The 55859-nt window shown below is 69.0% G+C and carries 51 protein-coding genes; 34 read left to right on the forward strand and 17 right to left on the reverse strand.

The window, feature by feature from the left end; all coding sequences use genetic code 11:
* Nucleotides 1-623, reverse strand: a 623-nt coding sequence (locus B1991_RS08645) for a DMT family transporter (protein WP_136258324.1), incomplete at its 3' end; no start/stop codon positions are given.
* A 145-nt stretch (nt 624-768) separates the two neighbouring features.
* On the opposite strand from B1991_RS08645, the gene B1991_RS08650 reads away from it, so the two are divergent.
* The 4 genes from B1991_RS08650 to B1991_RS08665 all read left to right on the forward strand — a co-directional run bounded on the left by B1991_RS08650 (nt 769) and on the right by B1991_RS08665 (nt 5461).
* Complete coding sequence (locus tag B1991_RS08650; protein WP_136258325.1) at nt 769-1938, forward strand: acyl-CoA dehydrogenase family protein; 1170 nt, start codon at nt 769-771, stop codon at nt 1936-1938.
* Between the two features lie 167 nt (nt 1939-2105).
* On the forward strand, nt 2106-2648 hold the full coding sequence (locus tag B1991_RS08655; protein ID WP_136258326.1) for a GNAT family N-acetyltransferase: 543 nt from the start codon (nt 2106-2108) through the stop codon (nt 2646-2648).
* Complete coding sequence (locus B1991_RS08660; protein WP_136258327.1) at nt 2645-3151, forward strand: nucleotidyltransferase family protein; 507 nt, start codon at nt 2645-2647, stop codon at nt 3149-3151. Before B1991_RS08655 ends, B1991_RS08660 begins: the two co-directional genes overlap by 4 nt.
* A gap of 39 nt (nt 3152-3190) precedes the next feature.
* Nucleotides 3191-5461 (forward strand): thiamine pyrophosphate-dependent enzyme, encoded by a 2271-nt coding sequence (locus B1991_RS08665; RefSeq protein WP_136258328.1) that lies wholly within the window; start codon nt 3191-3193, stop codon nt 5459-5461.
* Between the two features lie 9 nt (nt 5462-5470).
* Here the strand turns inward: B1991_RS08665 and B1991_RS08670 are convergent, their stop codons facing one another.
* The 3 genes from B1991_RS08670 to B1991_RS08680 form a co-directional block, all read right to left on the reverse strand.
* Nucleotides 5471-7162 (reverse strand): GGDEF domain-containing protein, encoded by a 1692-nt coding sequence (locus B1991_RS08670; protein ID WP_342773769.1) that lies wholly within the window; start codon nt 7160-7162, stop codon nt 5471-5473.
* Nucleotides 7163-7573: 411 nt separating this feature from the next.
* Nucleotides 7574-11062: a transcription-repair coupling factor gene (mfd, locus tag B1991_RS08675; protein ID WP_136258477.1), complete on the reverse strand. Its 3489-nt coding sequence runs from the start codon at nt 11060-11062 to the stop codon at nt 7574-7576.
* Nucleotides 11063-11120: 58 nt separating this feature from the next.
* Complete coding sequence (locus B1991_RS08680) at nt 11121-11723, reverse strand: GNAT family N-acetyltransferase (RefSeq protein WP_136258329.1); 603 nt, start codon at nt 11721-11723, stop codon at nt 11121-11123.
* Between the two features lie 184 nt (nt 11724-11907).
* On the opposite strand from B1991_RS08680, the gene B1991_RS08685 reads away from it, so the two are divergent.
* Nucleotides 11908-12309 carry an MmcQ/YjbR family DNA-binding protein gene (locus B1991_RS08685; RefSeq protein ID WP_136258330.1) on the forward strand — a complete coding sequence of 134 codons (402 nt, stop codon included), beginning with the start codon at nt 11908-11910 and terminating at the stop codon, nt 12307-12309.
* Nucleotides 12306-12698, forward strand: coding sequence for a VOC family protein (locus tag B1991_RS08690; protein WP_136258331.1), 393 nt, complete (start codon nt 12306-12308; stop codon nt 12696-12698). Before B1991_RS08685 ends, B1991_RS08690 begins: the two co-directional genes overlap by 4 nt.
* A gap of 88 nt (nt 12699-12786) precedes the next feature.
* On the opposite strand, the gene B1991_RS08695 is transcribed toward B1991_RS08690, so the two are convergent.
* From B1991_RS08695 to B1991_RS08710, 4 genes are all read right to left on the reverse strand, one after another.
* Entirely contained in the window at nt 12787-13326 is a 540-nt protein-coding gene (locus B1991_RS08695; protein WP_136258332.1) for a DUF2058 domain-containing protein, read from the reverse strand.
* A 50-nt stretch (nt 13327-13376) separates the two neighbouring features.
* On the reverse strand, nt 13377-14276 hold the full coding sequence (locus tag B1991_RS08700) for a cation diffusion facilitator family transporter (RefSeq protein WP_136258333.1): 900 nt from the start codon (nt 14274-14276) through the stop codon (nt 13377-13379).
* 118 nt (nt 14277-14394) lie between these two features.
* Entirely contained in the window at nt 14395-14910 is a 516-nt protein-coding gene (locus B1991_RS08705) for a Slp family lipoprotein (protein ID WP_136258334.1), read from the reverse strand.
* 38 nt (nt 14911-14948) lie between these two features.
* A complete protein-coding gene (locus B1991_RS08710) occupies nt 14949-15863 on the reverse strand; it encodes a 23S rRNA (adenine(2030)-N(6))-methyltransferase RlmJ (RefSeq protein WP_136258335.1) in 915 nt (304 codons plus the stop codon).
* 165 nt (nt 15864-16028) lie between these two features.
* On the opposite strand from B1991_RS08710, the gene B1991_RS08715 reads away from it, so the two are divergent.
* From B1991_RS08715 to B1991_RS08785, 15 genes are all read left to right on the forward strand, one after another.
* Nucleotides 16029-16373: a hypothetical protein gene (locus tag B1991_RS08715; RefSeq protein WP_136258336.1), complete on the forward strand. Its 345-nt coding sequence runs from the start codon at nt 16029-16031 to the stop codon at nt 16371-16373.
* A 99-nt stretch (nt 16374-16472) separates the two neighbouring features.
* A complete protein-coding gene (locus B1991_RS08720) occupies nt 16473-16868 on the forward strand; it encodes a hypothetical protein (protein ID WP_246031112.1) in 396 nt (131 codons plus the stop codon).
* Between the two features lie 103 nt (nt 16869-16971).
* Nucleotides 16972-18708 carry a copper resistance system multicopper oxidase gene (locus B1991_RS08725; protein ID WP_136258337.1) on the forward strand — a complete coding sequence of 579 codons (1737 nt, stop codon included), beginning with the start codon at nt 16972-16974 and terminating at the stop codon, nt 18706-18708.
* On the forward strand, nt 18705-19790 hold the full coding sequence (locus B1991_RS08730) for a copper resistance protein B (RefSeq protein ID WP_136258338.1): 1086 nt from the start codon (nt 18705-18707) through the stop codon (nt 19788-19790). The genes B1991_RS08725 and B1991_RS08730 overlap by 4 nt, the downstream gene beginning before the upstream one ends.
* Before the next feature lie 9 nt (nt 19791-19799).
* The gene (locus B1991_RS08735) at nt 19800-20885 is read left to right on the forward strand and encodes a DUF4440 domain-containing protein (protein ID WP_136258339.1); all 1086 of its coding nucleotides are present in this window, start codon (nt 19800-19802) and stop codon (nt 20883-20885) included.
* A 2-nt stretch (nt 20886-20887) separates the two neighbouring features.
* Nucleotides 20888-21340 carry a DUF411 domain-containing protein gene (locus B1991_RS08740; protein WP_136258340.1) on the forward strand — a complete coding sequence of 151 codons (453 nt, stop codon included), beginning with the start codon at nt 20888-20890 and terminating at the stop codon, nt 21338-21340.
* A gap of 61 nt (nt 21341-21401) precedes the next feature.
* On the forward strand, nt 21402-21830 hold the full coding sequence (locus tag B1991_RS08745; RefSeq protein ID WP_136258341.1) for a hypothetical protein: 429 nt from the start codon (nt 21402-21404) through the stop codon (nt 21828-21830).
* Nucleotides 21831-21911: 81 nt separating this feature from the next.
* Entirely contained in the window at nt 21912-23183 is a 1272-nt protein-coding gene (locus tag B1991_RS08750; protein WP_136258342.1) for a TolC family protein, read from the forward strand.
* Entirely contained in the window at nt 23180-24496 is a 1317-nt protein-coding gene (locus B1991_RS08755) for an efflux RND transporter periplasmic adaptor subunit (protein ID WP_136258343.1), read from the forward strand. The genes B1991_RS08750 and B1991_RS08755 overlap by 4 nt, the downstream gene beginning before the upstream one ends.
* A complete protein-coding gene (locus B1991_RS08760) occupies nt 24493-27666 on the forward strand; it encodes an efflux RND transporter permease subunit (protein WP_136258344.1) in 3174 nt (1057 codons plus the stop codon). The genes B1991_RS08755 and B1991_RS08760 overlap by 4 nt, the downstream gene beginning before the upstream one ends.
* Nucleotides 27667-27672: 6 nt before the next feature.
* Nucleotides 27673-27888, forward strand: coding sequence for a GDCCVxC domain-containing (seleno)protein (locus B1991_RS08765; protein ID WP_281280538.1), 216 nt, complete (start codon nt 27673-27675; stop codon nt 27886-27888).
* Nucleotides 27889-28059: 171 nt separating this feature from the next.
* Nucleotides 28060-28380: a hypothetical protein gene (locus B1991_RS08770; protein WP_136258346.1), complete on the forward strand. Its 321-nt coding sequence runs from the start codon at nt 28060-28062 to the stop codon at nt 28378-28380.
* 71 nt (nt 28381-28451) lie between these two features.
* Complete coding sequence (locus B1991_RS08775; protein ID WP_136258347.1) at nt 28452-29732, forward strand: TolC family protein; 1281 nt, start codon at nt 28452-28454, stop codon at nt 29730-29732.
* On the forward strand, nt 29729-30826 hold the full coding sequence (locus B1991_RS08780; RefSeq protein WP_136258348.1) for an efflux RND transporter periplasmic adaptor subunit: 1098 nt from the start codon (nt 29729-29731) through the stop codon (nt 30824-30826). Before B1991_RS08775 ends, B1991_RS08780 begins: the two co-directional genes overlap by 4 nt.
* The gene (locus B1991_RS08785) at nt 30826-33939 is read left to right on the forward strand and encodes an efflux RND transporter permease subunit (protein ID WP_136258349.1); all 3114 of its coding nucleotides are present in this window, start codon (nt 30826-30828) and stop codon (nt 33937-33939) included. The genes B1991_RS08780 and B1991_RS08785 overlap by 1 nt, the downstream gene beginning before the upstream one ends.
* 90 nt (nt 33940-34029) lie before the next feature.
* Here the strand turns inward: B1991_RS08785 and B1991_RS08790 are convergent, their stop codons facing one another.
* The gene (locus B1991_RS08790) at nt 34030-34959 is read right to left on the reverse strand and encodes a DMT family transporter (RefSeq protein WP_136258350.1); all 930 of its coding nucleotides are present in this window, start codon (nt 34957-34959) and stop codon (nt 34030-34032) included.
* 211 nt (nt 34960-35170) lie between these two features.
* Nucleotides 35171-37402 carry a penicillin acylase family protein gene (locus B1991_RS08795; protein ID WP_136258351.1) on the reverse strand — a complete coding sequence of 744 codons (2232 nt, stop codon included), beginning with the start codon at nt 37400-37402 and terminating at the stop codon, nt 35171-35173.
* A gap of 230 nt (nt 37403-37632) precedes the next feature.
* Here B1991_RS08795 and B1991_RS08800 point away from each other — a divergent pair, with 230 nt between their 5' ends.
* The 6 genes from B1991_RS08800 to B1991_RS08825 all read left to right on the forward strand — a co-directional run bounded on the left by B1991_RS08800 (nt 37633) and on the right by B1991_RS08825 (nt 41132).
* Nucleotides 37633-37854, forward strand: coding sequence for a pentapeptide MXKDX repeat protein (locus B1991_RS08800; protein WP_136258352.1), 222 nt, complete (start codon nt 37633-37635; stop codon nt 37852-37854).
* A gap of 91 nt (nt 37855-37945) precedes the next feature.
* The gene (locus tag B1991_RS08805; RefSeq protein WP_136258353.1) at nt 37946-39028 is read left to right on the forward strand and encodes an NAD(P)H-dependent flavin oxidoreductase; all 1083 of its coding nucleotides are present in this window, start codon (nt 37946-37948) and stop codon (nt 39026-39028) included.
* Between the two features lie 101 nt (nt 39029-39129).
* On the forward strand, nt 39130-39516 hold the full coding sequence (gene rsfS, locus B1991_RS08810) for a ribosome silencing factor (RefSeq protein ID WP_136258354.1): 387 nt from the start codon (nt 39130-39132) through the stop codon (nt 39514-39516).
* 14 nt (nt 39517-39530) lie between these two features.
* Nucleotides 39531-40001, forward strand: coding sequence for a 23S rRNA (pseudouridine(1915)-N(3))-methyltransferase RlmH (gene rlmH, locus B1991_RS08815; RefSeq protein ID WP_136258355.1), 471 nt, complete (start codon nt 39531-39533; stop codon nt 39999-40001).
* 89 nt (nt 40002-40090) lie between these two features.
* Nucleotides 40091-40540 carry a GNAT family N-acetyltransferase gene (locus B1991_RS08820; RefSeq protein WP_136258356.1) on the forward strand — a complete coding sequence of 150 codons (450 nt, stop codon included), beginning with the start codon at nt 40091-40093 and terminating at the stop codon, nt 40538-40540.
* Between the two features lie 25 nt (nt 40541-40565).
* Nucleotides 40566-41132 carry a Maf family protein gene (locus B1991_RS08825; RefSeq protein ID WP_136258357.1) on the forward strand — a complete coding sequence of 189 codons (567 nt, stop codon included), beginning with the start codon at nt 40566-40568 and terminating at the stop codon, nt 41130-41132.
* A 7-nt stretch (nt 41133-41139) separates the two neighbouring features.
* Here the strand turns inward: B1991_RS08825 and B1991_RS08830 are convergent, their stop codons facing one another.
* Nucleotides 41140-41865 carry a CPBP family intramembrane glutamic endopeptidase gene (locus tag B1991_RS08830; protein WP_136258358.1) on the reverse strand — a complete coding sequence of 242 codons (726 nt, stop codon included), beginning with the start codon at nt 41863-41865 and terminating at the stop codon, nt 41140-41142.
* Nucleotides 41866-42076: 211 nt separating this feature from the next.
* Between B1991_RS08830 and B1991_RS08835 the strand changes: the two genes are divergently transcribed.
* Nucleotides 42077-42883, forward strand: coding sequence for a class I SAM-dependent methyltransferase (locus B1991_RS08835; RefSeq protein ID WP_246031113.1), 807 nt, complete (start codon nt 42077-42079; stop codon nt 42881-42883).
* Between the two features lie 11 nt (nt 42884-42894).
* Here B1991_RS08835 and B1991_RS08840 read toward each other — a convergent pair whose 3' ends face one another.
* Entirely contained in the window at nt 42895-43287 is a 393-nt protein-coding gene (locus B1991_RS08840) for an MAPEG family protein (protein ID WP_136258359.1), read from the reverse strand.
* A 109-nt stretch (nt 43288-43396) separates the two neighbouring features.
* Between B1991_RS08840 and ypfJ the strand changes: the two genes are divergently transcribed.
* Complete coding sequence (gene ypfJ, locus B1991_RS08845; protein ID WP_136258360.1) at nt 43397-44254, forward strand: KPN_02809 family neutral zinc metallopeptidase; 858 nt, start codon at nt 43397-43399, stop codon at nt 44252-44254.
* A 111-nt stretch (nt 44255-44365) separates the two neighbouring features.
* The gene (locus B1991_RS08850; protein ID WP_136258361.1) at nt 44366-44752 is read left to right on the forward strand and encodes a YkgJ family cysteine cluster protein; all 387 of its coding nucleotides are present in this window, start codon (nt 44366-44368) and stop codon (nt 44750-44752) included.
* 66 nt (nt 44753-44818) lie between these two features.
* Here the strand turns inward: B1991_RS08850 and B1991_RS08855 are convergent, their stop codons facing one another.
* Together B1991_RS08855 and B1991_RS08860 are read right to left on the reverse strand one after the other, a co-directional pair.
* Nucleotides 44819-46435: a tetratricopeptide repeat-containing sulfotransferase family protein gene (locus B1991_RS08855; RefSeq protein ID WP_136258362.1), complete on the reverse strand. Its 1617-nt coding sequence runs from the start codon at nt 46433-46435 to the stop codon at nt 44819-44821.
* 49 nt (nt 46436-46484) lie between these two features.
* Nucleotides 46485-48323 carry a DEAD/DEAH box helicase gene (locus tag B1991_RS08860; RefSeq protein WP_136258363.1) on the reverse strand — a complete coding sequence of 613 codons (1839 nt, stop codon included), beginning with the start codon at nt 48321-48323 and terminating at the stop codon, nt 46485-46487.
* Between the two features lie 159 nt (nt 48324-48482).
* Here B1991_RS08860 and fghA point away from each other — a divergent pair, with 159 nt between their 5' ends.
* Nucleotides 48483-49328, forward strand: a complete 846-nt coding sequence (gene fghA, locus B1991_RS08865; protein ID WP_136258364.1) for an S-formylglutathione hydrolase — start codon at nt 48483-48485, stop codon at nt 49326-49328.
* A 105-nt stretch (nt 49329-49433) separates the two neighbouring features.
* On the opposite strand, the gene B1991_RS08870 is transcribed toward fghA, so the two are convergent.
* Both B1991_RS08870 and B1991_RS08875 read right to left on the reverse strand, forming a co-directional pair.
* Nucleotides 49434-50762, reverse strand: a complete 1329-nt coding sequence (locus B1991_RS08870) for a DEAD/DEAH box helicase (protein ID WP_136258365.1) — start codon at nt 50760-50762, stop codon at nt 49434-49436.
* Between the two features lie 145 nt (nt 50763-50907).
* Entirely contained in the window at nt 50908-51564 is a 657-nt protein-coding gene (locus tag B1991_RS08875; protein ID WP_136258366.1) for a class I SAM-dependent methyltransferase, read from the reverse strand.
* Nucleotides 51565-51693: 129 nt separating this feature from the next.
* Here B1991_RS08875 and B1991_RS08880 point away from each other — a divergent pair, with 129 nt between their 5' ends.
* Together B1991_RS08880 and B1991_RS08885 are read left to right on the forward strand one after the other, a co-directional pair.
* Nucleotides 51694-52926 carry an MFS transporter gene (locus B1991_RS08880; protein ID WP_136258367.1) on the forward strand — a complete coding sequence of 411 codons (1233 nt, stop codon included), beginning with the start codon at nt 51694-51696 and terminating at the stop codon, nt 52924-52926.
* A 37-nt stretch (nt 52927-52963) separates the two neighbouring features.
* Complete coding sequence (locus tag B1991_RS08885) at nt 52964-53449, forward strand: FKBP-type peptidyl-prolyl cis-trans isomerase (protein WP_136258368.1); 486 nt, start codon at nt 52964-52966, stop codon at nt 53447-53449.
* A gap of 173 nt (nt 53450-53622) precedes the next feature.
* Here B1991_RS08885 and B1991_RS08890 read toward each other — a convergent pair whose 3' ends face one another.
* Complete coding sequence (locus B1991_RS08890) at nt 53623-54198, reverse strand: C40 family peptidase (RefSeq protein WP_136258369.1); 576 nt, start codon at nt 54196-54198, stop codon at nt 53623-53625.
* 274 nt (nt 54199-54472) lie between these two features.
* Here B1991_RS08890 and gorA point away from each other — a divergent pair, with 274 nt between their 5' ends.
* Entirely contained in the window at nt 54473-55822 is a 1350-nt protein-coding gene (gene gorA / locus B1991_RS08895; RefSeq protein ID WP_136258370.1) for a glutathione-disulfide reductase, read from the forward strand.
* The last annotated feature ends 37 nt before the right edge of the window (nt 55823-55859 follow it).

Here is a 55859-nt window from a genome sequence, read left to right on the forward strand (position 1 = left end):
ATCAGCAAGCCCCACTGGGCGAGGTCGGGCCAGCGGAACTTGGCCAGCATCAGCAGGCCGGCCACCAGCACCGAGCCGACCATGCCGGCGCCGTACAGGGTGACGCGTTTCTCGTGCGGCCCGGCCATGCGCAGCGCGATCATCGAGACGGCGCCGGAGAGCCCGCACACGATCGCCGCCAGGTGGCCGATGCCGAGTACGCGAAAGCCGGGCCGCAACACCACCAGCACGCCGATGAAACCGGCCACCACCGCCGACCAGCGGCGCCAGCCCACAGCCTCTTTCAGCACCAGCACCGACAGGATGGTGACGAAGATCGGCAGCAGGAAGATCAGCGCGAACGCCTCGGCCATCGGCAGCGCGGTGAACGCCACCACCGCCGCGATGCTGCCCATCGCGCTGGCGAGCGCACGCACCAGCCACAGGCCCGGGCGCTGCGCCCGCACCACGTCGCGCCAGCGGTCGTCGCTTCCCTTGATGAAGGGCAGCGCCGTCAGCCCCAGCGCGGCGCCGAAGAAGACGGCCTCGTAGGCCGGCAGCGAGCCGCGCAGCGACTTCACGAACGCGTCGCTGGCGGCGAAGGCGGCAAAAGCCATGAAGCCGAGCAAGACACCTTTGAACATGGATTTTCGGGGGGCAGATGTGCGGCGGAGAGATGAGTCGGGACAGGCGCGGACCATACGCACCCGTCGGGGCCGCCCGGCCTGTGCGGGCGCATGGGTCGCGCTACAATACCGGCTTTTACGCGCCCCCCCCTCTGGAGCTTCCATGGCTGTCCGTCTGAATCCGCTCGATCTGTACGATGTCCGCGCGCTGCTCAGCGACGAGGAGCGCATGGTGCAGGATTCCGTGGGCCGCTTCGTCGACGAGCGGGTGCTGCCGATCATCGGCGACTGCTTCGACCAGGCCCGCTTCCCGAAGGAGCTGATCCCGGAGATCGCCGGCCTGGGCCTGCTCGGCGCGACGATCCCCGAGCAGTACGGCGGTGGCGGCATGAGCGGCGTCAGCTACGGCCTGATCTGCCAGGAGCTGGAGCGCGGCGACTCGGGCCTGCGCAGTTTCGCCTCGGTGCAGAGCTCGCTGTGCATGTACCCGATCTTCGCCTACGGCAGCGAGGAGCAGAAGCAGCAGTATCTGCCGCGGATGTCCGCCGGCGAGGTGATCGGCTGCTTCGGCCTGACCGAGCCGCACGGCGGTTCCGATCCGGCCAACATGAAGACCAACGCGAAGAAGGACGGCGGCGACTGGGTCATCAACGGCGCCAAGATGTGGATCACCAACGGCAACCTGGCGCACATCGCGATTGTCTGGGCGCAGACCGAGGACGGCATCCAGGGCTTCGTGGTGCCGACCGACACCGCCGGCTTCAAGGCGCAGGAAATCCACAAGAAGATGAGCCTGCGCGCCTCGGTCACCAGCGCGCTGTTCTTCGACAACGTGCGCGTGCCCGACAGCGCGCGCCTGCCCAACGTGAAGGGTCTCAAGGGCCCGCTCGGCTGCCTGACCCAGGCGCGCTACGGCATCACCTGGGGCCCGATCGGCGCGGCGCAGGCCTGCCTGAAGGAAGTGCTCGACTACACCGCCGAGCGCATGCTGTTCGGCAAGCCGCTCGCCTCCAACCAGGCGATCCAGCTGAAGATGGCCGACATGGCCCGGCGCATCACCACCGCGCAGCTGCTGTCGCTGCAGCTCGGTCGCCTGAAGGACGCCGGCAAGATGCAGCCGACCCAGGTGTCACTGGCCAAGTGGAACAACTGCCGCATGGCGATCGACATCGCGCGCCAGTGCCGCGACATCCTCGGCGGCGCCGGCATCACCACCGAGCACGCGGCCATTCGCCACGCGCTCAACCTCGAATCGGTGATCACCTACGAGGGCACCGAGACGGTGCACGAGCTGGTGGTGGGCCGCGAGCTGACCGGGATCAACGCGTTCTGAGGCAGGGGCGTCAGGCGCCTTTCCGGCTCGTCATTCCGGAGAAAGCCGGGAACCAGTGCCTTTCCCCATGCCTGGGACACTGGATGACCAGCTTCGCTGTTGTGAAGCTCCTCCGGCTTTCGCTGGAATGAGGGCGCCAGGCATCGCCGCTTAGGCCGGAGTGTTGTATGGGTTGGCAAGACATCCGCATTGAAACCGATCGCCTGATCCTCCGCCCGACCCGGCCTGAGGATTTCGAGGGATGGGCGACGCTGATGGCCGACGCGGAGAACGCACGCCATATCGGCGGCCCGCAGCCGCGGGCAGTGGCTTGGCGCGGTTTCCTGTCCATGGCCGGCGCGTGGGCCATCCAGGGCTTCGGCATGTTTTCGGTGATCGAGAAAAGCAGCGGCCGGTGGATCGGACGGCTCGGGCCGTGGTGTCCGGAAGGCTGGCCCGGCACCGAAGTGGGCTGGGGCCTGCTGCGCGATGCCTGGGGCAAGGGCTACGCCACGGAAGGTTCGGTGGCGGCGATCGACTGGGCCTTCGATCAATTGGGCTGGACCGAGGTGATCCACACCATTGCGCCGGACAATGCCGCATCGCAACGCGTCGCGCGCCGGCTCGGTTCAGGCCTGATCGGCCCCGGCCGCCTGCCGGAACCATTCCAGGATCTGCCGGTGGAGATCTGGGGGCAAAGTCGTGAAGCGTGGGAACGCCGTCGCGCATGAGCCATCTCTCGCCTGCGCTGTACGCGACCCTGGCCGACGTGGTGCCGGACCTGCACGTGCATTGCGTCGATCCGTGGTGCCTGATCGGCAGCGCCGCGGCACTGGTGCTCGGTGCCGAGGTCAGCGTGGCCGACGTGGACGTGCTGACCTCGCGCGCCGATGCAGACACCCTGATGCAGGTGTGGGCGCCGCAACGCGAGCCCGCATTCGCGCCGCCGGACGACGACCGCTTCCGCTCGCATTTCGCCCGCTTCCGCTTCCCCGGCGCGCCGGTCGAGGTGATGGGCGGGCTTGAACTCCGCCTCGACGATCGCTGGCAGCCCGTGGTACCTGGCAAGCTGGTGCTCGCCGGCGTGAACGGCCTGGCCGTGCCGGTACCCTGCATCGACGACCAGCTCCGCCTGCTCGAAAGCTTCGGTCGCGAGAAGGACCGGCGCCGCGCCGCCGCGTTGCGCGCGCTGCAGGTGCCGGTTTTCCCGTTGCCCGTTGTTTCATCCCGCTGAGCGGCCATGTTGCCGCCCACTACCACTGACGAATCCGCCATGACTGCCATTCCGTTTGCCATCAGTTCCCGCCACAAGGGCTTCAACCGCGCCGAAGTGGTCGACCAGAACTTCATCGAGTTCGTGCAGTTGTGGAAAGGGGACGTGCGCACCGCGCCGCGCGACGACGATGCCGTGCTGCCGGGCAGTGCGCTCGATGCGCGCGGTTTCCGCGAGTTGCTGGAATCGCAGCTGATCTCGCGCCACCTCGACCTGATGGCCCGCGTGCTGCGCGTGCAGAACAAGGTGTTCTACACCATCGGTTCATCCGGCCACGAGGGCAACGCGATGGTCGCGCGGCTGACCCGGCATACCGATCCGGCCTTCCTGCACTACCGCTCCGGCGGCTTCATGGCCGAGCGTTTCCGCAAGCTTCCGGGCATGGACCCGGTGATGGATTCGGCGCTGTCCTTCGCCGCCAGCAAGGACGACCCGGCTTCCGGCGGCCGCCACAAGGTATGGGGTTCCAAGCCGCTGTGGGTGCTGCCGCAGACCTCGACGATCGCCTCGCACCTGCCCAAGGCGCTGGGCACCGCGGTGGCGATCGAGCAGGCGCAGCGCATCGGCCACCAGCTGCCGATTCCCGACGACAGCATCGCGATCTGCTCGTTCGGCGACGCCTCCAGCAACCACGCCACCGCGCAGACCGCGTTCAACACCGCGGCGTGGACGGCGTACCAGAAGCTGCCCGCGCCGGTGCTGTTCGTGTGCGAGGACAACGGCATCGGCATCTCGGTGAAGACGCCGAGCGGCTGGGTGGCGAACAACTACCAGCATCGAGCCAACCTCGACTACTTCTTCGCGAACGGCCTGGACCTGGCCGAAGGCTATGCCCAGGTGCAGCGTGCGGTGGAGCATTGCCGCAGCACGCGCCGGCCGACCTTCCTGCACCTGAAGACCACCCGCGTGATGGGCCACGCCGGCACCGATTTCGAGATCGAGTGGCGCAGCATCGGGGAGCTCTTTGCGGTCGAATGCTCCGATCCGCTGCTGCGCTCGGCCGCTATCGCGCTGGCGTCGGGCCTGTATTCGAAGGATGACCTGCTGAATCTCTACGAGGCCACCCGCAAGCGCTGCTTCGCCGCCGCCGAGGATGCGGATTCGCGCCATCGGCTGACCTCGCTGGAGGACGTGATGGCCCCGCTGGCGCCGTACACGCCAGCGGCGGTGAACGCCGAGGCCACGCGTGCCGACTATGCGGCGCAGCGCCTGAAGGTGTTCGGCGGCGAGGCGAAGCTGCCCGAGAAGCTGCCGCCGCGGCATCTGGCCATCCAGATCGGCCAGGCCCTGCACGACCTGCTGGCGAAGTACCCCGAGGCATTGCTGTTCGGCGAAGACGTGGCGCAGAAGGGCGGCGTGTACACCGTCACCAAGGGCCTCAACAAGACCTTCAAGGGCAGCCGCGTGTTCAACACGCTGCTGGATGAAACCATGATCCTGGGCCTGGCCCAGGGCTACGCCAACATGGGCATGCTGCCGCTGCCGGAGATCCAGTACCTGGCGTATTTCCACAACGCCTGCGACCAGATCCGCGGCGAGGCGGCATCGCTGCAGTTCTTCTCCAACGGCCAGTACCGCAACCCGATGGTGATGCGCGTGGCCTCGCTGGGTTACCAGAAGGGCTTCGGCGGCCACTTCCACAACGACAACTCGATCACCGCGCTGCGCGACATCCCCGGCCTGGTGGTCGGCTGCCCCAGCCGCGGCGACGACGCGGCGATGATGCTGCGCACGCTGATGGCGCTGGCGAAGGTGGACGGCCGTGTGTGCGCCTTCCTCGAACCGATCGCGCTGTACATGACCAAGGATCTGTACGAGGCCGGCGACGGCCAGTGGCAGTTCGACTATCCGGCACCGGACCAGGCGATGACGCTGGGCGAGAGCCGCATCTACAACGAAAAGGCGAACGACCTGGTGGTGTTCACCTTCGGCAACGGCGTGCCGATGGCGTTGCGCGCCGCGCGCACGATCGAGGCGGAGCTGCAGTGGAAGGTGCGCGTGGTCGACCTGCGCTGGCTGGCACCGCTCAATGACGCCTTCATCGCCGCGCAGGCGAAAACCGCCAAGCGCATCCTGGTGCTGGACGAGGGCCGCAAGAGCGCGGGCGTGGGCGAGGGCGTGATCACCGCGATCGTCGAAGGCGGCTTCGGCGCGACGCCGTTGCATCGCGTGGTCGGTGCCGACACCTTCACCCCGCTGGCCGGTGCTGCGCTGCTGGTGCTGCCGGGCGAGGCCGACGTGGTGGCTGCGGCACACGCGCTCGCCGGCTAGCGTCGCGCCTCAAACTTCCTCGCGCCGCGTCTCCACCACGCGCAGACGCTTCTCGCCGCGCTCGCGCGCGGCGCGGCTGGTGAATTCGTCCAGGCACACCCGGTTGCGGCCGTGCAGCTTGGCCCGGTACATCGCCTGGTCGGCGCGTTCGATCAGCGACTCCAGGGTGTCGCCATGCTGGCGCATGGCCACGCCGATGCTGACGCTGAGCAGTTGCTCCTCGTCGCGCACCGGAATCTCCAGTCGATGCACGCGGCGGCAAAGGCGCGTGGCCACCTGCATCGCCTCCTGCGCGTCGATACCGTCGAGCATCGCCACGAACTCCTCGCCGCCGTGGCGTCCGAACAGGTCGCCCGGGCGCAGTTCCGCACTGAGCGTGGTGGCCACGGCTACCAGGGCGCGGTCGCCGGTGTTGTGCCCATGGCGGTCGTTGAGCTGCTTGAAGTGGTCCAGGTCGAGGAACAGCACGGCGAGCGAAGGCGCCTGGCTGCCGGCCAGCATCGCGCTGGCGCGTTCGGTCCAGGCGCGACGGTTGAGCAGGCGGGTAAGCGAGTCGTGATCGGCCAGCACCTGCACCACATCGCGATCCTGGCGCAGTTGCAGCGCGCGATCGGCCAGGCCCAGTGACAGCACCGCCGCCTCGAAGGCGCCGCCGGCCAGGCTGAGATCGTTGAGCCAGTCGGCATGGGGCAGGGCGCCGTTGACCTGGGCGCTGGTCAGCGCGGTCAGCAGCAGCAACGGCGTCCAGCCGGCGAGGAAGAACCAGGCCTGGCGCGAGCCGCGCAGCGCGGCGATCACGCCGGCCACCAGCAGCAGCAGCGCGCCGATCATCAGCAGTGGGTTGAGCAGGGCCTGTGCCATCGAGATCAGCAACGGGATGCCGCTGCAGCGCATCAGCACCAGCTGGATCATGCCCACCGCCATGGCCACCACCGGTACCTGCAGCAGGGGCGCGTGTCGGCGCAGATCGCAGAACCGCATCATGAACAGCGACGCGAATGCGACCGACAAGGCCACCGCCACCGCGCCGACCAGGGTGCTGGAGTCGACCAGCCATTGCCAGCGCAGCGGATGGAACACGAAGCCGGTCTGGATGCCCTGGATCAGCGCGTAGCAGACGACGTAGCCTGCATACCAGGCATAGGTGATGTCGCGCAGCATCAGCGAGAAGAACAACGCCATCATCACCATCGCCAGCATCACGGCGAAGCAGGTGCTGGCGAACACCAGCCACTGGGTATCGCGCTGCAGGTAGGTGTCCCACGGCAGGATGTGAAAACGGATCGGCGCGCTGACGGTCTGCGTCGGCTCCACGCGCAGCAGGATCGGCGTGGACGCCGGCAAGCCGGCCGGCACGCGCCACGCCAGCCGACCGTGGCCGTGGCCATGGGCACTGAAATCGTTCATCGCCAGTCGCCGTACCTGGTCGCCGTAGAACACGCTGATCGCACCCATCGGCGCCGGGTAGACGGTGAGCACGCGATCTTCGTTGTTCCACGGCGGCTGCGCCGCGATCACCACCCAGTTGCCCAGCTCGTTGCGCGGAAAGCGTTGCAGCATGGACGGGTCGAAACTCCTCAGGTGGCCGGCCCGATAGGCATCCATCACGCTCTGTGGCGTGTCGCCCGGGGCAACCTCCTGCCAGGCGCCGTTGAGCGGCATGCCGGCGGCATGGGCCACGCCGATCCAGAGCAACAGCAAGCCGAACGCAAGCGACCACCGGCCACGGCGTTGGATTGCTGGCAATGTGACCGGCTTCTCCACTCGGCTTTCCTGTTCTGCGCGGTTGCCGGTGGCGGCAGCGCGCGCAGGGCGTCTGCGACCCACGACTCGATTTGCAGGTGGGTCCTGGCCTGCGCGGGGATTCCCGGGGCCAATTCCCAACGCTGCAGGATACAATGCAAGTATGTCAAGCACGGATCATGCCGTGCCGCGATGAAGCGCTGACGCCGCGGGAGAGCGGCCGTTCGGGGTGGCGGGCGTGCGGCGACGTCACCATGGCCAAGGCTGCCGGCCCGGAGGGGGCCAAAGCGGACGCATTGGGTCACTCCGGGCCGTCGGATAGGCCATGGCGGGCCCTTCCCGCTCGCGAGGAAAGCAGGCGCCCGTGGTTCAGCGTGGGCGGCGCGCGCCCAGCAGCACCAGCACGTCCTGCGCGCTGCGGATGCGCTCGCTGGCACCGGGCAGGTCGAGGATCACCTTCAACTTGTCCTGACCGTCGAGCTTGTACACGCGCGGCTGGGTCTGGATCAGCTTGATGATGGCCAGTGGGTCGACCTCGGGCTTCTCGCGGAACACGATGCGCCCGCCGTTGGCGCCGAAGTCGAGCTTGCGGATGCCCAGCGGGGTAGCCATCAGTTTCAGGCTGGCCACCGCGAACAACTGCTTCGTCGGTTCGGGGAGCAGGCCGAAGCGGTCGATCATCTCCACCTGCAGGTCGCGCAGCTCGTCCTCGCTGCGTGCACTGGCGATGCGCTTGTACAGGGTCAGGCGCGTGTGCACGTCGGGCAGGTAATCGTCGGGGATCAGTGCGGGCAGGTGCAGTTCGACTTCAGTCTCGTGCTCGGAGCTGAGATCGAAATCCGGCACCTTGCCCGACTTCAGCGCGCGCACGGCACGGTCCAGCAGCTCGGTGTACAGGCCGAAGCCGATCTCCTGGATCTGGCCGGACTGCTCGTCGCCGAGCAGCTCGCCGGCGCCGCGGATCTCCAGGTCGTGGGTGGCCAGGGTGAAGCCGGCGCCGAGCTCCTCCAGCGAGGCCAGCGCCTCCAGCCGCTTCTGCGCGTCGGCGGTGATCGACTTGCGATCCGGCACCACCAGGTAGGCGTAAGCGCGGTGGTGCGAGCGACCCACGCGACCGCGCAACTGGTGCAACTGCGCCAGGCCGAAGTGGTCGGCGCGGTCGATGATGATGGTGTTGGCCGTCGGGATGTCGATGCCGGTTTCGATGATGGTCGTGCACACCAGCACGTTGAAGCGCTGGCGGTGGAAATCCGCCATCACGCTTTCCAGCTCGCGCTCGGGCATCTGGCCGTGGGCGACGCGGATGCGTGCGTCGGGCACCAGTTCTTCGAGTTCGCGCACGGTGCGTTCGATGCTCTGCACCTCGTTGTGCAGGAAGTACACCTGGCCGCCGCGCGACAGCTCGCGCTGCAGTGCCTCGCGGATCGTGGCCGGGTCCCACGCCGAGATGAAGGTGCGCACGGCCGAGCGGTGCGCCGGTGGGGTGGCGATCAGCGACAGGTCGCGCAGGCCGGCCATCGCCATGTTCAGCGTGCGCGGGATCGGCGTGGCGGTCATGGTCAGCAGGTCGACCTCGGCGCGCAGTTTCTTCAGCTGCTCCTTCTGGCGCACGCCGAAACGCTGCTCCTCGTCGACGATGACCAGGCCGAGATTCTTGAACTTGATGTCCGACTGCAGCAGCTTGTGCGTGCCCACGATCACGTCGATCTGGCCGTCGGCCAGGCGCTTCAGCGCCTCGTTCACTTCCTTGGCGGACTTGAAGCGCGACAGCACGTCCACGCGCACCGGCCAGTCGGCGAAACGGTCGGCGAAGTTGCGGTAGTGCTGCTGGGCGAGCAGGGTGGTCGGCACCAGCACGGCGACCTGCTTGCCGGCGGTGGCGGTGGCGAAGGCGGCGCGCAGCGCCACCTCGGTCTTGCCGAAGCCGACGTCACCGCAGATCACCCGGTCCATCGCGCGCGGCGCGGCGAGATCGCCCAGCACCGCCTCGATCGCGCTTTCCTGGTCGGGGGTTTCCTCGAACGGGAAGCTGGCGCCGAATTCCTCCACCAGCTGGCGATCGATCGGCAGCGACTCGCCGCCGCGCGCCTGGCGCTGTGCATAGATCGCCAGCAGCTCGGCGGCGACGTCGCGCACTTTCTCGGCGGCCTTCCTGCGCGCGCGTTCCCATGCGTCGCCGCCCAGCGAATGCAGCGGCGCCAGTTCCGGCGCGGTGCCGGAGTAGCGGCTGACCAGACCCAGCTGCGACACCGGCACGTAGAGCTTGTCGCCCTTGGCGTACTCGATGGTGAGGAACTCGCCGTCCATGCCGCCCACGTCCATCGAGACCAGGCCCTGGTAGCGGCCCACGCCGTGGTCCACGTGCACGATCGGCGCGCCGAGGGTGAGCTCGGTGAGGTCGCGGATGATGCTTTCCGGATCGCGCGCCGTGCCGCGGCGGCGCTTGCGGTCGCGTTCGCTGCGCACGCGTTCGCCGTACAGCTCGCGCTCGGTCAGCACGACCAGCGCCGGCCTGGTCAGCGCGAAACCCTGCTCCAGGGGGGCGATGGTGATGGCGAAGCGTGGCAGGTCCCGTTCGGCCACCGGGTCTTCGCCGTGGCCGCGGGGAGAGAAGGCTTGCCAGTCGTCCACGTTCTGCGGCTTCAACCCGGCCGTCGCCAGCGTCTCGATCAAGGCCTCGCGCCGCCCGGCCGAATCGGCGGCGATCAGTACCCGGCCGGGGTAGCTGGAAACGAAGTGGCTGAGCGCGGCACCCGGTTCCTCGCCCTTGCGGTTGAGCGGCAACTCCGGCGCCGGCTGCGTGCCGGTGTCGATGGCGTGCTCGTGGCCGGGCTCCACCACGTCCACGCGCAGGCGCTTGTTGAGTTGCTCGCGCAGCTTGTCCGGCGGCAGGTACAGCTCGGCCGGCGGCAGCACCGGGCGCTCGATGTCGTGGGCGCGCTGGTCGTAGCGTTCCAGCGTCTGCGCCCAGAACTGGTCGGCCGCCTCGCCCGCGCCTTCGCCGAGCACGAACAAGGCGTCGTCGGCGAGGTAGTCGAACAAGGTGGAGGTGGCAGGGAAGAACAACGGCAGGTAGTACTCGATGCCGCCGGGTGTCACGCCCTCCTTCATGTCCTGGTACAGCGGGCAACGGCGCACGTCGATCGGGAAGCGCTCGCGCAGGTTGTTGCGGAAGTCTTTGGCCGCTTCGTCGGTGAGCGGGAATTCGCGGGCGGGCAGCAGGTCGACGCGTTCCACCTGCTGCTGCGAGCGCTGGGTCTGCGGATCGAAGCTGCGGATCGAGTCCACTTCGTCGTCGAACAGCTCGATGCGGTAAGGCTCGACCGTGCCCATCGGGAAGATGTCGAGCAGGGCGCCACGCACCGCGAAATCGCCCGGTTCGGCCACCTGCGGCACGTGGCGGTAGCCAGAGGCTTCCAGTCGTCGCTGCTCGCTGGCCAGGTCGAGCTTCTGGCCCTTGGCCAGCACCAGGCCGGAGCCGGTGATGTGCGCGCGCGGCGCAATGCGTTGCATCAGCGTCGCCACCGGCACCACCAGCACGCCGCGCTTCACGTTGGGCAACTGGTACAGCGTGGCGATGCGCTGGGAGACGATCTCCGGATGCGGGCTGAACGCGTCGTAGGGCAGCGTCTCCCAGTCCGGGAACTGCAGCACCGGCAGGCCGTCGGCGAAGATCGTCAGTTCCGATTCAAGCGCCTGCGCGCGCTGGGTATCGCGCGCGACCACCACCAGCAGGCCCTCGTGCGTACGTGCCGCCTCGGCCAGCAGCAAGGCGCGGGCCGAGCCGTGGGGTGGCGTCCAGTAGCGGCGCTGTCGGGGAGTGGCGGGGAGGGGCGGATGCTTGATCGGGCTGGGCATAGCCGACAAGTGTAACGCGGCAGCCGGGCTGACCTTGGAGGGCGGGCGCTGCGCGTTTCTACAGTTTCAAGGTGATCAGCATGGTGCCGGGTTCGTCGGGGATCGCGCGCTGGGTGAAGCCGAGTTCCTTGCACAGCTGCAGCATCGGTCGGTTTTCCTGCAACACGTAACCCCACAGTTCGTACAAGCCGCGACGTCGGCAATCGTCGACCAGCCGCTGCATCAGCAGCGCACCCAGGCCGATGCGGCTCCAGGCATGCTCCACCAGCACCGAGAACTCGGCCGTGTCGGTGGTGTCGTCGACGTAAATGCGACCCACGCCGCGCATCTCGGCCGGGTGGAAGGACTCATCCATCAGCACGAAAGCGGTTTCGCGCGAGGGATCGATCCGGCACAACTGCTGCGCCATCGGCGCGGGCAACTCGGACATCGCATGCAGGAAGCGGCGGCGGATCTCCTCCGGCGACAAGCGGGTGAAACAGCGCTGCATGGCCGCTACGTCGTTTGGGTCGATCGCCCGCAACAGCAACTCGCGCCCATCCTGCGTGAGCACCTTCTCGCCACCTGACGCCGCTGCGGGTCGCCGGGCAAAACGCAGGGCGCTGCGAGGCGGCAGCGAGGCGTGTGAGGTGGGGGCAACAAAGTCGATCGCGGGAATCATGGGCGTTCCATACTTTTGCGTATTGTGTGCAATGCAGCATGATTATGCAACCAGAAACAGCAGGCACGCCATGACGCTGGTGTGAGGTTGGGTGTCACCTTCGGCCGTTCATGTTGCAGTACGGTATGCCTGACAGTGGCTCCGCAACACCTCACAATGGGCGTCGATTCCCATGAGGCAGCCCATGACCGACCAGTCATCCCGAGGCATTACCGCGGCCCGGTTGCAGCGGCTGTGCGAGCGCTGGCCCGGCGTCACCATCGACATCAAGTGGGGCGACAACCTGGTGTTCAGCGTGGGCGGCAGGATGTTCGCCATGACCCATGCCGATGGCCGCGACGGCGGCCGGCTGGCGTTCAAGGTGGCGGACGAGCGCTTCCTCGAACTCACCGACTTGCCCGGCATCATTCCCGCGCCCTATCTGGCGCGGGCGCGCTGGGTCTCGGTGGTTGAACCACGACGCTTCAGCACGGCTGAGCTGCAGGCGCTGGTGCTCGACGCCTATGCGCTGATCCGCGCCCGGCTGACGAAAAAGCTGCAGTCCGAACTGGGCCCGTTGCCGATGATCAAGGCAGGCAAGCGATGAAGCAGCATCTCGGCGCACTCGCGCTGCTGGTCGCCGACTACGACGAGGCGATCGCCTGGTACACCCGCGCGCTCGGTTTCGAACTGATCGAAGACATCGACATGGGTAGCGGCAAGCGCTGGGTGCTGCTGGCGCCGCCCGGTTCCAGCGAAACGCGCCTGCTGCTGGCGAAGGCCAAAGGCGACGAACAGGCCTCGCGCATCGGCAACCAGACCGGCGGTCGCGTGTTCCTGCTGCTGCACACCGACGATTTCCAGCGTGACTGGCAGCGCATGCGCGCCGCAGGTGTGCACTTCCGCGAAGAACCGAGGCACGAAGCTTACGGCACGGTGGCGGTGTTCGAGGACCTGTACGGCAACGGCTGGGATTTGCTGCAGGCGAAGCGCTGATCCCTTGCAGGAGCCCGCTCGCGGGCGATGCTTTTGATCTCGCGAATCCCGAATCCCGACCTTCAAAGCATCGCCCGCGAGCGGGCTCCTACCAGATCAGGTCGTCCGGCACCTCGAACCGTTTGTAGTACTCGTCGTCCGCGTCGCTGCCGCTGCCGGCTTCGGTGTGGCCGTGGTCGAGCACGATCAGCGCCGCGTCGCGTTCGCGGATCTTGTCGGCGGCCGCACGCGGCAACAGCTCATAAGCTTCACCGTGGCGCACGATCACCAGCGTGCCGGCGGCCAGCTGCGCGCGCAGCGGCGCGTTCACCAGCACGTCCTTGATCTTGTCGCCGTCGGTGAAGCGATAGGCGATCTCGCCCTCGCGCTTCACCTTGTGCGCCTCGACGATCTGGCGAACCTGCGCCCGCGTCTCGTTCGCGCGCGCCTGCGCGTTGCGCTCCGCCGCGATGGCCCGGTCGCGCTCAGCCTTCTCCGTCTGCAATCGCTGCGCCTCAAGTTGCTCCGCGCTCGGTGCCGCCGGCCCCTTGCCCTTGTGCTTCTTCGCCTGCTCGCGCACGACCTGCGCCGCCTTGGCCTTGTTCACCAGGCCGGCCTTGAGGAGTTGTTCTTGCAGGGGATTGCGCATGGGATCTGCCGGAAGCTTTGCGGGGTTGCGGGGGGACGCAGCCGGAGCGATCAGTCCGCGTTGTCCGGCTCGAAGAAGCTCCAGCGCACTTCGCCGAACTGCGCTTTCATCGCCGCCTCGACGGTGTTGATCGCATCGATCAGGTTGGCGGTGGGCTGCATGCGCGCCTTCACCGCCACCATCACGTCGGCGCCCATCTGCAGGGTGATCAGGTTGAGGACGTCGGCGACTTCGGGGCGGTTCTTCAGGAAGCTCATCAGCTGGTCGCGGCGGCGCGGTTCCACGCCCTGGCCGATCAGCAGCGCCTTCACCTCGATCGCCACCAGCACGGCGACGACGATCAGGAGGGTGCCGATGGCAATGGTGCCGGCGGCGTCGAACATCAGGTTGCCGGTAAGCATGGTGGCGCCCACCGCGAGCGCGGCCAGGCAGAGGCCGACGAGGGCGGCCAGGTCTTCGCCGAAGATCACCAGCAGTTCGCTGGAGCGGGTTTCGCGAAACCACGTCCACAGATCCTGGTCACCACGTGCCTTGTTCACTTCCTGCAGGCAGCCACGCATCGAGATGCCTTCGACCACGATGCCGAACACCAGCACGCCCATCGCCAGCCACGGCCACTTCAGCGGTTCGGGGTGGGTGAGCTTGTGCACGCCTTCATAGATCGAGAACATGCCGCCGACGCTGAACAACAGGATGGCGACGAGGAACGACCAGAAGTACAGCGCACGGCCCCAGCCCAGCGGGAATTCGTCGGACGGCGGACGCTTGGCCTGGCGGATGCCGAGCAGAAGCAGGCCCTGGTTGCCGCAGTCGGCCAGCGAGTGCACCGCCTCGGCCATCATCGCGCCGGAGCCGGTGACCACGGCCGCGACGAGCTTGGCCACGAAGATGGCGAAGTTCGCCCCCAGCGCGAGAAAGATGGCCTTGATGGGGTTGGCGTGGGAAGACATGCGCGGGCCTGGGCAAGGAATGGACGGCCATTGTAATGGACGCTTGCCCGGCCCCTCGATTGGACGTCGCCGCCCGTGGAATCGCACCTGGGAGAGAGAGCGTCTCCGCTGCAGCGACTCAGCGGATGCCGACGCCCACGCCGAGTCCGAAGTGCACGTTGCTGCGGCCCTTCTGCATTTCCTCGGCGGTCCACACGTGCGACTGCGTCACGTCGACCAGCGGAAACAGGTAGTCGGCCTGGCCGACCTGGCCGGCGCGGGTGCCATTGAGTTTGCCGTCGACGGTCATCAGTGCGCCGGCGGGGTAGTCGAGCGGCTCAATGTAGCCCTGCAGCACGGCGATGAAGCGGCCGTTGCCGCTGTCGTTGGCGCGCGGGCGTTGCGAGGAATCCAGCGGGTAGGCCAGCAACTCGATTTCGCTGTGGTCCTGGAAGTTGGTGACGTGCACGATGCGCCCGCCCCAGATGACTTCGTTGCCACTGTAGTGCTCCGGCGTTTGCGCCACTTGCGCGGGGGTGGCGAGCACCGCGTTGCCGGTGGTCTTGTAGATCGGTGCAGGCGCGCAGGCGGCCAGCACGAGCAGGGCGGCGGGCAGGGCGAGCCGGATCAGCAGCGAGGCGGGGCGGTTGCGCATGGTCGTGGTTCCTGGACGGACACGGGGACGGGCTCAGCTTAGCGACGGTTCGGCCTGGGTGGTAGTCGCGAGGCGGGCAGGGGGCTGGGCGTATTCAGCTGGCTGCCGGCCTCGTCCAGCAGCCAGTCGAGTTTCACCGTGGCCGGGTGCTCGCGCGCCAGCAGGCCGGCCAGCACGCGCAGCGGTTCGCGCAGGGCGTCGTCCAGCTTCCACGGCGCGTTGAGGATGACCATGCCCGAACCGTTGAGGCGCAGCGGCGAGTCGTCCGGGTGCACCAGCAGCTCGGCGCGCAGGACGCGTTTCACCCCGCTGTGCTGCAGGCGGCGCAGGAACGGCTGCACCTGGCTGCGCAGCTTGATCGGGTACCACACCGCATAGACGCCGGTGGGCCAGCGTTGCAGTGCCGGTTTCAGCGCCTGCTCGATCAGCTTGTACTCGGCGTCCTGAGCCTCGTAAGGCGGGTCGATCAGCACCAGGCCGCGCTTCTCCTGCGGCGGCACCAGCGCCTTCAGCGCCTCGTAGCCGTCGCGCTCATGCACATGCACCTGGTGGTTGCCGCGGAACAGGTCGCGCAGCTTGCAGGCCTCCTCGGTATGCAGCTCGCACAGCTGGGCGCTGTCGCCGGGGCGCAACAGGCGGGCGACCTGCAGCGGCGAGCCGGGGTAACGCTTCAGGCCCTCCGCGTTGTCGGCGCTGCCCAGGATGCCGTCGCGCCAGCGGCGCAGCAGCGGCGGCAGTTTCTCCGCCGGGTGCAGGCGCGCGATGCCGTCCTTGAACTCGCCGGTCTTTCCCGCCTCGAAGCCGTCCAGCGGATAGTTGCCGCTGCCGGCATGGGTGTCGATGTAGCAGAACGGCGTGGGCTTGGCCTGCAGCGACTCGATCAGTGCCAGCAGCACGACGTGCTTCAGGACATCGGCAAAATTGCCGGCGTGGTAGGCGTGGCGGTAGTTCATGGCGATCACGGGAATGGGGACGCCCAGTATAGAGGTCCGCTGCCGTGCTCCTCCCCGGTGCTGCGTAACCTTTCCTGCACATGGGGCGGTGCAGGCTTCGCTTGTTGCAGCGTTGCAACCGGCCGAAGGTGCGGCTCCGGCCGTCCACCTGTGCGGAGAATCATCATGAAATTCCTGCCAAGAGTCGTTGCTTCGACGGCCGCTGTCGGCCTTTGCCTGGCATTCGGCACGGTCAGCGCCCAGAACACCGGGGGCATGGCGCCGGCATCGGCGTCGAGCAGCATGGGGCAAATGGGCCAGATGGGCGGCATGCATCACAGGATGATGCGCCACAACAAGAACGGCAGCATGCACATGATGCCGGCCACGGTGAGCTCGGTGGATACCAAGACCGGCATCGTCGAGGTAGACGCGGGAGGCATGTCGCTGCGCCTGCATTTCCCGCCGGCGTCGGTGGCGAACCTGAAAGCCGGCGACAAGATCACGCTGCGCATGGGCTATACCAAGTAGTTCGTCGGGCGACGGACGAACCGCGGCAGGCGCCGGTCATGGGTCGATGGACCCATGTCCAGAGTTGAGACTCGCCGGCACCGACCCTATGCTGTGCCGATGAATCGCGCACTTCGCCACGCCGCACGCTTGCCGTCCCTACGGGCGATGGCATGGCTGGCGTGGCTGATTCTCGCGCTGGCACCGGTGCACGGCATGCCGCGCCTGATGGCCGACGACGCCATGCAGGGCGCGCCGGTTTCGTCCGTCACGCATACGGCCGAGCATGGCCAGCACGCCATGCCGGCCGCGTCCGATTGTTGCGCCGACCATCTACCCGGCCAGCACGACGGGATGGCGTCGGCCCATTGTGCGGCGGCGTGCGGCAGCATGCTGCCGGCGGTCGCCCTGGTTGCCCTGGTGCCGGTGGCGCCGGAGCCGCTGCACGTCTCCCCCCCGTTTGCCGCCGCGCCCAGTGTCGTGCACGCGACACCGCTGCGGCCACCAGCCGGCTGATTCTCGTTCGTTGCGACCGTGCCTTCACGCCCGCCAGGCGGCGAGCGTGGACGGCGGCCCGTGTCGGCACTGGTCATCGGTGCCTTCCCCGAAGGAGATCCACGTGCATCCATTTCCTCCGTCACCCGCGACCGACCTGTCGCGGCGACGCTTCGTGCAGGGCCTGGCCCTGGGCGGCGCGGCGGCCGGCTTCGGACTGCTGCGGCCCGCGAATGCCTGGGCACTGACCAGCCCGGGCCAGCCCACGGTGCTGAGCGGCACCGACTTCGCGCTGGACATCGTCGAGCGCACCGTCAACTTCACCGGTGCGGCGCGGCCGGCGACCACCGTCAACGGCGGCGTGCCCGGTCCGCTGCTGCGCATGCGCGAGGGCAGCACGGTGAACCTGCGCGTGAGCAACCGCTTGCGCGTGCCCACCTCGATCCACTGGCACGGCATCATCCTGCCGTTCCGGATGGATGGCGTGCCCGGCCTCAGTTTCGACGGCATCGCGCCGGGCGAAAGTTTTCTGTACCGCTTCCAGCTGCGCCAGAGCGGCACCTACTGGTACCACTCGCACTCGGGTTTCCAGGAACAGAACGCGCTGTACGGCCCGCTGGTGATCGAGCCGGCCGGACCCGAGCGCTACCCGACCGACCGCGACTACGTGGTGATGCTCAACGACTGGACCGACGAGGATCCCGCGCGCATCTACGCCAGGCTGAAAAAGCAGAGCGACTACTACAACTTCGCCCAGCCGACCGTGCCGGATTTCTTTCGCGATGTGCGCGAGAAGGGCCTGAGCCAGGCGCTGGCCATGCGCCGGATGTGGGGCGAGATGCGCATGAACCCGACCGACCTGGGCGACGTCTCCGGCTACACCTACACCTACCTGATGAACGGCGCGACGCCGGCGGGCAACTGGACCGGCATCTTCAGGCCCGGCGAGAAGATCCGGCTGCGCTTCATCAACGGTTCGTCGTCCAGCATCTTCGACGTGCGCATTCCCGGCCTGAAGATGACGGTGATCGCCGCCGACGGCCAGGACGTGCAGCCGGTGGCGGTGGACGAATTCCGCATCTCGGCGGCCGAAACCTACGACGTGATCGTCGAGCCGCCGGAGGCGCGCGCGTACACCGTGTTCGCCCAGTCGATCGACCGCAGCGGCTACGCGCGCGGCACGCTGGCGCCGCGCGCCGGCATGGAAGCGGAGGTGCCGGTGCTGGACCGGCGCCTGTGGCTGGACATGCGCGACATGATGGGCGCGATGTCGCAGGCGGAGCACGGCGGCGGCCATGCCGCGATGCCCGGCATGGATCACGCCGGCATGGCCGCCGCGCCCGCCGTGCGCCATGCCCGCACCGAATACGGCCCCGGCGTGGACATGCACGTCGACACGCCGCGCAGCAACCTCGACGACCCGGGCATCGGCCTGCGCGACAACGGCCGCCGCGTGCTGACCTACGCCGACCTGCACACCGTCGGCGGCCCGCTCGACGCGCGCGCACCCGGCCGCGAGATCGAACTGCACCTGACCGGCAACATGGAGCGCTTCATGTGGTCGTTCGACGGCGTCAAGTTCGCCGACGCCAAGCCGGTGCACTTCAACACCGGCGAGCGCCTGCGCATCGTGCTGGTCAACGACACCATGATGAACCACCCGATCCACCTGCACGGCATGTGGAGCGAGCTGGAAAATCCGGATGGCCGGTTCCAGGTGCGCAAGCACACCATCAACGTGCAGCCGGCGCAGCGCATCAGCTACGCGGTGACCGCCGACGCACCGGGGCGCTGGGCTTACCACTGCCATCTGCTGTATCACATGGAGGCGGGCATGTTCCGCGAGGTGGTGGTGGCATGAGCACGAACCACCGGATCACCGCGGTTTCCCTGCGCCGCTCCTTGCTGCTGGCCGCACTGCTGCTGGCCATGCCGCCGGCGGCGACGGCGCAGAGCGCGCCGGCCTCGTCAGGCGGCACGGCGCCGATGGACATGGGCGCGATGCCGGGCATGGACCACGCCGGCATGCACGGCATGGCGATGCCGGCCAGCGCCGGCAGCAGCGCGCCACCGGGGGCGGAGACGCCGCTCAGGAAGGCGAGGAAGCCACACGTCCCCGCCACGCCGGCCGCTGCGCCCGCCGGCACGCACCCCATGCACGGCATGGACCATGGCGCGGCACATGACGTGGGAGCGATGCCGGGCATGGCGATGCAGCCGCTGCAGGTCGGCCCTGCGCCGGCGGACGCCCGCAGCGGCGATTATTCCGACGGCATCGCCGCCAGCTCCGCGCACGCGCTGCACATGCACGGCAGCGTGCCGGCCGGCATGCTGCTGGTCGATCAGCTCGAAGCGTTCCATGGCCGCGACGGCAATGGCCAGTCGTGGGAAGCCGCCGGCTGGTACGGCAGCGACACGGACAAGCTGTGGCTGCGCAGCGAGGGCGAGCGCCGTGGCGGCCGGCTCGACGATGGCGAGGTCGAGGCGTTGTGGGATCACGCCGTCGCCGCGTTCTGGAGCACGCAGCTGGGCGTGCGCCACGACTTCGGCGCCGGCCCGCAGCGCAACTGGGCGGCGTTCGGCGTGCAGGGTCTGGCGCCGTACTGGTTCGAGATCCAGGCCACCGCCTACGTCGGGCCGTCCGGCCGCAGCGCGGCGCGCCTGCGTGCGGACTACGAGCTGCTGTTCACCCAACGGCTGATCCTGCAGCCGGAGCTGGAGGTCAACCTGTACGGCAAGGCGGATCCGGCACGCGGCATCGGCCGCGGCATCTCGGACGCGAAGCTGGGCTTGCGCCTGCGCTACGAGATCCGGCGCGAATTCGCGCCGTACCTCGGCGTAGTCTGGACGCGCCGCTTCGGCGCCACGGCCGATTTCGCCCGCACCGACCATCAGGCAGTCTTCGACCGGCAGTGGGTTGCCGGCCTGCGCATCTGGTTCTGAGGAGAGCCCATGAAACGACTCATCATCACCCTCGCGGTTTTCTGCGCCATCGTCGTCGCCGGCGTCGGCGCCTTCGTCGGGTCCGGCGTCTACAACATCGGTGCCGACGACCACCACACGAAGCCGGTGTACGCGCTGATGCAGGCGCTGCGCGAGCGCTCGATCGCGCATCACGCCAAGGACATCGCGGTGCCGAACCTCGACGACCCGCAGCTGATCCTGAAAGGCGCCGGCCAGTACGCGGCGATGTGCACCGGCTGCCACCTGGCGCCGGGCATGGCCGAGAACGAGATGCGCCCCGGCCTGTACCCGCAGCCGCCCGAGCTGGCGAAGTTCCGGCCCGACCCGCGCGCGGCGTTCTGGGTCATCAAGCACGGCATCAAGATGAGCGCGATGCCGGCTTGGGGCGCCAGCCACGACGACGCCACCATCTGGAGCATGGTCGCGTTCCTGCAGAAACTGCCCGGCATGACACCGGCGCAATACCGGGACATCGTGGCCCGGGCGCCACAGGATCACGACATGGACGAGGCGGGCGACCACAGCCATGGCGGGGTCGCCGACGAGGATGCGCGTGGCGCAGCGGCGATGGAGGGCATGGCCATGGCCGGCGAAGCGGGGCACCGCCACGCCGCCGCCGATGGCGATGCCCACGAACACGCCGCCGCACCCGCGGTCGAGGCGCCGCTGTCGATGGAAGGCATGAAGCCGGGCGCAGCACCGGCGGCCGAAGCGGCGGCGCGGGCCTTCCAGGCCGCGTTGCAGCGTGGCGACCGCGAGGCCGTGCTGGCGCTGCTGGCGCCCGATGTTCGCGTCAGCGAGGGCGGCCACACGCAGACACGCGACGAGTACGCCGCCGGCCATCTGGGCGAGGACATCGCGTTCCTGAAAACGGCGCGGATCACGCCGGTCTCGCTCGGCTCGATGCCGATGGGCGACACCGCGATGGTCGGCAGCGAAAGCGAGATCGAAGCCACGATCAAGGGCAAGCCGGTCACGCTGCGCAGCCGCGAGATGCTCACGCTCAGGAAGGCTGGCGACGGCTGGAAGATCGTGTCCGTCCAGTGGCAAACCACCCCCGTATCAGGAGAATGACGATGAAGCGCTGGCTTTCCCGTGCGGGCATCAGCCTGCTGTTTGCGCTGTTGTTCGCGCCGGCGGCGTTGGCGGCGAACGCGTTCGATGTCTACCGCGACCCGTCCTGCGGCTGCTGCGGCGCATGGGTCGAGTACCTGCGCGCGCACGGCTACACCGTCAGCGTGCACCAGGACCAGCCGATGGCGGCGCTGAAGGCGCGCTTCGGCGTGCCGGACCGCGCCATGTCCTGCCACACCGCGGTGATCGACGGCTACGTGATCGAAGGGCACGTGCCGGTGGACGACATCCGCCGCCTGCTCGCCGAACGTCCCGACGCGATCGGGCTGGCCGCACCAGGCATGCCGATGGGTTCGCCCGGCATGGAGATGGGCGCGCCCGAGCGCTACGACGTGGTGCTGATCGGCCGCGACGGCTCGACCCGCGTTTATGCGACGCACGGCCCGGGTGCGTGAGTGCCGCCGGTTTGATCCGCATCAATTACGCCGCCGCCCCTGGCGCTACAGTGCCCGTGAGATGAAACGCGCCTTCCGCCTCCGCCCGGTCACCCGCCGCCACCTTGCGTGGCTGGTGGTGCTGCTGCTGCTGTGGCAGCAGGTGGCGGTGGCGGCGTATGCGTGCACCAGCGCACCGGCGTCGGCTGGTGCGGACGCAGTGGCCGTGGCGGTGCACTCGTCCTCGATGGCGGCGATGGGCGACCGTTGTGCGGAAATGCCGGCGGCGCCGGTCGACCCGCTATGCCACCAGCACTGCCAGCCTGACCACGCCACCCAGGTCGACGCACGCAGCGCTACGGTGCCGGCCAGCACACTGGCCGCGTTGCCGCCGGAGTCGCCGTCGGTGGCGGCGGTGGCGTCACCGACGCAGCGGAGCCTGGCGCGGCACGACCGCCTGCAGGCGCCACCACCCGTCCCCCGCTTGTTGTTCTGCTCGCTCCTGATTTGATCTGACCCGTCGCGGTATCCACCGACGGACGTCGTGCCTGCGTGGCGCGGCGTGGTTTGCAGATCGACGGAGTGTTCACCCATGTTGTCCATGCGATTGACCCGGCGCCCGATGGTGGCGGGGTTGGCTTTGCTCCTGGGCGGGGCCATGGCCGTGGCGGCCTCTGCCGCCGAAGCACCGCTGACCCTGGAAGCGGCCGTGCAGCAAGGTCTGGCGCGCGCGCCGCAGATGGAGGCGCGTGCCGCCGACGGTACCGCCGCCCGCGAGGAAGCGGCGCGGGCCGGACAGTTGCCGGATCCCGTGCTCACGTTCGGGCTTGCCAATTTCCCCGTCACCGAGCCGGGTGCCTTCAGCCTGCGCTCGGACGGCATGACGGCGCGCACTGTCGGCGTGATGCAGGCCATTCCGTCGCGCAGCGCACGCCGTGCGGAGCGCGACTTGGCCGGCGCGCGGATCGATGCGGCGCAAGCCGATCGCGTAGCCGCCGAGCAAAGTGTGCGCGAGCGCATCGCCGATGCCTGGATCGACGCGTGGTTGGTCGAGCAGCAGCGGATCTTGCTGGCTGACCTGCACGACGAGGCGGCATTGGCGGTGCGGATCGCCCAGGCGCGCCTGCGCGGCGGCGAAGGCAGCGCGGTGGATGCGCTGGCGGCGCAGGCCGAACTGGCCGCGCTGGACAATCGGCTGGAGGCGGTCGCGGCCGATCGGCTGGCTGCGCAGGCGGGCCTGCAGCGCTGGCTGGGGACACCGCCCGGCGCACTCGCCGCGACCAAGGATTTCAGCCGGCTGCCGGTGGCCGCCGAGCGCCTGGTCTCCGCCATCGACCAGCAAGCACCGCTGCAGGCGTGGGCGGCGCGCGAGCAGTTGGCGCAGGCGGCGCTCGATCAGGCGCGTGCGGCCAGGCGCCCGGACTGGAGCGTGAGCGCCAGCTATGGCCGGCGCGCGCCGGGCCTGTCGGACATGGTGATGCTGGAGGTGGGTGTCAGCCTGCCGCTGTTCACGCGCAACCGGCAGGATCGTGGCATCAGCGCCAGCCAGGCGCAGCGGGATGCCGTGCAGGCCGATCACGAGGACGCGCGGCGTGCCCAGCGCGAGGCGGTGACGCGGGCGCTGGCGGCGTGGCAGGGCTGGGAGCAACAGATCGCACGCTATCGGCAAACGCTGCTGCCGCTGGCACGCGATCGCGCGCACATCGCGCTGGCCGGCTACCGCGGCGGCGGCCCGCTGCAGCCGTGGCTGGATGCCCGCCGCGCCGAGATCGAACTGCGCCTGGGCTATGCCGACGCGCTCGCTGCGCATGCGCGGCTGTGGGCTTCGCTTGCCTATCTGCTGCCTTCGGAGGTGACGCCATGAAGCGTCCGCTGATCGTTGTTGCCGCGGTTGCCGCCGCGGCAGCCCTGCTCGTGGCCGGCTACCTCGGCGGTCGCCGCCAGGCCGCGGTCGCGCCCTCGTCCACGCCTGCGTCGGCGGCTGCGGCCGACGCCGCCGGCAAGGTGTTGTACTGGTACGACCCGATGGCGCCGGGCCAGCATTTCGACAAGCCTGGCTTGTCGCCGATGGGCATGCAGATGGTGCCGCGCTACGCCGACGGCGGTGGCCCTGACGAGAGCGTCGTGCGAATCGACCCGACCACCGTGCAGAACCTGGGCGTGCGTACCGTGCCGGTCGGGCGCCGTGTGCTGTCGACCACGCTGCAGGTGCCCGGCACGGTGACGTGGAATCCGCGCGAGGCGAGCGCGGTCAGCGCCCGCGTCGATGCGGTGGTCAGCCAGCTGCACGTGCGTGCGCCGTACACGAAAGTGGCGGCGGGCGAGCCGCTGGCCGAACTGCTGGCGCCGCAGTGGAGCAGTGCGCTGGCCGAGTACGACGCGCTGCAGAACGCGCAGTCGGCCGACGCGAAGGCGCTGCGCCACGCCGCCCGCGAGCGCCTGCAGGTGCTTGGTCTCACCGCCGCGGATATCCGCGCGGCACGTGCTGCTGGTCCGATCACGCTGCATGCGCCGCAGACCGGCGTGGTCACCACGCTTGAAGTGCTTGAAGGGCAGCGGGTCGGCGCCGGGCAGACGCTGATGAGCCTGAACGGCCTGGCCACGGTGTGGGTCGAGGCATCGCTGCCGCAGGCTGTCGCCGGCACGGTGCGCGACGGCACGCCGGTCACCGTCACGCTCGATGCGTTGCCCGGGCAGGTGTTCCACGGCAGCGTGGAGACCTTGCTGCCGGACATCGACAGCGCCACGCGCACCCAGCGCGCGCGCATCGTGCTGGCCAACCCGGACGGCCGGCTGAGTCCGGGCATGTTCGCCACCGTGCAACTGCAGCCGGCCGAAGGCGAGGCGGTGCCGGTGGTGCCGAGCGACGCACTGATCGCCACCGGCGCGCAGACGCGGGTGATCGTGGCGGAGGCGGACGGCCGCTTCCGCCCGCTCGCCGTGCGCACCGGCCGCTCGGCCGACGGTTACACGGAGATCCTCGATGGCCTGCACGGCGGCGAGCAGGTCGTCGTCTCCGGCCAGTTCCTGATCGACTCGGAGGCCAGCCTGTCCGGTGCGCTGGAGCGCCTTGGCGAGGGCGCTGCTGCACCCGCAGCGGCGGCCAGCGCCGCCCATCCGGCAACCCCGCATGACCCGCACGCGGGGCATGCCATGCCGGGCGGAGGCCAGCCATGATCGCCGCCCTGATCCGCGCCGCCGTCGCCCATCGCGTGTTCGTGCTGCTGGCCGCGCTGGTGCTGGCCGCGGCCGGCATGTTCTCGCTGCTGCACACGCCGCTGGACGCGTTGCCGGATCTGTCCGACACCCAGGTGATCATCCGCACCGGCTGGGCCGGGCAATCGCCGCAGGTGGTCGAGGACCAGATCACCTATCCGCTGGCCACCACCATGCTGTCGGTGCCCGGCGCGCGCACGGTGCGCGGCTATTCGTTCTTCGGCGACTCCTACGTCTACGTGCTGTTCGACGACAGCACCGACTTGTACTGGGCCCGTTCGCGCGTGCTGGAGTACCTGAGCCAGGTGCGCGACCGGCTGCCGGCCGGGGTCAATCCCTCGCTCGGCCCCGATGCCACCGGCCTGGGCTGGGTCTACGAATACGCGCTGGTCGATCGCAGCGGCAAGCACGACCTCGGCGAACTGCGCGCGCTGCAGGACTGGTTCCTGCGCTACCAGCTGAAGACCGTGCCGGACGTGGCCGAGGTGGCCAGCCTGGGCGGCATGGAGCGCGCCTGGCAGATCGTGCCGGACCCGCCGGCGCTGGCCGCGCGCGGCATGACCGTGGCGCAGCTGATGGACGCGGTGCGCGCGGCCAACGGCGCCAGCGGCGGCTCGGTGATCGAGCAGGGCGAGGCGGAGCTGATGGTGCGCAGCGAAGGCTATCTGCGCAGCCGCGAGGACTTCGAGCGCGTGCCGGTCGGCACCAATGCGAACGGCGTGCCGGTGCTGCTGGGCGAAATCGCCACGGTGCGGCGCGGGCCGAGCTTCCGGCGCGGCATCGCCGAACTGGACGGCCAGGGCGAAGTGGCTGGCGGCATCGTCGTGCTGCGCTCGGGCAAGAACGCGAAGGCCGCGATCGAGGCGGTCAAGGCCAAGCTCGCCGACCTGAAGCGCAGCCTGCCGGCTGGCGTCGAGATCGTGCCGACCTACGACCGCGCGCAGCTGATCGACGCGGCGGTGGACAACCTGTGGGGCAAGCTGCTGGAGGAGTTCCTGGTGGTTGCGCTGGTCTGCGTCCTGTTCCTCGGCCACCTGCGTTCGGCGCTGGTGGCGGTGGTCAGCCTGCCGCTGGGCGTGCTGGCCGCGTTCATCGCGCTGCACTTGCAGGGCGTGACGGCGAACCTGATGTCGCTGGGCGGCATCGCCATCGCGATCGGCGCGATGGTCGATGCGGCGGTGGTGATGATCGAGAACGCGCACAAGCATCTGGAGCACTGGCGCGACGCGCACGACGGCGCGGAACCGCAGGGCGCGGCGCGCTGGTCGCTGATCGCCGACGCGGCAGCGGAAGTCGGCCCCGCGCTGTTCGTCAGCCTGCTGATCATCGCGCTGTCGTTCATCCCGGTGTTCGCGCTGCAGGGGCAGGAGGGCAAGCTGTTCAAGCCGCTGGCGTTCACCAAGACCTACGCGATGGCAGCAGCGGCCGGACTGGCGGTGACCCTGGTGCCGGTGCTGATGGGCTACCTGATCCGCGGGCGCATCCGCCCGGAACACGCCAACCCGTTCAACCGCGGCCTGATCGCGCTGTATCGGCCGATCCTGGAGGCGGTGCTGCGCTATCCGAAGGCGACCCTGGTGCTGGCCGGGCTGCTCATGCTCAGCGTGCTGCTGCCGCTGGGCCGGCTCGGCAGCGAGTTCATGCCGGCGATGGACGAAGGCACGCTGCTGTACATGCCCACCGCGTTGCCGGGCTTGTCCTCCGGCAAGGCTGCGCAACTGCTGCAGCTCACCGACCGCATGATCAGGACCGTGCCCGAGGTCGAGCACGTGTTCGGCAAGGCCGGTCGTGCCGACACCGCCACCGACCCGGCGCCGATGGAGATGTTCGAGACCACCATCACCTTCAAGCCGAAGGCGCAGTGGCGACCGGGCATGACGATGGACAAGCTCAAGGCGGAGCTGGACCGGGCCGTGCGCGTGCCGGGCCTGAGCAACCTGTTCGTGCCGCCGCTGCGCAACCGCATCGACATGCTGGCCACCGGCATCAAGAGCCCGATCGGCATCAAGGTGCTCGGCTCCGATCCGTCGACATTGCAGGCGGTGGCCGATCGCATCGAGACGGTGGCTCGGCAGGTACCTGGCGTCGGTTCGGCGATTGCCGAGCGGGCGGCCAGCGGTCGCTATGTCGACGTGCGCATCCGCCGGGTCGATGCCGCGCGCTACGGCCTGAGCCAGCAGCAGCTGCAGCAGCTGATCGCCACCGTGGTCGGCGGCGAGCCGATCGGCGAGGTCGTCGCCGGACGCGAGCGCTATCCGATCGTGCTGCGCTACCCGCGGGCCGAGCACGATTCACTCGCCGCATTGAAGGCATTGCCGATCGTCGCGGCGAACGGCGCGCAGCTGACCCTGGAGCAGGTGGCCGGGATCGAGGTGGTCGCCGGGCCGCCGATGCTGAAGAGCGAGAACGGCCAGCTGGCAACCTACGTGTATGTCGATACCGCCGGCCGCGACCTCGGCGCGGTGGTGGCGGACCTGCAACGTGCGCTGGCGCGCGAGGTGCGCCTGCCGCCGGGCGTCACCGTGGCGTGGTCGGGCCAGTTCGAATACCTGGCGCAGGCGATGCAGCGGCTGACCCTGGTGGTGCCGGTGGTGCTGCTGATCGTGTTCGTGCTGATCTACGCCGTGTTCCGCCGGGTGAGCGAGGCGGCGCTGATCATGGCCAGCGTGCCGCTGGCGCTGGTCGGCGGGCTGTGGCTGATCTGGCTGCTGGGGCATGCGGTGTCGGTGGCGACCATGATCGGCTTCATCGCGCTGGCCGGGGTCGCCGCCGAGTTCGGCGTGGTGATGCTGCTGTACCTGCGCCACGCGTGGGACCGCCAGCTCGCCATCGATCCGCGCTCGGGACCAGCCGAACTGGACGCGGCGATCCGCGAGGGGGCGGTGCAGCGGGTGCGGCCGAAGGCGATGACGGTGGCGGTGATCCTCGCCGGCCTGTTGCCGATTTTGCTGGGACGCGGCGCCGGCTCCGAAGTCATGCAGCGCATCGCCGCGCCGATGATCGGCGGCATGCTCACCGCGCCGCTGCTGTCGATGCTGGTCATCCCCGCCGCGTTCCGCCTGCTGGTACGGCACCGGCTGCGTCGGGCCGGTCATGACAGCGATCGGGCAGGTGCGAGCAGAGTAGGGTAAAGACCCATGATGAGCGAGCCCATCCTGCGCAGCACGCTGACCTGTCCGCATTGCGGCCACCAGGCCACCGAGACCATGCCAATCGACGCGTGCCAGTTCTTCCACGACTGTCCCGGCTGCGGCGAACTGCTGCGGCCCAGGCCCGGCGACTGCTGCGTGTTCTGTTCCTGGGGCAGCGTGCCGTGCCCGCCGATCCAGCAGCAGAAGCGCTGCTGCGGCTGATCATCGCCACCCGGTGCAGGGCGGGCCGGCCATGCGTGTCCTGCGCCCCCGGTGCGTGTGCTGATGTGATTGTCTAACGTGCGGGGGCTCTCTTAGGCTTCCGCCATGCTTTTTTCCCGGACGCCACTGCTGGTACGCCTGCGCCGCCATCGTGGCCTGTGGGTGCTGGCCGTGGCCGTGCTGTTGATCAAGCTGGCGACCGGGACCATCTGCCTGGCCGATGGTCCGGGAGCGCGGCTTGCTTTTCCGGATGGCGCCACGGCGATTTCGGCGGTGGCGGCGGCTGTCGATCCCGCCGTCGGCAATGACGACGGCACCTGCGTGCTCGGCGAGGCCGGCGGTTGCCACTGTGTCTGCGCCCATTCGCTGACGCTGCCTGCCACCGTTGCGCTCGCCCTGACGCGGCCCGGCGTCAAGCTCGATGCGCTCGTCGATGCGCTCGATCGCGTCCCCACCGCGCCCGCTTCGCTGATCCGCCCTCCGATCGCCTGAAAACCGCTCCCCTTGTGATGACGCCGCTACCGCGGCGCGTTGCCTCGTGACGTTTTTCAGGAGATCGCTTCATGTCCGTTTTTCGATCGGTGCCTTTGGGCGCCGCCTGCCTGCTGTATGCCGCGGTGCTCGGTGCCGCCCCGCAATCCGATTCCCCGCCTGCTCCTCCCGCATTCGCCGCACCGGCGCCGCTGCAGGTGGCCGTGCGCCTGGTCTGGGAGAGCACGCCCGAAGTGGAGGCCGCGCGGGCCGAGCTGGAGGCGGCGCGGGCGCGTGCCCGGGCGGCGGCGCAGCCGCTGTACAACCCGTCGCTGGCGCTTGACGCCGAGAACGCCGACGTCGACCGGCGCACCGCCGGGATCAGTCTGTCGCTGGACCTGTCTGGCAAGCGGCGCGCCCGCGCCGACCAGGGCGACGCCGAACTGCGCGCCAGCGAGATCGCCTACGACCTGCGCCGTCGGGACATTGCGGCGCGCTGGCTGAAGGGTTGGTCGACGGCGGCGCTGGCTGCGCGCCAGCGCGAACTGGGCCAGCAACGCCTGGCGTTGATGCAGCGCTTCGACGACCTGGCCGCCCAACGCCTGAAGGTCGGCGACATCAGCAGTCCGGAGCGCGACCTTGCGGGCCTTGCGCTGGGCGAGGCGCAAATGCAGCAAGCATCGTTGGCCGGCAACGAGGCGGCGGCCCACGCTGCCTTGTTGGCGATCAGCGGCGATCGCCTCGGCAGCCCGCCGGCCTTGCCGGCCAGCCTGCCGCCCGCCGCCGAAGCATGGCCGCCGCTGGCGACCGGACAGTTGCCGGAAATGATGCGGGCTCGCGCCGAGCAGGCGAGCGCCGACGCGGGCGTGCAGGTGGCGCGCCGGGCGCGCATTCCCGACCCCACGGTCAGCCTGACCGGCGGGCGGGTGCGCAATGGTCCGATCAGCGACCGCGTCGTTGGCCTGAGCGTGTCCATTCCCTTGCCGGTGCTCAACAGCGGCAGCGCGGAGATGGCGGCGGTCCAGGCCGAAGCCGCTGCGGCGGCGGCGAACGTGCGCGCCCGCCAGTTCGCGCTCGACGCCAGCCTCACCGAAGCACGCGCCCGCTACCGCGCCCTGCACGCGGCGGCCGAAGCTTTCCGCAGCGGCCGCGCGGCCGCCTTCCGGGAGCGTACCGCGTTGCTGGAAAAGCTCTGGCGCGCCGGGGAGATCGGCACCTCCGACTACCTCGTGCAGCTCAAGCAGAGCCTGGACACCGCACTGTCCGGACTGGAGCTGGAAAGCCAGGCCTGGCAGGCCTGGTTCGATTACCTCACCGCCGCCGGTCGCCTCAACGACTGGCTCGATGGCCGCACTCAGGAGCTTTCCCGATGAATGACACGAACCTTTGCCGTCGCCTGTTCGCCCTTGCCTTGCTGGCTGCCATCAACGTTACCGTCCGGGCCCAGGACGCCGTGCCCGCCAACCCACTCGCGCTGGATGCCGCCGCGATCGCTGCGGCCGGCATCGTGACCGACAAGGCCACGCTCCGCGTCCTGACCGACGAATTGAAAGCCCCCGGCGAGGTGAAGGCCGACGCTTATGCCACCGTGCTGGTTTCGCCACGGGTGGAATCCCAGGTACTGGCCCGCAAGGCCAGGCTCGGCGACGTCGTCAAGGCGGGCGAGCCGCTGGTGGAGCTTTCCAGCGTGGAGGTGGCCGGCACGCAGGGCGCGCTGATCGTCGCCGAGCAGGACTGGCAGCGCATCGCCGCACTGGGACCGCAGGCGGTTTCGGCGCGCCGCTACGGCGAGGCGAAGGTGGCGCGCGACCAGGCCCGCGCCAAACTGCGCGCCTACGGCCTGTCCGAAGGTCAGATCCGCGGCTTGCTGAAGGCCGGTTCGGCCAGGGCCGACGGCAGTTTCGAGCTGCTCGCCCCTGCCGCCGGCCGGATCACCACCGACGATTTCCTGGTCGGCGAACGCGTCGAACCCGGCCGCACGCTGTTCACCCTGGTCGAGGAAGACTCGGTGTGGGTCGAGGCCCAGATGGCCCCGGCCGATGCCGAGAAAGTCCAGCCGGGAGACACGATACGCGTGCTCGCGCACGACGCGTCGCTCCCCGGCACGGTGATCCAGCGCTCGCACCGGACGGACGAACGCACCCGCACCGTGCCGGTGCGCATCGAGGTGGACAACCGCCAGGACCTGCTGCATCCGGGCGAGCTGGTCGAAGCCCGCATCGCCGTGGGCGGCAGCCGGCAGGTGCTCGCCGTGCCGGCCGATGCCGTCGTGCTGCTGCAGAACCAGCCCACCGTGTTCGTACCCAGGGCCAAGGACCAGTTCGAGGCCGCGCCCATCGTCACTGGCGACAGCCGGGAAGGCTGGACGGTGGTGACCGACGGCCTCAAGCCCGGCGCGCCGTACGTGCGCAAGGGCGCCTTTGCGCTGAAGGCGCGCCTGCTGCGTTCGCAACTGGGAGAAGAATGATGCTGGAGCGTCTGATCGAACTCTCGCTGCGCTACAAGGTACTGGTGCTGATCGCTTTCGCGGTGATCGGCCTTCTGGGCGTGCAGGCTGCGCGCCAACTGCCGATCGATGCCTTCCCCGACGTCACGCCGGTGCAGGTGAATGTCTATACCGAAGCCTCGGGCCTCGCCGCCGAGGACGTCGAGCAACTGCTGACCACGCCGGTCGAATCGGCCCTGGCCGGCCTGCCCAGGGTGGAACAGATCCGTTCGGTCAGCCTGTTCGGCCTGTCCTATGTGGCGGTCTATTTCGACGACGGCATGGACATCTACTTCGCCCGCCAACTGGTGAACGAACGCCTGCAACAGGTGGGCGACCGCCTGCCGGCCGGCTACGGCAAGCCGGAGATGGGGCCGAACACCTCCGGCCTCGGCCAGGTGTTCTGGTACACCGTCGAACGTGCCGACGAAGAGCTCAAGAACGCGCCCGACGACATGGACCTGCGCACGCTGCAGGACTGGACCATCCGCCTGATCCTGCGCACCGCGCCGGGTGTGGACGACGTCACTTCGTGGGGTGGCCAGGAAAGGCAATACCAGGTGCGCATCGACCCGATGAAGCTGATCGCGCACCAGCTGGGCTTCAAGGACGTGATCGAGGCCCTGCAGGCAAACAACGCCCAGGTCGGCGGCAACTTCGTCGACATCGGCCGCGAGCAATATCTGGTACGCGGCCTGGGGCTGGTGTCGGATGTGAAGGACATCGGCGACATCGTGCTCAAGAGCGAGGACGGCACGCCGGTCTACGTACGCGACGTGGCGAGCATTGTCGAGGCGGGCGCGCCGCGTACCGGCGCCGTCACCCGCGATGGCAGGGAAGTGGTGCTGGGCATGGCGCTGGCACGCATCGGCGAGAACGCCAAGAGCGTCGTCGACGCGGTCAAGGCCAGGCTCGACACGGTCAGGCAGGCGCTGCCGCCGGGTGTCGCGGTGAAGCCGGTGTACGAGCGTACCGAACTGGTCGACGCTGCGGTGGGAACGGCCGTGCGCGCGCTGGTCGAAGGCTCGATCCTGGTCGCCTTGGTGCTGTTCCTGTTCCTGGGCGAATTGCGCAGCGCGCTGGTGGTGGTCATGGCCTTGCCGCTGGCGATGCTGATCGCCTTCATCTGCATGAACCAGATGGGCCTGTCGGCCAACCTGATGTCGCTGGCGGGCCTGGCGATCGGCATCGGCATGATGGTGGATGGCGCAGTGGTGATGGTGGAGAACGCCTTCCGCATCATGGCCGAGCGCAAGGCCCAAGGCCTGCCGGTGGACCGCGCCGCCGCCGTGCTGATGGCCGCCCGCGAGGTGGCCAGGCCGGTGGCGTTCGCGATCCTGATCATCATCGTGGTGTTCCTGCCGCTGTTCAGCCTGCAGGGGCTGGAAGGCAAGATGTTCAAGCCGATGGCCTTCAACATCAGCTTCGCCATGGCCGGCTCGCTGCTGCTGGCGCTGACCCTGATCCCGGTGCTCGCGGCGCTGGTGCTGAAGCCGAAGGAAGAGAAGGACACCCGGTTGGTGGCCATTCTGAAGCGCCACTACGCCACCGCGCTGGCGTGGTCGCTGGGCCATCGCAAGCGCGTGCTGGGCGTGGCCGCGGGCGTGTTGCTGGGCAGCCTCGCGCTGTTCCCGTTCCTCGGCAAGGAGTTCATGCCCAACCTCAAGGAGGGCGCCATCATGTGGCGCATCACCTCGATCCCGTCCGCGTCGCTGGATGAATCGATCGGAATCTCCCGGCGGGTCTCGGCGCTGATCCGGCAGAAGTTCCCCGAGGTGGAAACCACGCTGGCGATGATCGGCCGCGCCGAGAAGGGCGAGACGGCGGACGTGAACTACATGGAGGTGTACACGCCGCTGAAGCCGAAGAGCGAGTGGCGCAAAGGCGCGACGCTGGAGAGCCTCGAAGCGGACATGCAGAAGGCGCTGTCCGATGCCTTGCCCACGGCGGTGGTGAGCTACACCCAGCCGATCCAGATGCGCATCGAGGAGCTGATCTCCGGCGTACGCGCCACGCTGGCGCTGAAGATCTACGGCGACGACCTGGGCGAGCTGGACCGGCTCAGTGGTCGCATCAAGAACGTACTGGCCGGCGTGCCCGGCGTGGCCGACCTGGCGCTGGAGGCCAACTTGGGAAAACCGCAGATTCGCATCCAGGTGGATCGCGATGCGCTGGCCCGTTACGGCCTGAATGCCGACGACGTGCTGGCGGTCGTGAAGAACGGCATCGGCGGCGAGCCGGTGACGACCCTGCTCGATGGGGTGAAGCGCTTCGACATCGCGGTGCGGCTGGACGGTGCGGACAAGGCTTCGCTGCCGGCGATCCGGCGCATCCCGATCCGCACTTCCAGCGGTGCGCTGGTGCAGTTGTCGCAGGTGGCCGCGGTCGACGAGGCGGAAGGCTACTCGTTCATCCGCCGCGAGCAGCTGCAACGCTACGCGGTGATCCAGATGGACGTGCGTGGACGTGACATCGACGGTTTCGTCAACGAGGCGAATGCGGCGATCGCCCGGCAGGTGACGCTGCCGACGGGCTACTACAGCGAGTGGGGCGGCGCGTTCGAGAACCAGCAGCGGGCACTGAAGCGGCTCGCGCTGATCGTGCCGGCCACGATCTTCTTCATCTTCGTGCTGCTGTACACCGCGTTCAATTCGGTGAAACACGCGGCGCTGATCCTCGCCAACGTGCCGTTCGCCACCATCGGCGGTCTCGTCGGGCTGGCGCTCACGGGGCAATACCTGTCGGTGCCCTCGGCGATCGGTTTCATCGCGGTGTTCGGCGTGGCGATGTTGAACGGCATCGTGCTGGTGAGCTTCCTGAATGAGCAGCGCGAGCGTGGTCTGGCCGTGCGTGACGCGGTGCTGCGCGGTACCGCGCTGCGCCTGCGGCCGGTGCTGATGACCGCCAGCGTGGCGATCCTGGGCCTGGTGCCGATGCTGCTGTCCAGTGGCGTGGGCGCGGAAACCCAGCGCCCGCTGGCCACCGTGGTTGTCGGTGGGTTGATTACCTCGACCCTGCTGACCCTGGTCCTGCTGCCGGTGCTGTACGACTGGCTGGAGCAGCGTGCCGAACGCAAGACCGCCGGGGTTGCCTGAGGCGGCCCGCGGCGTGGAGAACACCGCTTCCGGCGATGTTCTCCACGCCGCGGATGGGATTCACGTCCGAAGCGGCCAGCGGCCCGGCGGTCAGTCGACCATGCTGTGGCTTTCGGTGGTGCCGAGCAGCTCGGGCTGGGTGGTGACGCGCTGCTTGCGATGCAGCAGCGGATGCATGAACACGGCCGCCAGGATCACCACCACGCCGAGATAGAACCAGTGATCCAGCTCGTGCTGTTCGCCCAGCAGCACGATCGCCAGCACGATCGCGTAGACCGGCTCCAGGTTGGTCACCATCTGCGTGCCGAATGCGCTCATGTGGCGCAGCGCCACCAGCGCCAGGGTGAACGGCAGCAAGGTGCAACCGAACGCCAGCGCCAGCAGCAGCAGTGCGTCGTGCAGGCCCGGCAACACGAATAGCGCGCCCTGGTGCGGCAGCAGCGGGGCGAGCAGGGTGAGGAAGAGGGTGCCGGTGCCCAGCTCGATGAAGGTCACCGTCAGCGGATCGCCCGATTCGACCATGCGCTTGTTGAGCGAGCCGAACAGCGCCACGAACAGCGCCGAGAGCACACCCACTGCGATGCCGATGCGCATGTCCACCGGCACGCCGCCGACCACCATCACCACGCCCGGCACCACCGCCACCCCGATCAGCAACTCGCGCGGATCGAACTTGCGCCGGGCCAGCCACGGTTCGATGAAAGCCAGGAACACCGGCCCCAGCGCGATGCAGGTCGCGCCCACCGACGCATTCGACAGCTTGATCGCGGCATAGAAGGTCAGCCAGTGCAGCGACACCAGCACGCCGATGCCGGCATACGCGCCGATCAGCCGCCACGACATCGTCCGCAACTGGCGCCGCACCCGCGGCACCAGCAGCAGCGCACCCGTCACCAGCAGCATGCGCCACCACACCAGCGGCAGCGCCGGCAAGGTGATCAGCTTGCCCAGGATCGCGGTAAAGCCCCACAGCAACACGCAGAAATGAATCTGCAGACGAGCCTGATTGACGGGTTGCATGGGCGTACGCGCGAGGGAAGTCGCGGCATTCTAGCGCCGCGCATCGCGCCGCATGGGGCCTGCAGGAGCGCACCCTGTGCGCGCCTGCCAAAGACGACCGGGTAGATACCGTCTCACCCCGCCGCCGTCGTGTGGTGGAACCGGCGGCGGGCGATGCCCGCCCTGCGAAGCCCACGATGTGCGGTGGGCCTGGATTTGAGCCTGGCCGAGGTTATTGCTGGCCCGGGTGATAGCTGCGTTCGGTGTGGCCCTTCAGTTGTTCTGGCCAGAAGTAGACGGTGCGCAGGTTGCCGGTGGTGTAGCGCTCCGCCTCGTCGTTGAAGTGCGGCGAATCGGGGTGCCCGCTTTCGCCGCCGGCGGTGATCGCCCGCGCATGCACCTTCGGCCCGAACTCGACTGCGGCGACGAAGCTGTTGCCGCCGGTGCCGTAGTAGCGCTTGGTACCCGGCCAGCGATGCACGCCGAACGAGGCCAGCGAACCCCAGCGCGAAGAGGTGAACGGCACCGGGATGCTGGGCCTGGCGTCGTCGAATTTCTGCACGATGTCGCCGTTGATGCGCTGGAAGCGGTTGATCTCGCCCCACGGCACGCCCCAGCTGCCGAAGTCTTTCGTCAGCCGATCGGAGGCTTCGACCAGCGCACTGAGGCGCGCCTTGGCGCCGGCCTTCGCGGCCATCCGGTCGTAGACCGTCAGGCCTTCGGCGGTGTCGGCCTTGCTCACTTCGTCCCACAGCGTGTCGCCCCAGAACACCGCCAGCGAGGTCGGCATCGAGGCGATGCCCCAGCGGTAGTCCCAGTCGCGCAGCAACTGGATCGGCCCGGCCAGTTTCGCGCGCAGCGGATCGTCGGCGGGCAACGCGTCGTAGTCGGCGATCAGGATCGGCAACTGCCGTGCGAACGCGGGCAGGTAGGAGTCGAACGCCGCGGTGATCAGCGAGGGCAGGGTGACCTGCCTGATGTCGGTGAGCAGGCGGATCGCGTGCAGGCCGCGCGGGTTCTCGCCGAAGGTATCCATGTAGCGCGGGTAGTCGGCCTGCTTCGGGCTGTACGCGCCGGCGGCGGAATACGGCCAGTTGTTGGTGTTGAAGGTCCAGCCATTGGGCGGGTTCACCACCTGCGGCAGCTGGTCCAGCGGGGTCAGGCCCTGCCAGTCGGTGGCCGGGTCGCTGCCGTCGACCGGCTTGGTGTAGTCGAAGCGGTTGTCGCGCTTGGGCACGAACTGCGGCAGCAGGAAGGCGATCTCGCCCTTGTCGTCGGCGAACAAGGTGTTGTTGGAAGAATTCGCCTTGAGCTCGGCGACCTTCATGTAGCTGGCCAGGTCGTGCGTCCTGGTGCGCAGCCAGCTCTGTTCCAGCGCGGGGATCGGCTTGTTCATCAGCGCCTCGGCGATCCACTTGCCGTCCGCCTCGCGCACGATCGGGCCGTGATGGGTGAAGTGCGCGGTGAACGTGCGCTGCGCCAGCGCGCCGTGCTTGTCGCGATACGACAAGGTGATCTGGCGCGAGGTCACCGGCCGCAGGTCTTTCCCGTAGCGATAGAACAGCTTGCCGTCCCGGTGCACGATGGTCTCGGCGAACTCGTCGACCACGTCGACGCCGGTCGAGGTATGCATCCAGCCCACGTGCGGGTTGAAGCCCTGGTAGATGAAGAACTGGCCCCAGGTCACCGCGCCGTAAGCATTCAGCCCTTCGTCGCTGGACATCTGCAGTTCGGAGCGGAAGAAGAACGAGGTGTGCGGGTTGATCAGCAGCAGCGCGTGGCCGTCGACGGTGAGTTTGGGCGCGATCGCGATGCCGTTGGAGCCGGTCGGCTCGATCCAGCTGGGCTGCGTCTGCACCTGTGCCAGCGGCGCATCGTCAGGGCTGCCGTAGAAAGCCTTCAGCGGCGCCAGCTCCACCCGCTCGATGTCGCCGCCGATGCTGCCCTCGGTGAACGACAGTGCCATCCACGGCTCGAAACGGGTGATCACGCGCGGGTGCACGTCGGGGTGCGTGGCGAGGTAGTAGTTGAGCCCGTCGGCCCAGCTGTCCATCAGCTTGCGCAGCCAGCGCGGACTCTGCGCGTACAGCTTCTTCAGCTCGGCCGGGTCGATGAACAGGCGCTGGCGCAGGTCCTGCCACAGCGCGGAGTCGTCGGCGTCCTTCGCCTCGGCCAGCTGGCCCAGCGCGATCAGGTAGTTGGTCTCGACCCGGTTGAAGTCGTCCTCGGCCTGGGCGTAGGCCATGCCGAACACCGCGTCCGCATCGGTCTTGCCGTGCACGTGGGCGATGCCCCAGTCGTCGCGGGTGATCGTCACCGCCTGCGCCTGGCGCTGCCAGCGCGCCTGCTCGGGCGTGGCGGCGACCGCGGCCTGCACCAGGCACAACGCCAGCAATGCGGCTGCGGCCAGTACGGATGAAATCCTGGATGGGCGCTGGATGCCGCCCGACATTCGTGTGTTCATTCTGTCGCCCCTCGATGCTCGATGTGCTTCGCCAGCGTAGCCCATTCTGCACGCGTCGCATGGACGCCGTCCCGCGACTTGCCTGTGCGACGGAATCCTCATCGCGACCGCGGGATGGTGACAGGCCGAGGATGGAGCCGGGGCAGGTAACCCGGGTGCATGCCGCGACGAAGGGAGCGGTGGGCGGCAGCGTCCGCCTCTGTTCTTGCCCCCTTTCCGAGGAATGACTGATGACCATACGCCTTGCCGATGCCCTTGCCGCCATCATGGCCTGCGGCCTCGTCACCAGCACCGCGTTCGCGCAGGACGCGATGAAGATGGACGCCATGAAGGCGGTCGAGATGAAGCATGCTTCGATGAAGCACGATGCGGTGATGAAGAAGGGTGCCGTGAAGAAGGACGCCACGCAGAAGGAAGCAATGAAGAAGGACGCGATGAGCACCGGCGGCTGAGCGGGCGCCGCCGGCAGGGCGATGCTCCGGCGGTGGCTTCAGTTGGCGGCGGCAGTGGATACTCAGGCCGTCCTTTCCGCAGGCCACGGACATGAGTATGTCGTTCGCCAGCCGGCTCGGCATCGAGCATCCCCTGATCCAGGCACCGATGGCCGGGTCCACCTCGCCAGCACTGGTGACGGCGGTGTCGAATGCCGGGGCGCTGGGCTCGCTCGGCGCCGGTTACCTGGAGCCGCAGGCGATCCTCGACCAGGCCGCGCAGATCCGTGCAGTGGGCGACCGGCCGTATGCGATCGGCCTGTTCGTGCTGCCGGACGAGTTCGAGGCCGACATGGCCGCGGTGGCGAAGGCGCGCGAGCAGCTCGACGCGCTGATGGAGCGCGAAGGCCTGGACGCGCGCACCAGCCTGCCGACGCGCTGGGCGCCACGCTTCTCCGACCAGTTCGCCGCGCTGTGCGAGGCGCGGCCTGCGGTGGCGAGTTTCGCGTTCGGGGTGATCGCTCCGGCACAACTGCGCGAGTTGCGCCAACGCGACATCTACGTGATCGGAACGGCCACCACGGTGGCCGAGGCGCGTGCCTGGGCCGATGCCGGCGCCGACGCGGTGTCCCTGCAGGGCGCCGAGGCCGGCGGTCATCGCGGTACCTTCCTGCACGAGGCCGAGGACGCGATGATCGGCCTGTTCGCCTTGCTGCCGCTTGCCGTGCGCGCGATGGAGTCGCTTGGCCGGGAGGTGCCGCTGATTGCCGCCGGCGGCATCATGGATGGTCGCGGCATGCTGGCCGCCGAGGCCCTCGGTGCGGCGGCCAGCCAGCTCGGCACCGCGTTTCTCACCTGCCCGGAATGCCCGGCAGCAACGGCCTGGAAGCAGGACCTGCCAGGGGTCGAGGCGCACCAGGTCACCACCATCCGCGGTTTCTCCGGCCGCGCCGCCCGCGGTCGACGCAACCGCTTCGTCGAGGCCATGCCACAGGCGGCGCAGGGCCTGCCGTATCCGGTGCTGAACGCCCTGACCGCGCCGCTGCGCCGCGCCGCGGCGGCAGCCGGGCGCGGCGACCTGCTCTCCGAATGGTGCGGCCAGGCCGCCGGCCTGGTGCGACCACAACCGGCCGCAGAGCTGGTCGCGCGATTGATGCACGAGTACCGGCTGGCCAAAAGATCGCTGGCGCGCTGACCGCCACCGCCCCGCCGCCGGCTTGACTTGCCTTCACGGCTGGGCGGTTATACTGCGGCCGCGCCATTTCGCGCGGTGATCCTGCATCGAGGCCCATCCTTTTGAGCACAGCCCGTAGCACCCCGGCCGTCACCACGGCCACCCTGCGCAAGTGCGTCATCGACGCGCTCGAAGAACTGAAAGCCAAGGACATCCGCGAGATCGACGTCCGCGGCAAGACCTCCATCGCCGACCTGCTGGTGATCGCCTCCGGCACCTCGGCCCGTCATGTCAAATCCATCGCCGATGAAGTGGGCAAGTTCGCCAAGAAGGCGGGCGTGATGCCACTGGGCGTGGAAGGCGAAACCGAAGGCGAATGGGTGCTGGTCGATCTGGGCGACGTGATCGTCCACGTGATGCTGCCGCGCATCCGCGAGTTCTACGGCCTGGAGCGGCTGTGGACGGTGGGTGACCACGGGCACGAAGCCGACGCCGCGCAAGCCAGCTGAGTCGAACCCACGGGATGCGCGCGCGCCTGATCGCGGTCGGTGAACGCATGCCCGGCTGGGTGGCGGAAGGCTTTGCCGAGTACCGCAAGCGGCTGTCGCACGAGCTGCCGCTGGAACTGGTCGAACTGAAGCCCGGCCTGCGCGGCAAGGGCCGCGACGATGCGCGGGCGATCCAGGATGAGGGTGCCGCGATACTCGCCGCCTTGCCGCAGGATGTCCACGCGATCGCACTCGATGGCCGCGGCAAGGCCTGGTCCAGCGAGGATCTGGCCGAACAGCTGGCGGCGTGGCGCATGGGCGGGCGCGACCTCGCCTTCCTGATCGGCGGTCCCGACGGCCACGCGCCCGAAGTCCTGGCGCGCGCCGAGCAGCGCTGGTCGCTGGGCCCGCTGACCCTGCCGCACATGCTGGTGCGGCTGGTGCTGGCCGAGCAGCTGTATCGTGCATGCAAGATCGCGGCGGGACATCCGTATCATCGCGGGTGACCAGCTTCGCCGCAGCGACACACGGCGGGCCATTCGGGATTTCCGGCATGGCGCGCGCTATCGTCCCTTGAAGCCGAATCCCGAATCCCATGCCAAACCACATCCAGCCCGCCACCATCACGGACCTCGACGCCCTGGCGCCGTTGTTCGACGGCTATCGTCAGTTCTACCGCCAGCCGCCCGACCTCCCGCGGGCGCGGGCGTTTCTCGCCGAGCGCATCGAGCGTGGCGAATCTCTGATCCTGCTGGCGCGCGACGACGACGGAGCAGGGCTGGGTTTCACCCAGCTGTATCCGCTGTTCTCGTCGGTGCGCGCGGTGCGCACGTGGTTGCTCAACGACTTGTTCGTGGCGCCGTCGGCGCGCCGGCGCGGGGTGGCGGGTGCGCTGTTGCGGACGGCGGCGGAGCAGGCGCGCGAACGAGGTGCGGCGAGCCTGTCGCTGTCCACGGCGCTGGACAATGCGCCGGCGCAGGCCCTGTACGAATCGCTGGGCTGGCGGCGCGAATCGGGTTTCTGCGAGTACAGCCTGGGGCTGTGAGGCGGTGATGCTGCCGGAACCGTCCATGCTTCATCTCGCTTCCCAGTCGCCGCGCCGTCGCCAGTTGCTGCAGCAGCTCGGCGTCGAGTTCGCGGTCATCGATGTCGAGGTGGTCGAGTGTCGCGACGCGGCGGAATCGCCGCTGGCGTACGTGCAGCGGGTGGCGCGCGACAAGGCGCGTGCAGGGCTGGTGTCGCTCGGCGATGGTGCCGTCAACGCCGTGGTGCTGGGCGCAGACACCGAGGTGGTGCTCGATGGCGAGGTATTCGGCAAGCCGCGTGACGCGCAGGATGCGGCCGCCATGCTGGCTCGCCTGGCCGGGCGCACGCATGAGGTCATCTCGGCGCTGTGGCTGGTGTCGAGCCGGCGCGAACTGGCGGCGGTCAGCGTGTCGCAGGTGCGCTTCGCGGCACTGGATGCGGCGACCATCGCCGCCTATGTCGACACCGGCGAGCCGTTCGGCAAGGCGGGTGGCTACGCGATCCAGGGTCACGGCGCGGCCCTGGTCGAACACCTGGCCGGCAGCTATTCCGGCGTGATGGGTCTGCCCTTGTTCGAGACCGCACAGGCCCTGCGCAAGTTTGCGGATTGATCGCGGGTCAGCCTGCGTGAGCCGCCAGGAACCACGCCGCCGTCGCCAGTGCGTTGTTTGCCGCGTGCGCCATCACGCCAGGCCAGATCGAGCCCGAACGCAGGCGCAGCCAGGCCAGCGCCATCGCCAGCAGCCACAGGGCGGGCAGCGCGAACACTTGCCAGTCCAGCCCGGGCAGGTGGGCCAACGCAAAAACCACTGAACTCAGCACCGCGGCGCCGAACCGGCCCCAGCGCGGCTGCAGCGAAGACAGCAGCACGCCGCGGAACAGCAGCTCCTCCACCAGCGGTCCCAGGCTCACCACCATCAGCATCAGCGGAATGCGCCAGCCCAGCGGCGTGTTCTCGCCCAGTTGCTGGATGTTCTGGGTGACCGGGTGTCCCTGCGCCAGCCAGTGCGTCAGCCAGCCGCCGAGCACGGGCGCGAGCAGGCCGATGACCACCGCCAGCGCCAGCAAGCCCAGCCGCGACGGACGCACGAAGCCGAAACCCGGCGGCTGCGCCAGCGACCAGAGCCGCGGCGAGCGCCGCCACACCAGCCACAGGATCGTGGCTGCCGCCAGGCCCAGCGCCAGCATCACCAGCAGCGCCTGCATGCCGGGCTGCTGCAGGGTTTCGCGAATGCGCGCGGTGAAATCGGCCACGTCATGCCAGCCGTGCAGATGGCCGGTGGCGATGGCAAGCAGGACCACCAGCACGCTGCTGCCGACGGCCTGCAGCGCGAAATAAAGCACGATCCAACCCAGTGCCGTCCACGGACCGGGAGGCGCTGGCGGTTTGCGCGGCGGCGTGGCGGTGATGGTCGGGAGGGTGTCGATGGCCGGGAGTTCCTTGCGTAGCTGATCCGTGCCGGGGCACGGGTCATGGCAGCAAGCTAGCCTGCTGCCGTGATCGCACGCAATCGGTCATCCGGCAGGGCTGGCGCCGACGGCATGGCGTACCATCATGGCAGGACTCGATGCGCAGGGGCTGGCGATGGCTATCGACTTTGGCAGGACGGCCGACGACTACACGCGTCATCGGGCCGGCTTCCCCGATGCGTTCTTCGAGCGCATCTTCCAGGACGGAACGGTGCGTGCGGGGCAGGACGTGCTTGATCTGGGCACGGGCACCGGTACCGTCGCGCGCGGCATGGCCTTGCGCGGATGCACGGTCACCGCGCTGGATCATTCCGCGCCGTTGCTGGCGCAGGCCGCCCAACTCGACCGGGCCGCCGGCGTGCAGGTGAAGCAGGTGCGCGCACGGGTCGAAAACGCGGACTTCGCGCCGGCATCGTTCGATGTGGTCAGCGCCGGACAATGCTGGCACTGGTTCGAGCGCGCGCGCACCGCGGCGCTGGTGCGTCGGTGGCTGCGGCCGGGCGGGCGGGTGCTGATCGCCCATTTCGACTGGCTGCCCTTGAACGGCAACCTCGTGCAGGATACCGAGCGGCTGATCCTGACCTGCAATCCCGCGTGGACGCTGCACAGCGGCAGCGGCCTGTATCCGGCCTGGCTGAAGGACGTGGCGGAGGCCGGCTTCACCGACTTGCGCACCTGGTCCTTCGACCTGGACGTTCCCTACAGCCACGAGGCGTGGCGCGGCCGGATCCGTGCCAGCGCCGCCATCGGCGCCGTGCTGGATGCCGCCAAGGTCAGGCATTTCGATGCGGAGCTGGCCGCGATGCTGGCCAGCCGCCATCCGCACGAGCCGCTGGCCGTACCGCACCGGGTCTGGGCCCTGAGCGCGGTGGCACCGGGGCTGCTGGACTGACGGCAGGCCGGTCAGCCCACCACCATTGCGCGCACCACGCCGATGGCGGCCATCACCAGCAAGGCGATCCAGCCGACTGAGGCCAGCCCGAAACCGGGACCGCGTTTCGCCGGGTCGGCCATGTAGGCCGCTGCGTACCACACGCGTCCCGCCACCCACACCAGCCCGGCGATGCCGGCCCAGCCGGTGAAGCCGTAATGGGCCGCCAGCCACAGCGTGGGCAGGAACATCACGGTCTGTTCCAGCGTGTTCATCTGCACGCGGTAGGCCCGTTCGAACATCGGGTGGCCGCTGGTGGCCGGTGCCTTGATCGCGTATTTGCCGCGCGCGTGGCCCACCAGCCAGGAGGTGCCGAACAGCAGCAGGATGGTGAGCAGGGTAACCAGGGCGGGCAACTGGGTCATGGTGGTCCTCGGGATTCGGTATCGGCAGACGCGCGACGCTTGGCGCGGCCACGGGCGTGGCGCTATCGTCGCACGACGGCGTCACCGCACGGCGCCCGGCGAGGACATCATGGATTGGCGAAAAGGTGGCAGCAGCAGCAACGTCGAGATCGGCGGCAATGGCGGCGGCGGTCGCTTCGGCGGCGGTGGTGGCCGGATGGGCATCGGCGGCCTGATCGTGCTGGCGATCCTGGGCTGGGTCTTCTTCAAGAATCCCATGGCCCTGCTCGACCAGGGCGGCAGCGCGCCCTATGCGCCCTCGTCCAGCGCGCCGGCCCAGGTCGATCCGGAGCAGCAGGCCTTCGTCAGCGCGATCCTGCATTCGACCGAGCAGACCTGGGGCGAGATCTTCCAGGCCAATGGCATGACCTATGTCGAGCCGAAACTGCACCTGTTCAACGGCGGCGTCAGCACCGGCTGCGGCGGCGCGACCAGCGCGGTGGGGCCGTTCTATTGCCCGACCGACCAGAAGGTCTACCTCGACCTGGCCTTCTTTCAGCAGTTGCAGGACGAACTGCATTCGTCCGGCGATTTCGCCCGCGCCTACGTGATCGCCCATGAAGTGGGCCATCACGTGCAGAAACTCACCGGCGTGTTCGACAAGGTCGACGCGGCGCGTCGCCGCGGTGCACCGATGGACGGTGCCGACGGCCTGTCCGTGCGCCAGGAGCTGCAGGCCGACTGCTACGCCGGCGTGTGGGCAAACCACAGCCAGCGCGAGTTGAACTGGCTGCAGCCGGGTGACATCGAGGAGGCCCTGAACGCCGCCAGCCACATCGGCGACGACGCCCTGCAACAGCAGGCGCAGGGCCGGGTGCGGCCGGACACGTTCACCCACGGCACCTCGGCGCAGCGGGTGAAGTGGTTCAAGGCCGGCTTCGGCAGCGGCGACGTGAACCGGTGCAACACGTTTGCGGGCGAACCCTGAGCGCGTGTTGAACGCTTCGCGCGGCCCGTCGCGCGGCGGGCCGCGCTGGCTCTAGAATCCGTCCGCTGCGCGCCGAGGGGTGCGCCACGAGCCGCCTCCGGATCCCGTTCGATGCTGCATCCCTGCCTGCGTTGCGGCGCCTGCTGCGCGTATTTCCGCGTGGCCTTCCACTGGTCGGAGACCGAGCCGTTCCTCGGCGGCAAGGTGCCGCTTGAGCTGACCGAGAAGCTCGACCCGCACCGCGTCGCGATGCGCGGCACCCATGCCGCACAGCCACGCTGCACCGCCTTGCAGGGTGTGATCGGGGAGGCCGCACGTTGTGGCATCTATCCGCTGCGGCCGTCCGTATGCCGTGAGGTGCAACCCTCGTGGGAGTCGGGCGCGGCCAGTCCGCAATGCGACAAGGCGCGCCGCGCGCATGGGCTGCCGGTGCTGCAACCGGAGGACTGGCTCCATCCCTTCGACGCCGACGAACCGCCGCTGCCGCGCAGCGCGTGACGGCACTGCGCCCTGCCGGTATCCGGGGGGCGCGGAAGCGTCGCCCACCGTGGACGTTGCCGCCGGTCAACGCACCATCGTGGATCGGCCCAGGCCCAGGCGCAGCGGATCGAGCAGGGCACCGTAGCGATCGGCGCGGGCGGTGTCGTGTTGCAAGGGCTGGCGTACCTGGGCGGCGCTGGCGGTACGCACGTTGCGTCCGGCGTGGTGGTAATCGAGGCAGGCCGGATCGAACGGCAAGCCGCAGAACGCCAGCAGCGCGCGGATCTCGGCTTCCGGTGCGGCCAGCAGCGCTTCGTAGTGCTGGGTGCGGATGCGTCGGGGCATGTCCGCCTGCCACACAGCCATGATCCGCTCGTAATCGCGGATATAGGCGGCAATGTCGGTCAGCGTGCAGGCAAAATGCGGCAGCCGGTAGAACTGCTGCTTGTAGCAGGACCAGCCCGCCTCCAGCGCATCGCGACGCACGTCGACGATGGGCGCGCCTGGCAGCATGGCGCCCAGCACGCCGCTCAGCAGCCAGTTCGACGGCAGCTTGTCGGTGTGTCGCGGCTTGTGCCGGCGCCAGCGCCTGGTGCGTTCCAGGTAGCGCCGGCCCAGCCGTTGCCAGTCTCTGGCGCTGGCATCTCCAATCCAGTGCAGCAGTGGCTGGCGTCGACGCGAGGATTCCTCGCCGAGCACCTGTTCGAGGTCCGGCAGTTCGCTGGCGCCCTCCACCTGCGGATGCGCCGCCAGGATCTGTTCGAACAGGGTGGAGCCTGAGCGAGGCAGGCCGACGATGAAGATCGCCTCATGGCCCAGGCCGGGGTCCAGAGGCGGCGGCAGGCGCGCGGAGGCCGCGAGAATGGCGTCGGCATGTTGCCGGAAGGCGCCGGCATCCCACGGCGCCAGCTCGCGCAATTGCGCGTTGGCCGCGCTGAGCGCCGCGAACGCCTGCTCATGGCGGTGCTGGTCCTCGCACACCTTGCCCAGGGCAAAGCCGGTAGCGATGCGATCGGACGGGAGGAGGTCCGGCCGGCGCAGGACCCTCGCCAGATGCTCGCGGTCGTCTTCGGACAACGGCCGCGTCTTCATGTTGGCCAACCCTCGCCAGGCATCGCCGCATGCCGGGTGCAGCGTCAGCGCGGCGCGATAGCGGGCCGCGGCCTCGTCGAAGCGCCCGGCGTGCACGAGGGCGTCGCCCAGCAGGATCGTCGCGGGCAGGAAATCCGGTGCCTGTGCCTGCGCCTGCTCCAGTGCGGCGATCGCCGCCGCGGTGTCGCCGTGCAGTTGCAGGTTGCGGCCGAGGTTGAACCACGGCATCGGTGCGTCCGGCGCCAGCGTGCAGGCCTGGCGCCAGCTGGCGAATGCGCCATCCATGTCGCCGGCAGCTTGCCGTGCGTTGCCGAGATCGGAATGTGCCAGCGCATAGTCGGGCCATTGCGCGATAGCCCGCTGCAGCATGGCTAGCGCCTCGTCGTGGCGGTGCGTGCGGGTGTGCAGGAGGCCGTAAAGGCGCAAGGCTTCGGGGTGTTCGGGCGCCACGGCGAGCACGTTGTCCAGGGCCTGGCTGGCGGTATCGATGGCGCCGTCGCGGATCGCGTGCGCAGCTGCCTGCAGGTGCTGCAGCGCCTCCGGCGCCAGGCCGTCGAGGCGCGGGCCGGCATCGCCGGCGGGACGGTGTTCGTTGGCGGAACGGGGCATGCGGCGGTTTCGCGGCTGCGGCGATTCCGCCGATGTTACGGCGTCGGCGTCAGCTGCGTCGCGGCTTGCCGTTGCCTGGACGTGGCTTGAAGCCGCCCGGTTTCCGGAAGCCGCCGGGCTTGTGCGCGGGTGGGGCGCTGGTGCCGGTGTCGTTGCCGTCCCATTCGTGGATGCGCAGTTGCTGCTGCACCACCCACACCTTCTTCAGGTGCTCGAAGATTTCCTTCGGCATGCCGTCGGGCAGGTCGATCAGGCTGTAGTGGTCGCGGATGCTGAGGCGGCCGATGTACTGGCTGTCCAGGCCGGCCTCGTTGGCGATCGCGCCGATGATGTTGCCCGGCTTCACGCCGTGCTCGTGGCCGACCTCGATGCGGTAGGTGCGCTTGCCCTGCTCGGTCGCGTGCGCACGCAGCGGACGCGCCGCGAACTCGCGCGGTGGCGCGCCCTCGTGGCTGCGCGGCTTGTGCTCGCGGGTGGTACGGGTGGCGCTGTCGCGTTCGCGTGGCTTGTGTTCGCGCGTGGCCGGCTCGTATTTCTCGCGCTTGGGTGGCGGTGCCAGCAGCAGCGGCTGGTCGCCCTGGGCGATGCGTGCCAGCGCCGCGGCGATCTCGACCGCCGGCACGTTGTGTTCCTGCTCGTACTGCTCGATCAGCTGCTGGAACTGGCCGAGGTCGCCCTGCGCCAGCATGTCGGTGATGCGCTGCTTGAACTTGCCGATGCGCACGTCGTTGACCGTCTCCACCGACGGCAGCTGCATCTGCTCGATGGGTTGGCGGGTGGCGCGCTCGATCGCGTGCAGCATGCCGCGTTCGCGCGGGCTGACGAACAGGATCGCCTCGCCGTTGCGCCCGGCGCGGCCGGTGCGGCCGATGCGGTGCACGTAGCTTTCGGTGTCGTACGGGATGTCGTAGTTCAGCACGTGGCTGATCCGCTCCACGTCGAGGCCGCGCGCAGCCACGTCGGTGGCGACCAGGATGTCGAGCTTGCCGTCCTTCAGCTGCTGGATCACCCGCTCGCGCTGCGCCTGGGCGATGTCACCGTTGATCGCGGCGGCGGCCAGGCCGCGCGCCTGCAGCTTCTCGGCCAGCTCCTCGGTGGCCTGCTTGGTGCGCGCGAAGATGATCATCGCGTCGAACGGCTCGGCCTCGAGGATGCGCGTGAGCGCGTCCAGCTTGTGCATGCCGCTGACGAACCAGTAACGTTGGTGGATGTTCGCCGCGGTGGTGGTGGCCGCCTTGATGGTGACCTCGACCGGCTCCTTCAGGTGGCGCTGCGCGATCTTGCGGATCGGCGCGGGCATGGTCGCCGAGAACAGCGCGACCTGGCGCCCCGGCGGGGTGGCCTGCAGCACCTTCTCGACGTCGTCGATGAAGCCCATGCGCAGCATCTCGTCGGCTTCGTCGAGCACCAGGTATTTCAGTTCGGACAGGTCAAGCGTGCCCTTGTCCAGGTGATCGATCACGCGGCCGGGCGTGCCGACCACGACGTGCACGCCGCGCTTGAGCGAATGCAGCTGCGGGCCGTAGCTCTGGCCGCCGTAGATCGGCAGCACCTGGAAGCCGGGGACGTGCGCGGCGTAGGTCTGGAATGCCTCGGCTACCTGGATCGCCAGCTCGCGCGTGGGCGCCAGCACCAGCGCCTGCGGCTTGCCGGCGCGGCGCTCGATGCGCGAGAGGATCGGCAAGGCGAACGCGGCGGTCTTGCCGGTGCCGGTCTGCGCCTGGCCCAGCACGTCGCGGCCTTCCAGCAGCGGCGGGATGGTGGCGGCCTGGATCGGCGAGGGCGACTCGTAGCCGACGTCGGCCAGCACGCGCTGAACGTCGGGGTGCAGCGCCAGCGCGCCAAAGCCGGACGGGACCGGGGCGTGGTCGGGAGTGGGGGATGACATGGGGGAAACCTCGGAGCGGAACGCAGCGCCGTGAATGAGACGCGCAAGGGGCGGATTCTACCAGTCTCTGCCGACGCGCGTGGCCGGCAAGCCTGAACGGGCTGCCATTGTGGCGGCCAAGTATGCTGGCGGTTCGCGCGACCAGGACGGTACAAAGCCATGGCCATCGAAACGATTTCCGAACAGCGCCTGCATGCGGGCGTGCAGGGTTTCTATCGGCATGAATCGCATGCCTGTGCCGGCCCCATGCGCTTCGCCGTCTACCAGCCGCCGCAGGCGGCGCGGCAGCAGTGTCCGGTGCTGTATTTCCTGGCCGGCCTCACCTGCACCGAGGAAACCGCCACGATCAAGGCCGGTGCCCAGCGGCTGGCCGCCGAACTTGGCCTGATCCTGGTGATGCCCGATACCAGCCCGCGCGATACCGGCTTCGACGGCGCCACCGGCGACTGGGAGTTCGGTGAAGGCGCCGGCTTCTACCTGGACGCCACCGAAGCGCCGTGGTCGACACGCTTTCGCATGGCCAGTTACGTGGTGGACGAACTGCCCGCGTTGATCGGCGTCCATTTCCCGGCCGACCTCGCGCGCAGCGGCCTCTGCGGTCATTCGATGGGCGGCCACGGCGCGCTGACCCTGGCCCTGAAGAACCCCGCACGCTATCGCTCGGTGTCGGCCTTCGCCCCGATCGTGGCCCCCAGCCAGGTGCCGTGGGGGCGCAAGGCGTTGCCGCGTTACCTGGGCGACGACCCGGCGGCCTGGGCTGCGCACGATGCCTGCGAACTGGTGCGGCGGCAGACCTTTCCCGGCACGATCCTGATCGACCAGGGCGAGGCCGACGGTTTCCTCGAAGCGCAGTTGAAACCGGAACTGTTCGACCAGGCCTGCGCCGAATCCGGGCAGGCCCTGTTGCTGCGCCGGCACGCCGGCTATGACCACAGCTACTGGTTCATCACCAGCTTCATCGACGACCACCTGCGCCATCACGCAAAGGTGCTGGGCCTGCTCTAGGAGCCCGCTTGCGGGCGATGCTCTGCTCTTGCGAATCCAAATTCCGAGGGCAAGGGCATCGCCCGCGAGCGGGCTCCTACAGATGGGTCCAGGGACGTTGCCCGGTCAGGCCTTGGCCGCCGGGCGCCGATTGTTGCGACGGCGCTGGTTGCCGGCGGCGTGGTCGCCGCGGCCCTGCGGCGCATAGCCGCTCGGCCGTGCCGCACCGGCGGGCTTGCCCTGGCGCGGCGCGCGCGACTGCTGGCGCTGGCCGCCGCCACCTTGTTTCGGGCGCGGTGCACCGGCATCCAGCCGCAGCGGGGCGGAGGGCTCGTAGCCGGCCATGGCGGTGATCGCGATGTCCTGCTTGAGCAGCTTGCGGATGTCGTACAGCAGGCCGCTTTCGTCATGGCTGACCAGCGACAGCGCGAGGCCTTCCATGCCGGCGCGGCCAGTGCGGCCGATGCGGTGCACGTAATCCTCGGCCACCGAAGGCAGGTCGTAGTTGATCACGATCGGCAACTGCTCGATGTCGATGCCGCGCGCGGCGATGTCGGTGGCCACCAGCACGGTGACGCGGCCGCTCTTGAAGTCGCTGAGTGCGCGGGTGCGGGCATTCTGGCTCTTGTTGCCGTGGATCGCGGCGCTGCGCAGACCCGAGGCGTTGAGGAAGGTCACCAGCTTGTCGGCGCCGTGCTTGGTGCGGCTGAATACCAGCGTCTGGCGACGGGTATCGGCCGACAGCACGTGCAGCAGCAGGTCGCGCTTGCGCGCAGCGTCCACCGGATGCACCTGGTGGCTGACCAGGGCGGTCACGGTGTTCGGTGCGGAGACCGAGATCTCGCGCGGGTTGTGCATGAACTCCATTGCCAGCGTCTTGATCGCCGGGGCGAAGGTGGCCGAGAACAGCAGGGTCTGGCGCTTCTTCGGCACCGACTGCAGGATGCGCTTCAGCGCCGGCAGGAAGCCCATGTCGAGCATGCGGTCGGCTTCGTCCAGCACCAGCGTCTCCACCGCGGAGAGGTCCAGCGTGCGCTGCTGCAGGTGGTCGATCAGCCGGCCCGGGGTGGCGATCACGACGTCCACGCCGCGACGCAGCGCGTTGATCTGCGGGCCCATGCCGACGCCGCCGAAGATGGTGGTGGCGCTGACGTGGATGTGCTTGCCGTAGTCGCGCATGTTCTCGTGGATCTGCGCGGCCAGCTCGCGGGTGGGGGTGAGGATCAGCGCGCGCGGGCGGCGGGTCATGGTCTGCCCGCTGGTCGAGAGCTTCTGCAGCAGCGGCAGCGCGAACGCGGCAGTCTTGCCGGTGCCGGTCTGCGCAGCGGCGAGCAGGTCGTGGCCTTCCAGCGCGGGCGGGATCGCCGCGGCCTGGATCGGGGTGGGATTGGCGTAGCCGTAATCGGCGAGCGCACGCAACAACGCGGGCGCAAGGCCCAGCGAATCGAAGGACATGAAACACTCCTGTGCAACCCGGAGTGTTCATACCGTGTTGCGAATCAAGGGGAAGGGGGCGGCGGTTGCCGCAACCGTCGAAGGAACGACGATCCGGTGAGTATAGCTGATTCGGCATGCCGACGTCTGCCTCTGCGGGCGGGCGTCAGCGAGGATGGCGCGCCACGACCAGATAACTGTTGAATGGCGTGCGTCCGCGCAGGGGCTCGATACGCACCTCCAGCCCGGCCTGTTCGAGCGGCACGCGCACCTCGTCGGCGCTCGGATAGTGCTGCGCGCCGCCGGGAATCCAGCCGGAGACGTGCAGGAAGAACTCCTCGACGCGGGTGGCGTGGAAGCGCCAGTTGGCCTCGCGCAGCACGTTGCGGATGATCAGCAGACCCTGCGGCGACAGGTGCCGCGCGGCGTCCCGTAGCAGGGTGGGCTGGCGCGCGGCGGGCAGGTAGTGCAGCACGTCGAGCAGGGCGACATGGCCCTGCTGCGGCGGCAGCTCGGCGACGTCGGCCTGTTGCAGGCGCATCACGGCATCGAGTCCCGCGCGTTGCACCGCACGTTGGCCCGCCGCGATCTTGCGCGGATCGTGATCCAGCCCGAGGTAGGGCTGGGCGAGGCCTTGCGCATGCAGGTACTGGCCCAGCAGGCCGATGCCGCAGCCGATGTCGAGCAGCGGCAGCGACGTACCGTCGATCCGCGTCGACACGGCATCGTAGACCGGGTCGCTGGCCAGCTTGCCGCGCACGTAGCCGCGCTGCAGGTGGCCCTGGTAGAGCCGCGCGATGTGCCGCCGTGAGTGACCGTCCATGCGCGTCCCGCGTGCCGGAGATGCGACCAGCCTAACAAGCTTGCCGGGATGGTGCGGGGTTGCGTAGCGGGCCGGCCTCGTGCATACCGTGCGCACCGCCGCTCGACGGCCGCTGCCTGGAGTTTCGCGATGTCGTGGTTTTCACCCCTGCGCCAACTCGACTCCACCCAGCGACATACGGTGGCGGCGAGCTTCCTCGGCTGGACGCTGGACGCGTTCGACTTCTTCCTGCTGGTGTTCGTGCTGGGCGACATCGCCGACGATTTCCAGGTGCACAAGACCGAGGTGACGCTGGGCATTCTGCTGACCCTGGCGGCCCGCCCGCTTGGCGCGCTGCTGTTCGGCCGGCTCGCCGATCGTTACGGGCGCCGGCCGGTGCTGATGTTCGACGTGCTGCTGTTCTCGTTGCTGGAATTTGCCTGCGCCTTCGCACCGACGCTGACGGTACTGCTGGTGCTGCGTTTCGCCTTCGGCGTGGCGATGGGCGGCGAGTGGGGCGTCGGTGCCTCGCTGGCGCTGGAGAGCATCCCGGTGCGCGCTCGCGGGCTGGTTTCGGGGTTGCTGCAGAGCGGCTATCCCTGCGGTTATTTTCTGGGCGCGATCGCCTTCTGGGTGGTATTCGACGTATTGGGCCTGGGCTGGCGCGCGATGTTCGTCGTCGGCGTGCTGCCGGCCTTGCTGGTGTTGTACCTGCGCAGCAAGGTGCCCGAGTCGCCGGTATGGCAGGCGGGGCAGGCGGGCAGGCAGCGGCGGAGTCTGCGCGACTCGATGCGCGGGCAGTGGAAGCGGCTGCTGTACATGATGCTGCTGATGATGGCGTTCAACATGTTCAGCCATGGCTCGCAGGACATGTATCCGACCTTCCTCAAATCGCAGTTGCACCTGCAGGTCGGCACGGTGACCGTGCTGACGATGCTGCTCAACGCCGGCGCCATCCTCGGTGGCCTGAGCTTCGGCGCCTGGTCCGAACGCATCGGCCGGCGACGCGCGATGATCGTGGCGGCGTTGCTGGCCTTGCCGTGCATTCCGCTGTGGACGCATGGCGGCTCACTGGTGCTGCTCGGGCTGGGCGCGTTCCTCATCCAGGTGATGGTGCAGGGGGCCTGGGGCATCGTGCCGGCCTACCTCAACGAGCTGTCGTCGGACGACGTGCGCGGCACCTTGCCCGGCTTCGCCTATCAGCTGGGCAACCTGCTGGCCGCGAGCACGGCCACCGCGCAATCGTGGCTGGCCGATCGCAGCGGCGGCAACTACGCGCTGGTGATGGCGGGGTGGATGGCCGCAGTGGCCGTCGTGCTGGCCCTGCTGGCGTGGCTGGGGCCGGAGGTGCGCGGTACGTACTTTGGCAGGCAGCGCTCCTGATAGAATCGCCGGTTTGCGCCCTCTTGCGAGACATACGATGAAAGCTGGAAAGGACAAGGTGGTTTCCCTGCACTACACGCTGACGGTGGCCGGCGACAAGGTGGAAAGCTCGCACGACCGCGACGAACCGTTGTGGGTACTGCTTGGCCACGGCCAGCTGATTCCCGGCCTGGAAACCGCACTCGGGGGCCACGAGACCGGCGAGGAACTGGCGGTGGACGTGGCCGCCGCAGACGCCTACGGCGAGCGCCAGGAAGGGCAGATCCAGCGCATGTCCAAGAAGTATTTCCCGCAGGCCAACCGGCTCAAGCCGGGCATGGTCACCGTGCTGCAGCTGAAGGAAGGCGGCCAGCGCGCCGTCACCGTGCACAAGGTCGGCATGAGCACGATCGACGTGGACCTCAATCACCCGATGGCCGGCAAGAACCTGCATTTCGACGTGAGCATCGGCGAGGTGCGCGACGCCACGGAAGAAGAGCTGCAGCACGGCCACGCGCATCCGCCGGGCAGTGCGGAGCACTGAGCTGCGGATAATCGGATCAAACCAAAACGGCGCCTCGGCGCCGTTTTTCGTTTGCCCCTTCTCCCTTTGGGAGAAGGTTTGGATGAGGGAGCGCTCGGATTACGGTACGCGATGCTTTTCCTTCCGTCGCATGACGAAGATCATCGTGCACAGGCTTTCGCCCTGTACGGCCCTCAATCCAGCACCCGCTTCCCGTACGCGAAGTGGTCGCCCCAGTACGGCCCGTCGATGTCGTCCAGCCGCACCGTGCCGCCGCTGTTGGGCGCATGCACGAAGCGTCCCTTGCCGACATACACGCCGACGTGGCTGATGCTGCCGCCGATGTCGAAGAACACCAGGTCGCCGCTGGCCAGCTGGGTCATCCGCTTCACCTTGCGGGCGTGCATCGAAGCCATCGCGTGCGACGTACGCGGCAAGCTGATGCCGGCGGCCGTGCGGTAGATGTAATCGACCAGGCCGCTGCAATCGAACCCCCCGGTCGGCGTATTGCCGCCCCAGCGGTAGGGCGTGCCGACCAGTCCGATCGCGCGGAACAGGATGTCGTTCGCCTCGCCCGCGCTGGCGGCCGACGGCGCGCGGGGCGGCAGGTCGGCCAGCGCCGAATGCGAGGCCTTGTAGGTGGTCTCGCGCCGGTGCGGACTGCTGGCGCAGGCGGTGAGCAGGGCGATCATGGCGTAGAGCAGGAGTTGTCGCGCCAGGCCGCAAGGGGTGGCGGTCGAGGTGAGGCGGGATACTCGATCCGGAGGCATGGCACGATCTCGGCCTGAGTCAGCCCGAGGTTACCAAATCAATGGGTTGGGAGAAAGTGTTCAGAAAGTAGTGGAGTGCTTGCACCGTAAGCGCAGGTGCGACGCCACTTGCTACCATCGAATGACGGATCGGCGACCGATGCGGGCGCATTGCCGAGTCGGTCCGAGGCTCTCGGTCATGAACGATGCCAGGGCCGATGCGCCCGCCCGGTTCGGGCCGTAGCGAGCGTGGCGCCTTGCGTGGGCGCCACCCACGAACGCCGAGGATGATGCGATGACCGCAAGCCATGACCTGATCGTGCTGGGCGCCGGTTCCGGCGGCCTGGCCACGGCCTTTCGCGCAGCCAGGCATGGCGCCCGCGTGGCGTTGGTCGAGCCGCGCGAACTGGGTGGCACCTGCGTGCATCGCGGCTGCGTACCGAAGAAGGCGATGTGGATCGCGGCGCAGTGGGCGCAGGAACAGCGCTGGGCCACGGCGCTGGGGTTCGACGCGCAGCCCGGGCCGCTGGACTGGAGGCACTTCCGCGAGGTGCGCGCGGCCTACATCGGACGGATCGATCAACGCTATGCCGAACGCCTGCAGCAGGCCGGCGTCGAGGTCATGCAGCAGCACGCGCGGTTCGTCGCCGCGGACACGGTGGAACTGGCCGATGGCAGCCGCGCGCAGGCGCCGCATGTGGTGATCGCCACCGGCGCGCGGCCGCGTCGCCTGAACATTCCCGGCTTCGAGCTGGGCCTGGTATCGGATGACATTTTTGCCCTCGATGCCGCGCCCCGGCGCGTTGCGATCGTCGGCGGCGGTTACGTCGCCGTGGAGTTCGCCGGCCTGTTGCGGGCGCTGGGCTGCAGTGTCGAGATGCTGGCGCGCAAGCGGTTGCTGGGCAGCTTCGACGCGGAACTCGTGAGCGCCCTGCGCGAGCACATGCATGGCCAGGGCATCGCGGTGCACCTGGACACCGATGTGCACGCCGCGCGCCGCGTGGACGATGGCATCGTGCTGGACGACGGTGCCCTGGCCGGCCCGCGCGGTCCCTACGACGCCGTGCTGTGGGCGGTGGGGCGGGTGCCGAATACCGAATCGCTGGGCCTGGACGCCGTCGGCGTGGCGCGGGACGACAAGGGCCACGTGGCGACCGACGCCTGGCAGGACACCAACGTCGCGGGCATCCACGCGGTGGGCGACGTTACCGGGAGGCACGAGCTGACCCCGGTGGCGGTGGCGACCGGGCGCGCGCTCGCCGACCGTCTGTTCGGCGGGCAGGAACAGGCGCGGATGGATTACCGCAACATCCCCACCGTGGTGTTTTCCAAGCCGCCGATGGGTCGCGTCGGGCTCACCGAACACGAGGCGCGGGAACGCCACGGCGAGGCGGTGCGCGTCCACTGCAGCCGCTTCACGCCGATGGCCTGGGCGCTGGTGGGCAAGCGCGAACAGAGCCTGATGAAACTGGTTTGCGTGGGCGAGGACGAACGCGTGGTGGGGATCCACCTGCTTGGCCCGAGTGCCGACGAAATGTTGCAGGGATTTGCCGTGGCCTTGAAGCGAGGCATCTGCAAGCGCGATCTCGATGCCACCGTGGCGATCCACCCGACCTCGGCCGAAGAGCTGGTCCTGATGGATTGACGGCCGGGATCCGGGACAGCCGAAGTCCGTGCGACCA

The organism is Rhodanobacter lindaniclasticus (genome assembly GCF_004799035.1).
Lineage (GTDB): Bacteria > Pseudomonadota > Gammaproteobacteria > Xanthomonadales > Rhodanobacteraceae > Rhodanobacter > Rhodanobacter lindaniclasticus.

Bases quoted from the DNA above. Each gene is read 5' to 3' on its own strand.
- B1991_RS08650 (WP_136258325.1), top strand. From the start codon at position 769: ATGGCTGTCCGTCTGAATCCGCTCGATCTGTACGATGTCCGCGCGCTG.
- B1991_RS08655 (WP_136258326.1), top strand. From the start codon at position 2,106: ATGGGTTGGCAAGACATCCGCATTGAAACCGATCGCCTGATCCTCCGC.
- B1991_RS08660 (WP_136258327.1), top strand. From the start codon at position 2,645: ATGAGCCATCTCTCGCCTGCGCTGTACGCGACCCTGGCCGACGTGGTG.
- B1991_RS08665 (WP_136258328.1), top strand. From the start codon at position 3,191: ATGACTGCCATTCCGTTTGCCATCAGTTCCCGCCACAAGGGCTTCAAC.
- mfd (WP_136258477.1), bottom strand. From the start codon at position 11,062: ATGCCCAGCCCGATCAAGCATCCGCCCCTCCCCGCCACTCCCCGACAG.
- B1991_RS08680 (WP_136258329.1), bottom strand. From the start codon at position 11,723: ATGATTCCCGCGATCGACTTTGTTGCCCCCACCTCACACGCCTCGCTG.
- B1991_RS08685 (WP_136258330.1), top strand. From the start codon at position 11,908: ATGACCGACCAGTCATCCCGAGGCATTACCGCGGCCCGGTTGCAGCGG.
- B1991_RS08690 (WP_136258331.1), top strand. From the start codon at position 12,306: ATGAAGCAGCATCTCGGCGCACTCGCGCTGCTGGTCGCCGACTACGAC.
- B1991_RS08695 (WP_136258332.1), bottom strand. From the start codon at position 13,326: ATGCGCAATCCCCTGCAAGAACAACTCCTCAAGGCCGGCCTGGTGAAC.
- B1991_RS08700 (WP_136258333.1), bottom strand. From the start codon at position 14,276: ATGTCTTCCCACGCCAACCCCATCAAGGCCATCTTTCTCGCGCTGGGG.
- B1991_RS08705 (WP_136258334.1), bottom strand. From the start codon at position 14,910: ATGCGCAACCGCCCCGCCTCGCTGCTGATCCGGCTCGCCCTGCCCGCC.
- B1991_RS08710 (WP_136258335.1), bottom strand. From the start codon at position 15,863: ATGAACTACCGCCACGCCTACCACGCCGGCAATTTTGCCGATGTCCTG.
- B1991_RS08715 (WP_136258336.1), top strand. From the start codon at position 16,029: ATGAAATTCCTGCCAAGAGTCGTTGCTTCGACGGCCGCTGTCGGCCTT.
- B1991_RS08720 (WP_246031112.1), top strand. From the start codon at position 16,473: ATGAATCGCGCACTTCGCCACGCCGCACGCTTGCCGTCCCTACGGGCG.
- B1991_RS08730 (WP_136258338.1), top strand. From the start codon at position 18,705: ATGAGCACGAACCACCGGATCACCGCGGTTTCCCTGCGCCGCTCCTTG.
- B1991_RS08735 (WP_136258339.1), top strand. From the start codon at position 19,800: ATGAAACGACTCATCATCACCCTCGCGGTTTTCTGCGCCATCGTCGTC.
- B1991_RS08740 (WP_136258340.1), top strand. From the start codon at position 20,888: ATGAAGCGCTGGCTTTCCCGTGCGGGCATCAGCCTGCTGTTTGCGCTG.
- B1991_RS08745 (WP_136258341.1), top strand. From the start codon at position 21,402: ATGAAACGCGCCTTCCGCCTCCGCCCGGTCACCCGCCGCCACCTTGCG.
- B1991_RS08750 (WP_136258342.1), top strand. From the start codon at position 21,912: ATGTTGTCCATGCGATTGACCCGGCGCCCGATGGTGGCGGGGTTGGCT.
- B1991_RS08755 (WP_136258343.1), top strand. From the start codon at position 23,180: ATGAAGCGTCCGCTGATCGTTGTTGCCGCGGTTGCCGCCGCGGCAGCC.
- B1991_RS08760 (WP_136258344.1), top strand. From the start codon at position 24,493: ATGATCGCCGCCCTGATCCGCGCCGCCGTCGCCCATCGCGTGTTCGTG.
- B1991_RS08765 (WP_281280538.1), top strand. From the start codon at position 27,673: ATGATGAGCGAGCCCATCCTGCGCAGCACGCTGACCTGTCCGCATTGC.
- B1991_RS08775 (WP_136258347.1), top strand. From the start codon at position 28,452: ATGTCCGTTTTTCGATCGGTGCCTTTGGGCGCCGCCTGCCTGCTGTAT.
- B1991_RS08780 (WP_136258348.1), top strand. From the start codon at position 29,729: ATGAATGACACGAACCTTTGCCGTCGCCTGTTCGCCCTTGCCTTGCTG.
- B1991_RS08785 (WP_136258349.1), top strand. From the start codon at position 30,826: ATGCTGGAGCGTCTGATCGAACTCTCGCTGCGCTACAAGGTACTGGTG.
- B1991_RS08790 (WP_136258350.1), bottom strand. From the start codon at position 34,959: ATGCAACCCGTCAATCAGGCTCGTCTGCAGATTCATTTCTGCGTGTTG.
- B1991_RS08795 (WP_136258351.1), bottom strand. From the start codon at position 37,402: ATGAACACACGAATGTCGGGCGGCATCCAGCGCCCATCCAGGATTTCA.
- B1991_RS08800 (WP_136258352.1), top strand. From the start codon at position 37,633: ATGACCATACGCCTTGCCGATGCCCTTGCCGCCATCATGGCCTGCGGC.
- B1991_RS08805 (WP_136258353.1), top strand. From the start codon at position 37,946: ATGAGTATGTCGTTCGCCAGCCGGCTCGGCATCGAGCATCCCCTGATC.
- rlmH (WP_136258355.1), top strand. From the start codon at position 39,531: ATGCGCGCGCGCCTGATCGCGGTCGGTGAACGCATGCCCGGCTGGGTG.
- B1991_RS08820 (WP_136258356.1), top strand. From the start codon at position 40,091: ATGCCAAACCACATCCAGCCCGCCACCATCACGGACCTCGACGCCCTG.
- B1991_RS08825 (WP_136258357.1), top strand. From the start codon at position 40,566: ATGCTTCATCTCGCTTCCCAGTCGCCGCGCCGTCGCCAGTTGCTGCAG.
- B1991_RS08835 (WP_246031113.1), top strand. From the start codon at position 42,077: ATGGCAGGACTCGATGCGCAGGGGCTGGCGATGGCTATCGACTTTGGC.
- B1991_RS08840 (WP_136258359.1), bottom strand. From the start codon at position 43,287: ATGACCCAGTTGCCCGCCCTGGTTACCCTGCTCACCATCCTGCTGCTG.
- ypfJ (WP_136258360.1), top strand. From the start codon at position 43,397: ATGGATTGGCGAAAAGGTGGCAGCAGCAGCAACGTCGAGATCGGCGGC.
- B1991_RS08850 (WP_136258361.1), top strand. From the start codon at position 44,366: ATGCTGCATCCCTGCCTGCGTTGCGGCGCCTGCTGCGCGTATTTCCGC.
- B1991_RS08855 (WP_136258362.1), bottom strand. From the start codon at position 46,435: ATGCCCCGTTCCGCCAACGAACACCGTCCCGCCGGCGATGCCGGCCCG.
- B1991_RS08860 (WP_136258363.1), bottom strand. From the start codon at position 48,323: ATGTCATCCCCCACTCCCGACCACGCCCCGGTCCCGTCCGGCTTTGGC.
- fghA (WP_136258364.1), top strand. From the start codon at position 48,483: ATGGCCATCGAAACGATTTCCGAACAGCGCCTGCATGCGGGCGTGCAG.
- B1991_RS08870 (WP_136258365.1), bottom strand. From the start codon at position 50,762: ATGTCCTTCGATTCGCTGGGCCTTGCGCCCGCGTTGTTGCGTGCGCTC.
- B1991_RS08875 (WP_136258366.1), bottom strand. From the start codon at position 51,564: ATGGACGGTCACTCACGGCGGCACATCGCGCGGCTCTACCAGGGCCAC.
- B1991_RS08880 (WP_136258367.1), top strand. From the start codon at position 51,694: ATGTCGTGGTTTTCACCCCTGCGCCAACTCGACTCCACCCAGCGACAT.
- B1991_RS08885 (WP_136258368.1), top strand. From the start codon at position 52,964: ATGAAAGCTGGAAAGGACAAGGTGGTTTCCCTGCACTACACGCTGACG.
- B1991_RS08890 (WP_136258369.1), bottom strand. From the start codon at position 54,198: ATGCCTCCGGATCGAGTATCCCGCCTCACCTCGACCGCCACCCCTTGC.
- gorA (WP_136258370.1), top strand. From the start codon at position 54,473: ATGACCGCAAGCCATGACCTGATCGTGCTGGGCGCCGGTTCCGGCGGC.